The organism is Pseudomonas sp. P179, from assembly GCF_000478485.2.
Lineage (GTDB): Bacteria > Pseudomonadota > Gammaproteobacteria > Pseudomonadales > Pseudomonadaceae > Pseudomonas > Pseudomonas aeruginosa.
Genome location: NZ_KI517354.1, coordinates 3,302,245 through 3,357,692 on the forward strand (window position 1 = coordinate 3,302,245; position 55,448 = coordinate 3,357,692).

Genomic DNA, 55,448 nt, shown 5'->3' on the forward strand with positions numbered 1-55,448 from the left:
GCTCGGCCTCACTCCAAGACGCCGAACCGCATGGTTTTTGAAGGGCGAACGGCCGCAGGACGGCCGTGCTCCTGTGGTTCCTGCCTACAACGCAAACGGCAAATGAATCTCCACGTTCTGCCGTTGCGCCAGGCGCATCTCGAACTCCGCCGGATCATGGATCAGCACGTCCTGTCCGGCGAACGCCTCGGCGGCGATCAGTCGCGACAGCCAGAAGCGCACGCAGGCGACCCGCAGCATGCTCGGCCAGTGCTCGGCTTCCAGCGCGGTGAACGGCCGGCGGTTGGCGTAGGCGGCGAGCAGGGCGCGGGCGCGGGCCGGGTCCAGGCTGCCGTCGGTATTGGAGCACCAGTCGTTCAGGGTGATCGCCAGGTCGTAGAGCATCCAGCCGGAGCAGGCGTTGTAGAAGTCGATCAGGCCGGCCAGGTGCGGGCCGTCGAACAGCACGTTGTCGCGGAACAGGTCGGCATGCAGGTTGGCGCGCGGCAGCGCTGGACGCTCGGCATCCAGCGCGGCGATCTCCGCCAGGGCCGGGGCGAGCAGGGCGCGGGCCTGTTCCGGTAGTCGCGGGGCGAGGTTGGCACCTTGTTCCAGCATCCAGGGCAGGCCACGGTCGCTCGGGCGTTCGAGGATGCGCCCGCGGGTGGCGGCGTGAAGGTGGCCGAGCAGATCGCCCACTTCCTGGCAGTGGTGGGCGTTCGGCTGCCGCTCGTGGCGGCCGGCCAGGCGCGGTTGCAGCAGCGCCGGCTTGCCTTCGAGACGGCGCAGGGCCTCGCCGTCGCGGGTGCGCAGGGCGTAGGGCACCGGCAGGCCGTCCTCGTGGAGCACGTCGAGCAGTTCGATGAAGAACGGCAGGTCCTGCACCGGGCCGCGCTCGACCAGGGTCAGGACGAACTCGCCGTGTTCCAGGCTGACGAAGAAGTTGCTGTTCTCGGAGCCTTCGGCGATGCCACGGAAATCCCGCAGGCGGCCCAGGTCGTAGGGGGCGAGGAAGGCTTCCAGGGTCGAGCGTTCGAGTGGGGTGAACACCGACATGTCAGCGCGGCCTCGCCAGGTTGGAAATGCACATCACCAGCTGAAGATCTCCCATTGTGGAATCAGCTTGTCCGGCTGGTCGGAGCGAATGAAGTTGCCATCGCTGCCGTCGGCGCGGACCAGGAAATAGGGTTTGCCATGCTTGGGAACCACCTTGATGGCGTAGAGGAAGCCATTCACGCGGTATTCCTGGATGGTCTTGTCGCCCTCCTGGCGGATGGTTACGTCGGGCTCGCCGGAGGGCGCGTCGTCGTCCGCCGCCATCGCGACGAGCGGGGCGAACGCCAGCAGTCCGGCGAGCATCAAGCGGTTCAGCGTACGCATGGTAACCTTGCTCCTTTATCGAATCGTCCAGGGTTCATTCTACACGCCCTGGTCTCCGGAAAAGGTTGATTCCCCTCATGAGCCAAGCGCCCCTCGTCCTGGTGGACGGTTCCTCGTACCTGTACCGCGCCTTCCATGCCCTGCCGCCGCTGACCACCTCGACCGGCAAGCCCACCGGTGCGGTGAAGGGCGTGCTGAACATGCTCCTGAGCCTGCGCAAGCAGTACCCGGACAGCCCGTTCGCGGTGGTCTTCGACGCCAAGGGCCCGACCTTCCGCGACGAGCTGTTCGCCGAGTACAAGGCCAACCGGCCGTCGATGCCCGACGACCTGCGGGTCCAGGTCGAGCCGCTGCATGCCAGCGTCCGCGCCCTCGGCCTGCCGCTGCTGTGCGTGGAGGGGGTCGAGGCCGACGACGTGATCGGCACCCTGGCGCGCAGCAGCGCCGCGGCTGACCGCCCGGTGGTGATTTCCACCGGCGACAAGGACATGGCGCAACTGGTCGACGGGCACATTACGCTGGTCAACACCATGACCGGTAGCCGCCTCGACGTGGATGGCGTGAAAGAGAAATTCGGCGTCGGTCCTGAGCTGATCATCGATTTCCTCGCCCTGATGGGCGACAAGGTCGACAACATCCCCGGCGTTCCGGGTGTCGGCGAGAAAACCGCGCTGGGCCTGCTGACCGGTGTCGGTGGCGGCCTGGAGGTGCTCTACGCCAGCCTGGACAAGGTGCCCGAGCTACCGATCCGCGGCGCCAAGGGCTTGCCGGCGAAGCTCGAGGAAAATCGCGAGCAGGCGTTCCTGTCCTATCAACTGGCGACCATCAAGACCGACGTCGAACTGGACGTGGAGATCGACAAGCTGTATCCCGGCGAGCCGCAGCGCGAAGCGCTGATCGCCCTGTACCGCGAGCTGGAGTTCAAGAACTGGCTGGACGACCTCCTGCGCGAGGCCAAGGAGGCCGGCGAGAACGGCGAGGCGGAAACGCCTATCCAGGCCGAGGTCGACTACGACGTGGTGCTCGACCAGGCCGGATTCGACGCCTGGCTGAAGAAGCTGGAGGAGGCCGAGCTGATCGCCTTCGATACCGAGACCACCAGCATCGACGCCCAGCAGGCGCAGGTGGTGGGGGTGTCCTTCGCCGTGAAGGAGGGCGAGGCCGCCTACGTGCCGCTGGCCCACAGCTACATGGGCGTTCCGGAGCAACTGGACCGTGACGCGGTGCTGCGTGCGTTGAAACCGCTGCTGGAGGATCCGAAGAAGCTCAAGGTCGGCCAGCATGCCAAGTACGACATCAATGTCCTGGCCAATGCCAGCACCCCCATCGCGCTGCGGGGCGTAGCCTACGACACCATGCTCGAGTCCTATGTGCTGGACTCCACCGCCACTCGCCACGACATGGACAGCCTGGCCCTGAAGTACCTCGGCCACAGCACCATCCGTTTCGAGGACATCGCCGGCAAGGGCGCCAAGCAACTGACCTTCGACCAGATCGCCATCGAACAGGCCGGGCCCTATGCGGCGGAGGACGCCGACGTGACCCTGCGCCTGCACCAGGCCCTGTGGCAGAAGCTGGAGGCGATCCCGTCCCTGGCCAGGGTCCTGACCGACATCGAGATGCCGTTGGTACCGGTGCTGGCGCGGATCGAGCGCAACGGCGCGCTGGTCGACGCCAACCTGCTGGGCATCCAGAGCCGCGAACTGGGCGAGAAGATGGTCGCCCTGGAGCGCCAGGCATACGACCTGGCAGGGCAGGAATTCAACCTCGGCTCGCCCAAGCAGCTCGGCGCGATCCTCTACGACAAGCTCGGCCTGCCGGTTCTGAGCAAGACCGCGACCGGCCAGCCGTCCACCGCCGAGGCAGTGCTCGCCGAACTGGCCGAGCAGGACTTCGAGCTGCCCAAGGTGATCATGCAGTACCGCTCCATGAGCAAGCTCAAGAGCACCTACACCGACCGCCTGCCCGAGCAGATCAACCCGCGTACCGGACGCATCCATACCTCATACCACCAGGCGGTGGCGGCTACCGGGCGGCTGTCGTCGAGCGACCCGAACCTGCAGAACATCCCGATCCGTACCGCGGAGGGCCGGCGCATCCGCCAGGCGTTCGTCGCGCCGCAGGGCTACAAGCTATTGGCCGCGGACTACTCGCAGATCGAGCTGCGGATCATGGCCCACCTGGCCAAGGACGATGGCCTGCTGGATGCCTTCCGCCACGACCTGGACGTACACCGCGCCACCGCGGCGGAAGTCTTCGGCGTGCCGCTGGAAGACGTCAGCGGCGACCAGCGACGCAGCGCCAAGGCGATCAACTTCGGATTGATCTACGGCATGAGCGCCTTCGGCCTGGCCAAGCAGATCGGCGTCGAGCGCAAGGAGGCCCAGGCCTACATCGACCGTTACTTCGCCCGCTACCCCGGCGTCCTGGCGTACATGGAACGGACCCGCGCCCAGGCCGCGGAGCAGGGCTTCGTCGAAACCCTGTTCGGCCGTCGCCTGTACCTGCCGGAGATCCATTCGAAGAACGGCGCCATGCGCAAGGCCGCCGAGCGCACCGCGATCAACGCGCCGATGCAGGGCACCGCGGCGGACATCATGAAGCGCGCCATGGTCGCTGTGGATAACTGGCTGCAGGAAAGCGGCCTCGATGCCCGGGTGATCCTCCAGGTGCACGACGAACTGGTGCTGGAAGTGCGCGAGGAGCTGGTCGAGCAGGTGTGCGAGGGAATCCGCCCGCTGATGAGCGGAGCGGCGACCCTGGACGTACCGCTGGTGGTCGAGGCGGGTGTCGGTTCGAACTGGGACGAAGCCCACTGATGAACGGTTGCGAGGCCCGTGTGGCGGGCCTTGCGAGCAGGTCCGGAGTGCCCGGTGAGGGTGCCGTGGAAAAGTTTTTCGCGGTGCGCTGAACTTTCCCGTTTTGCCGACAGTCAGAACACACGAATGGCTTCTTGAGCCCTTCGATGCTCCTTTGCAGTGTTTAGTGTTGGCAGATTCCTGGACCCCGCCCTAGCGGTCCGGACTTGAACCCCGAACTTCCCCCTCCCCATACGAAGCTCGGGGTTTTTTTTGCCTGGAATTCAGGCTTCCTCGAACGCCTCTTGTTCCTCGTCCAGCAGGCCCAGCCATTGCGCCAGGACCATTTGCGCCTCGTCGACGCCCTGGCGCTTGGGCGCGGAGAACAGTTGCAGGGTGGCGACGTCGCCCCAGCCTTGCTGGACTTCCCGGCGTACCTTGAGCAGGGCGTTCTTGGCCGCGCCGAAGGCCAGCTTGTCGGCCTTGGTCATCAGTACATGGATCGGTAGCTGGCTGGCCTGGGCCCAATCCAGCATCAGTCGGTCGAAGTCGGTGAGCGGGTGGCGGATGTCCATCATCAGGAACACCCCGGCCAGGCTTGCGCGGCTGCTCAGGTAGGCTTCCAGGTGGCGCTGCCAGTGCTGCTTCAGGGGGATCGGCACCTTCGCGTAGCCGTAGCCGGGCAGGTCCACCAGGCGCCGCGAGTCGTCCAGGGCGAAGAAATTGAGCAGTTGGGTACGTCCCGGGGTTTTCGAGGTGCGCGCCAGGTTGGCGTGAGTGAGGGTGTTCAGCGCGCTCGACTTGCCGGCATTGGAGCGCCCGGCGAAAGCGACTTCCAGGCCTTCGTCGGGGGGGCACTGGTCGACCTGGGCGGCACTGATGAGAAAGCTGGCCTTCTGGCACAGGCCGACGATGGGGTTCTTCTCTGACATGGGTTATCCACAGGGGTGCGACTCGGTGTCGCGGGGGGCTGTTTCGTTTCCGTTTCGGTATCGGAAGTATATAATGCCGCGGATTTTGTGTGCGCTTTATCCCCCAGGGTCGAGCGCGCGCGGGAACGGACAGAGCATTTTCCGCGCGGTAGAACGCGGGCGTTCCCCCTGATGAGGACGATCATGAAGAAACTGCTGCTCGCAGCGACAGTCGTTGCGGTGGCCGTTACGGCGCAGGCGGCGCAGGACCCGGAAGCAGTGTTCAACCGGACCTGTGGCGCGTGTCACGACGGCCAGCTGCCGATGGCGCCGAAAAAGGGCGACCATGCCGCCTGGGAGCTGCGGCTGGCCAAGGGCATGCCGACCCTGGTCCAGCATGTGACCAACGGATTCAACGCCATGCCGCCCCGCGGCCTGTGCACCGACTGCAGTGCCGAAGACTACCAGGCAACCATCCAGTGGATGGTGAAGAAGTAGCCGAAGCCCACTATCTTTCACCCTTAGCCGTAATTGGATTAGCTGATGAACAAACTTCTCGTGAGTCTGCTGTTGACCCTGGGTCTGACCGGCCTTGCCCATGCCGCTGGCGATGCCGCCGCGGGCCAGGCGAAAGCCGCGGTGTGCGGCGCCTGTCACGGTGCGGATGGCAACAGCCCGGCGCCGAACTTCCCGAAACTGGCCGGCCAGGGCGAGCGTTACCTGCTCAAGCAGATGCATGACATCAAGGACGGCAAGCGTACCGTGCTGGAAATGACCGGGCTGCTGACCAACCTCAGCGACCAGGACCTGGCCGACATCGCCGCCTACTTCGCCAGCCAGAAGATGAGCGTCGGCATGGCCGATCCGAACCTGGTGGCCCAGGGCGAAGCGCTGTTCCGCGGCGGCAAGATCGCCGAAGGCATGCCGGCCTGCACCGGTTGCCATTCCCCGAGCGGCGTCGGCATCGCAACCGCCGGTTTCCCGCACCTGGGCGGCCAGCACGCGACCTACGTGGCCAAGCAGCTGACCGACTTCCGCGAAGGCACCCGCACCAACGACGGCGACACCAAGATCATGCAGTCCATCGCCGCCAAGCTGTCGAACAAGGACATCGCCGCGATTTCCAGCTACATCCAGGGTCTGCACTGATCGCTGCGTAGCACGGCAAAAAAGATGTATGAAAAAGGGTGGCCTCGGCTGCCCTTTTTTGCGTCCGCCATCGCTACAATGCTGGAACCCGTGACCGCTCCCCCCGGTCGAACTGACCGGGCCGAACCCGGCCGGAGAGCGGCACTGACCTCGCCTAGGAGTGAACGATGCGTAACCTGATTCTCACCGCCATGCTGGCCATGGCCAGCCTGTTCGGCATGGCCGCCCAGGCCGACGACTATACCGCCGGCAAGGAATACGTCGAGCTGAGCAGCCCGGTGCCGGTGTCCCAGCCGGGCAAGATCGAAGTGGTGGAACTGTTCTGGTATGGCTGCCCGCATTGCTACGCGTTCGAGCCGACCATCGTGCCGTGGAGCGAGAAGCTGCCGGCAGATGTCCATTTCGTGCGCCTGCCTGCCCTGTTCGGCGGTATCTGGAACGTCCATGGGCAGATGTTCCTGACCCTGGAAAGCATGGGTGTCGAGCATGACGTACACAACGCCGTGTTCGAGGCGATCCACAAGGAGCACAAGAAGCTCGCCACTCCGGAAGAAATGGCCGATTTCCTCGCCGGCAAGGGCGTGGACAAGGAAAAATTCCTGAGCACCTATAATTCCTTTGCCATCAAGGGCCAGATGGAAAAGGCCAAGAAGCTGGCGATGGCCTACCAGGTCACCGGCGTACCGACCATGGTGGTCAATGGCAAATACCGCTTCGACATCGGCTCCGCCGGTGGTCCGGAGGAAACCCTCAAGCTGGCCGACTACCTGATCGAGAAAGAGCGCGCAGCGGCCAAGAAGTAGGCAAGGTGATTCGGCATGTTGCGCCGCTGGCAGCGTGAACCTCGGGTCGCAGGCAGCTGCGACCCGCGAGTGAACCCCTCCTGTGACGATTCGCGGGAGCTGCCCGACGACGGCCGCCTGCGCCTTCTCAGCTTCAACATCCAGGTCGGTATCAGCACCGAGCGCTACCGCCACTACCTGACCCGCGGTTGGCAGCACCTGCTGCCCCACGCGGGGCGGGCGACCAACCTGAAGCGGATCGGCGAACTGCTCGCCGACTACGACCTCGTCGCCCTCCAGGAAGCCGACGGCGGCAGCCTGCGTTCCGGCTACGTCAATCAGGTCGAGCACTTGGCCCAGTTGGGGGCGTTCCCCTACTGGTACCAGCAGCTCAACCGCAACCTCGGGCGTATCGCCCAGCACAGCAACGGCCTGCTCAGCCGCTGGCGGCCGACCCTGCTGGAAGATCATCCGTTGCCCGGTCCGCCGGGACGCGGCGCGATCTTCGTGCGCTTTGGCGAAGGCGCCGACGCGCTGGTGGTAGTGATGATGCATCTCGCTCTCGGCGCTCGCACCCGCACCCGCCAGCTCGCCTATATCCGCGAGCTGATCGGCGACTACCGCCACCAGGTGCTGATGGGCGACATGAACACCCACGCCGTCGATCTTCTGGAAAACTCGCCCCTGCGCGACCTCGGCCTGATGGCGCCGCAGGTCGAGGCGACGTTTCCCAGCTGGCGGCCGCAGCGCAATCTTGATCATATCCTGCTCAGTTCCGATCTCGCTCTCGAGCGGGTCGACGTGCTCGACCAGCCGATCTCCGACCATCTGCCGGTATCGGTGGAGATTCGCCTGCCGGACAACCTGCGCGACAAGGCCTTGGTCGTGCGCGGGGATGCCGGGAGTCCGCCATGAGTCGCGACGACGTCCAGCGCTGGAAAGACAAGTACCTGGAGAACATCGAGCAGCAGGAGCGCCTGCAACGGCGCTGGGATGCCCGGATCGACCTGCTGCGTCGCGGCCTGGTGCGTAGCAGTCTGGCGGCCGAAGGCAGCGACAAGGCGGTCGACCAGTGCATGAAGGAGCTGCGCGAGATCCTCCGTCGCGACGACATGGACGCCGGCCTGTCGGGCCTGATTCCGCGCCTGGAAAAGGCCGTGCTCGACTCCGAACAGCGCCGCCAGCAACGCACCCAGCAGAACATCGATGCTCTCGGCGAACTGGCCCAGCAGTTGCTGGCCCTGGACCTGCCGCGGGAACTGCGCAAGCCGCTGAAGCAGTTCGCCCGCGATATCGAGGAGCGCGCCCGGCAGTCGCGCGAGATTCCGATCCTGCTCAGCGAGCTGAGCAGGCTGCAACGCCAGGCGCTGGCCGAGCGCAAGGGCGGCGATGCCGAAGACGGTCGCCCGAGCCTGTTGCAACGCCTGTTCGGCGGCAAGGAGTCGGAAACCACCGCGGAGCCGAGCGCATCGGTGCCGTCCGTTGTGGCGGCAAGCAATACACCGATCCAACCGGCGGCGGCCGCGCCGTCCCTGCCGGTCGCCGAGCACGACGAGGCGCCAGGCGGTCCGCCGCAGCCGTTGCCCGCCCGCACGGTCGCCGCCATCGAAAGCGCGCCAGCGGGTTGGGTCGGGGTCGCCGAGCGTGGCGAGCCGAACCAGATCCTGCTGGATGAGCCCCGGGAAATCTGGCTCGACAGCCTGCCGCTACCGGCCGGCCTGAGCTTTAGCGAGACGCTGGAAGAAGCGGGTGCGGAGCCGTCGCCCGCAATGCCGGCGGACGTTGAAAGCGCGCCCGAAGCTCCGGCCACTCCTGTGGATAACCTCGACGGGCAGGCGGTAGACGAGGCCTACGAACTGCCGCCGCCGATACCGGAGCCCGGCTACAGCGCGGTGGCGCCGCACATCGAGGCCAGCCTGCTGCGGCTGCTCGACGGCCTGTCCCTGCCGAGCAGCCACCAGCCCCAGGCCGAGGCGCTGCGGGAGCGGATCGATGGCAGCCTGAACTGGTATGAGCTGGTGCCGGTACTCGACGACCTGGCGGTGCTGGTGCTGTCCCTGGCGGACAGTGGCCAGCGCGACTTCGAGGAATACCTGCGGCAACTCAACGAGCGCCTGGAAAGCTTCCTCGGCCACCTAGGCGACGCCCACGCCGGCTATACCGACGTGCTGGACAACGCGCGCGGCTTCGACCAATCGCTGCGTGAGCAGGTCAGTGGCCTGCAGGCCAGCGTGCAGCAGGCGACCGACCTGAACAGCCTCAAGCTGGCGGTGGACAGCCGGCTGAACGGCCTGCTTGCCTCCATGGACGAACACCAGCGCGAACAGGCCGAGCACGAACAGGAGGTGTCCGGCCGCCTGCAGGCGCTGATGGAGCGGGTCAACAGCATGGAGCAGGATGCCAAGGCGTTCCACAGCCACCTGGAGGACCAGCGACAGAAAGCCCTGACCGATCCGCTGACCGGCCTGCCCAACCGCGCGGCGCTCAGCGAGCGCCTGGAACAGGAAGTGGCGCGCCGGCACCGGGACGGCGGCGATCTGCTGCTGGCGGTGCTGGACATCGACCACTTCAAGCGGATCAACGACGACTTCGGCCACCTGGCCGGGGACAAGGTGCTGAAGATCATTGCCGGCGAATTGCGCAAACGGTTGCGGCAGGCCGATTTCATCGCCCGTTTCGGCGGCGAGGAGTTCGTCGTCCTGCTCCCGGCCACGTCCCTGGAAGCCGGCCGGCAACTGCTCGAACGGCTGCGCGCGGCGATCGCCGCCTGTCCGTTCCATTTCAAGGGCGAGCCCCTGAGCATCACCTGTTCCGCCGGCATCACCGCGTTCGAAGGCAACGAGGCCGGCGAAGCGGTTTTCGAGCGTGCCGACCAGGCGCTGTATCGAGCCAAGCGCGCCGGCCGGGACCGCCTGGAAGTGGCCTGAAGGGCGACCAGCGCACATTCCGACGACTCGGGACGGGCTCGCCTGCAGGTGTTGCCGCGGCTCGCTAGAATGGTCCCGCCCGGTAGAATGACCGGCTGTCCCGCTCTGGAAACTCCCATGGATATGTTCGGCGTCGCCGTCCTGATCTTTCTGGTCACCGACCCCTTCGGCAACATCGCCGTGTTCCTCGCCGCGCTGAAAGGCGTCGCACCTGGGCGCCGCCTGCGCGTGGCGTTTCGCGAGCTGGCTTTCGCCCTGGGCCTGCTGCTGCTCTTCCTCACCCTCGGCGAGCACATCCTCAGCGGCCTCGGCCTGTCCCGCGAGGCGACCGGGATCGCGGGTGGCATCATCCTGTTCGTGATCGCCATGCGCCTGATCTTCCCGTCGCCCCAAGGGCTGCTCGGCGAAGTGCCCGACGGCGAGCCGCTGCTGGTACCCCTGGCCACCCCGGCGGTGGCCGGGCCCTCGGCGCTGGCGATGCTGATCACCCTGCGCACCACCTTCGACGGTCCGCTGTGGGAGCTTTACCTGGCGGTGGTGCTGGCCTGGGCCGCTACTGCGCTGATCCTGCTGCAGGCGGCGTTCCTCCAGCGTTTCCTCGGCCCGCGCGGGCTGACCGCCATCGAGCGCCTGGCCGGCATGCTGCTGATCATGCTCAGCGTCGATATGCTGTTGGACAACCTGCGCAGCGTGTTGCACATCGCCGCCTGACCACGCTGCCTATCTTTCGGAGTCATCATGCGTTCGTTCGTTCTACTGGCTTTCACCCTGTCGCTGCTGGCCGGCTGCTCCAGCGGCCCGCGCCTGAACACCGACTACACCTCGGCGAACCAGGACAGCCGCGTCCAGTTCATCGTCCTCCACTACACCTCCACCGATCTGCCGCATTCGCTGGGCATCCTCACCCACGGCGGCGTCAGCGCGCACTACCTGATCGGCGACGACGAGCCGGCCACCGTCTACCGCCTGGTGGATGAGAACCGCCGCGCCTGGCACGCCGGGGTCAGTGAATGGCAGGGCCGGACCTGGCTGAACGCCACCTCGATCGGCATCGAGATCGTCAACCAGGGCTATCGCGATACACCCCAGGGGCGGGTCTGGTATCCGTTCAGCGAAGCGCAGATCCAGGCGCTGATCCCCCTGTTGAAGGACATCGCCAAGCGCCACGGCATCACCCCGGACCGGATCATCGGACACAGCGATATCGCGCCGGGCCGCAAGGTCGATCCGGGTCCGCTGTTCCCCTGGAAGCGCCTCGCCGACGCCGGCCTGGTGCCCTGGCCGAAGCCCGGCGAATTGGCGCGCCGGCTCGCCGAACTGAACGGCCAGCTGCCGGATGTGCGCTGGTTCCAGCAGCAGTTGGCGCGGCACGGTTACCTGGTGCCGCAGACCGGCGAGCTGGAGAAGGACACCCGCGACGTCATCGGCGCTTTCCAGATGAAATACCGTCCGGCCCGCTTCGATGGCGAGCCGGACCTGGAAACCGCCGCCCTGCTGCTGGCGGTGCCGACTTCCTGAGGCCTGTGGAAAAGCCTGCCGGGAGCGGCCCCGGTCACACCGGCAGCAGCATGTAGAAGCGCGCGCCCTGGCCCGGTTGCGAGCGCACCGCGATGCGCCCGCCATGCAGCTGGATGATTTCCTTGCACAGCGCCAGGCCGAGGCCGGCGCCGCCCTTCTTGCGTCCGACCTGGACGAAAGGCTCGAAGATCCGTCCTTGCTGGCTGAAGGGAATGCCTTCGCCATTGTCTTCCACCGCGATCAGCACCCGGTCGCCCTGGCGCCGGGCCTGCAGGTGGATCTGCCCGCCTTCGCTGCTATGGCGCAGGGCGTTTTCCAGCAGGTTGTCGATCACCCGCTCGATCTGCAGGCGATCGAGCTGCAGGCGCGGCAGCTCATCGCCCAGCTCCAGTTGCAGCGAGACCCGGCGGGCCTCGCCCTTGGGAATGAAACGCTGCTGCGCCTGGGTGAGCAGGTCGACGAGGTCGCAGGAAGCCAGTTCGAGCTTCTGCATGCCGGTCTGGTAGCGCGAGAAGTTCAACAGGTCGTTGATCAGCAGGACCAGCCGCGACATCTCTTCGTCCACCGTCTGGATCAGGTCCGCTTCCCGCGACTCAGCGGGGAAGTCCAGGCGTTCGCGGAGCAGGCTGAAGGCCATCTGCATGCCGGTCACCGGCGTGCGCAGTTCGTGGGAGGCGCGCAGGACGAATTCGCTGCGGACCCGTTCGAAGGCGCGCTGCTCGGTCACGTCGCGGACCACCAGCACCGCGCCGACGCTATGCCCGCCGGGATGGGTGACCGGATACAGCGACCAGGCCAGCAGGCGCGACTCGCCGGCGACGTCCACCACCAGGTCGGGCATCGCCTCGTCCTGGACTTCGCCGAGCAGGGCCTTTTCCACCGCCTCCTGGACATCGACATCGCTGAGTATTTCGTCGATCCGCTTGCCATGGGGGTCGTTGGAGACGAACAACTGGCGGATCGCGACCGGGTTGGCGTGTTCGATGCGTCCCTGGTTGTCGAAGATCACCAGGCCGTCGTCGATGCTGTCGAGTACCGCCTGCAGGCGCCGCTCGCCGGAAAGCACCTCTTCGACGCTGGTCTTGCGATACTGCCGCAGGGCCTCGGCCATCAGGCCGAAACGCCGGGTCAACTGGCCGACCTCGGCGACGTTGGTCATCGGCAGGGTCACGTCGAAATCGCCTTCGCCGATCCTGTCCGCCGCCCGCGCCAGGGTTTCGATCGGCGCGCCGAAGCGCCGGGCGATGCTGTGGGCGGTGACGAAACCGATCAGCAGGATGGCGACGCCCACCAGGCCAAGCAGGCCGGCGACCAGGTAGGCACGATGGCGGGCGCTGGTCTCGGCTTCGCTGATGCCGGCCAGCGCCAGTTGCTGCAGGTCCTGCAGGCGCAGGCGCAGGCCATTGAAGGCTTCGCTGAAGCCGTCGTTGTCGGCCATGGGCGCCTCGAGCAGGGCCGGGGTGTGCGCCTGCAGTTGCAGGTAGGCGTCGCGGACGCCATCCAGGGCGGCCTGCTCGGCGCTGTCGACGGTATTCGCCCGGCCCTGTTCCAGGACTCGTCGGAAGTCGTTTTGCGAGCGCTCCAGGGCCTGCCCGTCGGGGGTTTCGCGGAGCAGTATGACCAACTGGTCGCCGAGCAACTGGCGCAGTTGCTGGCTCACCTCGATGGTCGCGTAGTGGTGCGACATCCGTTGTTCCTGGGCGCGGCCGAGCTGCATCACGCTGAACAGCCCGAGCAGCAGGCCGAACAGCGAGACGGTGATCAGCGCGGAAATGCTGAGGAACAACCGGGTCCGGAGCTTCATCGGCAGCGGCATGCTCATAGGCCGTACTGCTTGCGCTTCCGGTACAGGGTCGAGGCATCGATACCGAGGGTCTTGGCGGCCTGGTCGAGGGTCGCGCTGGAGGCCATCACCGCCGTGATATGGGCTTTCTCCAGGTCTTCCAGGCTCAGCGATTCGCCGATCCGCGGCGCGCTGCTGGCAGATTGCGCAGCGCTGAAACCGAGGTGGTCGACATCCACCAGTTCCTGGTTGCAGATGATGCTGGCGCGTTCGATCACGTTGCGTAGCTCGCGTACGTTGCCCGGCCAGGGGTATTGCCGCATGGCCTCGCGGGCGGCTTCGCTGAAGCCGCGGGCGGGGCGGCCGTAGTCCTTGACGAAGCGGGCGAGGAAACGTTCGGCCAGGCCGAGGATATCCTCGGCGCGTTCGCGCAGGGGAGGCAGGTTGAGCACGATCACGTTGAGGCGGTAGAGCAGGTCCTCGCGGAACTGGCCCTGGGCGACCATCGCGCCCAGGTCGCGGTTGGTCGCGGCAAGGATGCGTACGTCGGCGCGGCGGGTCACCGGATCGCCGACGCGTTCGTATTCCTTGTCCTGGATGAAGCGCAGCAGCTTGGGTTGCAAGGTCAGCGGGAAGTCGCCGATCTCGTCGAGGAACAGGGTGCCGCCGTCAGCCTGGCTGACCCTGCCCAGGGTGCTTTCGGTGGCACCGGTGAAGGCGCCGCGACTGTGCCCGAACAGTTCGCTTTCCATCAGTTCGGCGGTCAGCGACGGGCAGTTGATGGTGACCTGGGGCTTCTTCGCGCGTTTGCTCCAGGTGTGGATGGCGCGTGCCAGTTCGCCCTTGCCGGAGCCGGATTCGCCGAGGATGAGGATGTTGGCGTCGGTCGCCGCTACCTGGCGCGCGGTCTCCAGTACCGCGGCCATGGCCGGGCTGTGCGATTCCAGGCCGTCGCCCTGGCGGCGCACTTCGTCCTCCAGGGCCTCCAGGCGCGCGGTCAGTTGGCGCACCTCCAGTTGCTTGGCGGCGGCCAGGCGCAGTTGGTCCGGGCTGCAGGGCTTGACCAGGTAATCCACCGCGCCGGCCTGCATGGCGTCGACCGCGGTATCCACCGCCGAATGCGCGGTGACGATCACCACGCGCATCCATGGCGCCTGGACGCGCATCTGGGCGAGAACGTCGAGCCCGTTGTCTTCGCCCAGGCGCAGGTCGAGGAAGCACAGGTCGAATACCTGGCGCTGCAACAGGGCCTCCGCCTGCGGCGCGCTGCTGGCGGTGGCCACGCTGTAGCCTTCGTCTTCGAGGCAATAACGGAAAGTGCGCAGGATCGCCGACTCGTCATCGACCAGCAGGATGCGCCCCTGTTTTTCGGAAGTGGTTTCCATCGTTGCTTTTTATCCTCTAGGGAATTCACTGCCATTCGGCTTCTGGGTTAGTCCCCGGAAAGCCCATGCAAGTTGCAGAGCGCCCCGCCGCCCATCCGGGCGGCCAGGGCGGCGTGCAACCCGCCGATGTCTGTTCTTGGGTTTTCGGGAAGCCGTGGCGGCTCCACGGATGGCTCCGGGTAGCAGGTGCCGGGTCGCTTCCCTGTTGCATGTGACAGCGTACCGCGCCGATCGTGCAAAACGCCCGGAATAATTTGTCGCGTCGTGCAGGATGAACTGCGCAGACTACCTGGGTTGTTTTATAACTTATTGAATTAAAAGTATTTTTATTTTTCAGAAAGGCTGGCATGGGGCGTGCAATGAGGTAGTCACGGTCTCCCTGAAGAAAAAATGGACACAGGCCGGTTCGCTACCCCGATGGGCCCGGCCCCGAGGCGGTACCGACAGTTCCGAAGGCACACAGGAGAAAACATCATGCTTAGTTGGGCTATCACCTTTCTGATCATCGCCATCATCGCTGCCGTCCTCGGGTTTGGTGGCATCGCAGGTGCCGCCACCGGAATCGCGAAGATCCTCTTCGTGCTGTTCCTGGTGCTCTTCGTGGTCTCGTTCTTCTTCGGACGCCGTCGCGGCTAGCCGGATGCCAAGGAGAAAGCGATGCGACTCATGCGTAACCTGATGAACGCACTGCTGCTCGGTGCCGCCGCCAGTTCGCTGGCGGTGGCGGCCGACAGGGACGGTGAATACCGCTTGAACGAATTGCAGAGCACCGATGCCGGATACCGCGAGGCCTGGCAGAACCTGGTGGAAGACGAGAGCCGCTTGCCCGACTGGGTGATGAATCTCTCGGGAACCGCTACGCCGATGCATGCCGTCGACGACCAGGGCGACAAGTATCTGGTTGGCGGTCTCTGCGAGAAGTCCGATTGCAAGGGCCAGCGCCTGCTGGTCGCCTTCGATTGGGACAAGAGTCATGCCTACGGGCTCTACGTGCAGGTGCCCGAAGGGCTGCCGCAGGACAAGTCGCCGAGCAAGCACGCCAGCTTCCGCTGGCTGGGCAAGCCGGAACCGGCGGTACAGAAGATCCTCGACGAACAACTCAAGGCCGATCCGAACTGGTACTGAGGCGGAACGGGCTTGCGTGACACCGCCCCGCCCGCAGCGGGGCATGGCCAGGGGACCGGGATGCGCTGGGTGAGGTCGATCCGGCGGGTTCCAGGGGTACAGGGAGTACCTCCTTCGGGGTCGGGCCAGGCGAAAACGCGCCGGAGGGGAGCCACCGATGTCTCGCTGCCTTCCGGCGCGCTTCTATATATAGAAGGGGTACGATGCTCCGCCGTCCGGCGGAGCGTCGGCTTCCGCAGCGATACTCCGCGAACTTCCCTGATATCGATCAATGTCTGTGGATGGCGGAGTCGTTTTACAATCGACCGCCCGCGCGTTCCGAGGCGCCCTCCCAGAAGGGCTTTACCGCGCGGTTATCCACAGAATGCCGCTTATCCACAGCCGGCGATGGCGTGCCGGACGGCCTTGCGTGTCCTGCGACCATGCATCGCAGCGATGATGAGCGACTTTCAACTTCCCAGGATGGGCACGAGGCTCCCGGGCCTTGCACGGAGTGCCTTCCGCTCCCTGTTCTTGTACGAAAATCAAGGGCAATCTCCTGTGGGACGGACGTTTCATTAGTGATTTCTCATGCCGATTCGGCATGGGGCAGTCACTTACGGCATTAGACGGGGTAGGGGAGCGCATGAATCATTGCGCCCTTTCGCCTGTCGGGAGCGACTCTCCCGTTGGAGCGACTCCCGACTTCCACAAGAATTAAGGGTGACGAAACATGGGTAAAGCCAAGCTAAGCCTCGCCTGGCAGATCGTGATCGGTCTGGCACTCGGTATCGCCGTCGGCGCAGTGCTCAACCATTTCAGCGCCGAAAAGGCCTGGTGGATCGCCAACGTGCTGCAACCGGCCGGCGACATCTTCATCCGTCTGATCAAGATGATCGTGGTGCCGATCGTGATTTCCTCGCTGGTGGTCGGCATCGCCGGCGTCGGCGACGCGAAGAAGCTTGGCCGCATCGGCCTGAAGACCATCATCTACTTCGAGATCGTCACCACCGTCGCCATCGTCGTCGGCCTGCTGCTGGCCAACCTGTTCCAGCCCGGCACCGGCATCGACATGAGCACCCTGGGTACCGTGGACATTTCCCAGTACCAGAAGACCACCCAGGAAGTGCAGCATGACCATGCGTTCATCGCGACCATCCTCAACCTGATTCCCTCCAACGTCTTCGCCGCCATCGCCCGTGGCGAGATGCTGCCGATCATCTTCTTCTCGGTGATGTTCGGCCTCGGCCTGTCGAGCCTGCCCAACGACCTGCGCGAGCCGCTGGTGAAGGTGTTCCAGGGCGTTTCCGAGACCATGTTCAAGGTCACCCACATGATCATGAAGTACGCCCCTATCGGTGTCTTCGCCCTGATCGCGGTGACCGTCGCCAACTTCGGCTTCGCCTCGCTGCTGCCGCTGGCCAAGCTGGTGATCCTGGTCTACGTGGCCATCGTCTTCTTCGCCCTGGTGGTGCTGGGCCTGATCGCGCGGATGTTCGGCTTCTCGATCATGCGCCTGATCCGCATCTTCAAGGACGACCTGGTCCTCGCCTATTCCACCGCCAGCTCGGAAACCGTGCTGCCGCGCATCATCGAGAAAATGGAAGCCTACGGCGCGCCGAAGGCGATCAGCAGCTTCGTGGTGCCCACCGGCTACTCCTTCAACCTCGATGGCTCGACCCTGTACCAGAGCATCGCGGCGATCTTCATCGCGCAGCTCTACGGCATCGACCTGTCCATCGGCCAGCAGATCATGCTGGTGCTGACCCTGATGGTGACCTCCAAGGGTATCGCCGGCGTGCCGGGCGTATCCTTCGTGGTGCTGCTCGCCACCCTGGGCAGCGTCGGCATCCCGCTCGAGGGCCTGGCCTTCATCGCCGGCGTGGACCGCATCATGGACATGGCGCGCACCGCCCTCAACGTGATCGGCAATGCCCTCGCGGTGCTGGTCATCTCCAAGTGGGAAGGCATGTACGACGCGGCCAAGGGCCAGCGCTACTGGGATTCGCTGCCGCACCTGCGGCAGGCGGTCGGCGAAGCCAAGGGCAAGCAGGCCACCCTCGAATAAGGCGGCTTCCCGCCCAGGAGGCCCCGGCATCGTCCGGGGCCTCGGCGTTTCTGGCGCCGGCACCGCCTGCGCCGCTATCATCCGCGCAACGCGGGGGATTCTGAATGCTGAACGGCTTGTGGTTGGGTTTTTTCCTGGTGGCGGCGGCGAGTGCGCTGGCGCGCTGGTTGATCGGCGGCGATGCGACGGTGTTCGCGGCGATGGTGGAGAGCCTGTTCGCCATGGCCAAGCTGGCGGTCGAGGTGATGGTCCTGCTGTTCGGCACCCTGACGCTCTGGCTCGGCTTCCTGCGCATCGCCGAGAAGGCCGGGCTGGTGGAGCGCCTGGCGGTGCTGCTCGGTCCGTTGTTCCGCCGGCTGATGCCGGAAGTGCCGCCGGGGCATCCGGCGATCGGCCTGATCACCCTGAACTTCGCCGCCAATGGCCTGGGTCTGGACAACGCCGCCACGCCGATCGGCCTGAAGGCGATGAAGGCGTTGCAGGAGCTCAATCCCAGCAGCACCACCGCGAGCAATGCGCAGATCCTCTTCCTGGTGCTCAACGCCTCGTCCCTGACCCTGCTGCCGGTGACTATCTTCATGTACCGCGCGCAGCAGGGCGCGGCCGATCCGACCCTGGTATTCCTGCCGATCCTCCTGGCCACCAGCGCCTCGACCCTGGCCGGCCTGTTGTCGGTGGCGCTGATGCAGCGCCTGCGCTTGTGGGACCCGGTGGTGCTGGCCTACCTGATCCCCGGCGCGTTGCTGCTGGCCGGCTTCATGGCGGTGCTCGGCACGCTCTCGGCCACCGCGCTGGCGCAGCTGTCCTCGCTGCTGGGCAACCTGACGCTGTTCAGCCTGATCGTGCTGTTCCTGATCGTCGGCGCGCTGAAGAAGGTGCCGGTCTACGAGAGCTTCGTGGAGGGGGCGAAGGAAGGTTTCGACGTCGCCAGGAACCTGTTGCCGTACCTGGTCGCAATGCTTTGCGCGGTTGGCGTGTTGCGCGCCTCCGGGGCGCTGGAAGTGGTACTCGGCGGGATACGCTGGGCGGTCGAGGGGCTGGGTTGGGACAGCCGCTTCGTCGAAGCGCTGCCCACCGCGCTGGTCAAGCCGTTCTCCGGCAGCGCGGCGCGGGCGATGCTGCTGGAGACCATGCAGACCCACGGCGTCGACAGTTTCCCGGCGCTGGTCGCCGCCACCGTGCAGGGCAGTACCGAGACCACCTTCTACGTGCTCGCCGTCTATTTCGGCTCGGTCGGCCTGCAGCGCGCGCGCCACGCGGTGGGCTGCGCGCTGACCGCGGACCTGGCCGGGGTCATCGCCTCCATCGCCGTGTGCTACTGGTTCTTCGCCTGAGGTCGCCAGGCTTCGACGTCACTGGGTGACGTCGAAGCGCAGGGTGCCGATCATCTGTCCGGCCTCGGTGAGTACCTTCACCTGCCAGTGGCCGACCGGGTCGCCGGGGAAGTTCTGCTTGTGGGTCCAGGCCCGGTAGCCCTCCTTGCGGCCGCCGTGGATATCCAGGGCGATGCGGTCGAACTCCTTCCCGTTGAACATCCACACGTGATAGATGCGCTCGTCGAGGCCGCGCGGCGCGTTGATCGCGGTATAGGCGAACAGGCCCTGGCTGCGCAACTGGGCGGCGCCGACCTGCTCCAGGCTGTCGCCGGGCGTGCGGCTCTGGTCGTCGAACTGGCTGCTCACCGCCACTTCGGTCAGCCACAGGGTGGCCGGCGGTACCCAGGTGCGGCCGAACCATCCGGCCAGGCCCACCGCCAGGGTCAGGCCGAGAAGCAGGAAGCCGCGCCACCAGTGCTGTAGCGGGAAGGTCACGAGCAGGCTGGGGAAGGACAGCACGACAGCGATGCCCAGCGACAACCGGTAGCTTTCCGGGGTGGTCAGGTGCAGCAGGATCGGCAGCGAGGTCAGCAACACCGCGAACAGGGTCAGGGTGTGGTAGGCGAGGAACACCCAACGACGCCTGGACAGCCAGCGATAGTAGAGCGGATCGGTGATGGAGATCAGCGCCGCGGCGGCCAGCGTCCCTGTGAACAGCGCCTGCCCGCTGTTCCAGGTGGTGGTGATGAGAAAGAACGGGAGGACGAAGAACAGGCTTTCCTGGTGGATCAGTTGGGTCGCGTAGCGCAGCAGCGGCGCCGGGATCTCCCAGCCGAAGCGGCGGGCGAAGGTCTCCCGCAGGAGGTTCTCGAGGATCAACCAGACCCAGCTGACCAGCATGATGATCGCCAGCACCTGGGCGAAGCCCTTCTGCCGGTCGACCATGATGAAACTGAACACGCCCGAACAGAAGCCGAACAGGGCGATGGTGCGCGGATAGCGGGCCATCAGGCCGCTGACCAGGGCGATCAGTTGCTCCAGGCGGGCCTTGAGGACGGGGCGTTGTTGGTTGGGCATGGGGACCAGCGGGTTCTCGATCGGAGCTGCTCGGCCAGCCGGCCGGGGCGCGCAGCATAACCCCGGCCGGGTTTCCTGGGTATGAACGAAGGACAGCTGCCGCGTGGCGAATGTTTCCTTCGCCCGACAGAGGCTCCGCTCTCCTTTCTGGAGGTCGACCAGGGAAAAAGGCGTCGCTTTCCCGACCGATGGTCGCGAAGCTTTCGACAGCCTTTCAAACCCCTTCAATTCGCACCTTTCGGGCAATTTTAGATTGTTCGACAGCAGTTTTTACACATATGGTTACAACTCGGTCGATGGATGACGTACCCGCCTGCGTGGCCATCGACGCCGCCATGGACCGCTTCCCCGTGTCTGCCTGAGTGTGTGTCCCATGGCCTCTAATAAATCCAAAGGTGTCGCCATTTTCCGTGTGGTCAGTGGCAACTTCCTCGAGATGTACGACTTCATGGTGTATGGCTTCTACGCCACCGCCATCGCCAAGACCTTCTTCCCCGGCGACAACCCGTTCGCCTCCCTGATGCTGTCCCTCGCCACCTTTGGCGCCGGCTTCCTGATGCGGCCGCTGGGTGCGGTGTTCCTGGGCGCCTACATCGATCGCCACGGCCGCCGCCAGGGCCTGATCATCACCCTCGGCCTGATGGCCATGGGCACCCTGCTGATCGCCTTCGTTCCCGGCTATGCCACGCTGGGCGTGGCGGCGCCGTTGCTGGTGCTGTTCGGCCGGCTCCTGCAGGGTTTTTCCGCCGGCGTCGAGCTGGGAGGGGTTTCGGTCTACCTGTCGGAGATCGCCACGCCAGGACGCAAAGGCTTCTTCGTCAGTTGGCAGTCGGCCAGCCAGCAGGTCGCGGTGGTCTTCGCCGGCCTGCTCGGCGTGCTCCTCAACCAGTGGCTGAGCCCGCAGGAGATGGGCGAATGGGGCTGGCGCGTGCCGTTCTTCATCGGCTGCCTGATCGTTCCGGCGCTGTTCGTCATCCGTCGCTCGCTGGAGGAAACGCCGGAGTTCGAGGCGCGCACCCACCGACCGTCGCTGTCGCAGGTGCTGCGCTCCATCGGGCAGAACTTCGGCGTAGTGCTGGCCGGTACCGCGATGGTGGTGATGACCACCGTATCGTTCTACCTGATCACCGCCTACACGCCGACCTTCGGCAAGAACGAACTGCAACTGTCGGACCTCGACAGCCTGCTGGTGACCATGTGCATCGGCCTGTCCAACTTCATCTGGCTGCCGGTAATGGGCGCGTTCTCCGACCGCATCGGGCGCAAGCCATTGTTGCTGGGTGCCTCCGCGCTGGCACTGCTGACCGCCTACCCGGCGCTGTCCTGGCTGGTCCGCGAGCCGAGTTTCGCCGGCCTGCTCGGCGTCGAGTTGTGGCTGTCGTTCCTCTACAGCAGCTACAACGGCGCGATGGTGGTGGCGTTGACCGAGGTGATGCCGGCGGACGTGCGCACTACCGGTTTCTCCCTCGCCTACAGCCTGGCTACGGCGACCTTCGGTGGTTTCACCCCGGCGGTCTGCACCTGGCTGATCCACACCCTGGACAACCGCGCGGCCCCGGGCATCTGGCTCAGTGGCGCGGCGCTGCTGGGGCTGCTCGCCACCCTGGTACTGTTCCGCCGGCGCGGCAAGGAGATCGCCGAGGCCGAGCTGGCCAACGCCTGAGGCGTTTCGCCGCATGCCGTGCGTCGGCTCCCGCCGGGGCTGCGGCGGCGGCGTTGATGTCGATCAACCGGAGCTGCGCCAAACCGCGTAGACAGGAAGGAAGTGGTTGTACCGACTTCCTTCCCTTCCTGGAGATCGCATCATGTCCAATGTACAAAATGCCAGCCGGTCTTCCGCGTTCGCGGCGGTAGAGGGCGACCATTGGGTCGAGTCCCTCGACGATGGCCGCCACGTGCTGATCCGTCCCCTGCGCGAGGAGGACCGGGAGCGCGAACGCCAGTTCATCAACCGGCTGTCCCCGGCGACCCGCCACTTCCGCTTCCTCGGCGAGATCAAGGAAGCCAGCCCGGCGCTGCTCGATCAACTGATGGACATCGACTACCAGCAGAGCATGGCCTTCGTTGCCCTGGTGCACGAGGACGGTGAGCTGCGCGAGGTCGGTATCAGCCGCTACGCCGCCTGCTGCGAGGAAGGGCAGTGCGAATGCGCGGTAACCATCGCCGACGACTACCAGGGTCTGGGCCTCGACGCCGTGCTGATGCGCCATCTGATCGACGTGGCGCGGCGCAACGGCTTCCGCCAGATGTATTCGGTGGACTCGGCGGCCAACCGGGCGATGCGCGACCTTTGTTGCGCACTGGGCTTCGTCGGCCAGCGCGACCCGGACGACTCGACCCAGGTCATCCACCGCCTGGCCCTGTAGCCCGGTCAGGCGCGCCGGCGGCGCAGGCCGAACCAGAGCAGGCCGCTGGCCAGGAGACCGGCGGCGAGCAGCAATGGGTAGAGCATGTCGTCGTCGAATAGCGGCTTTTCGATGCGCAGGTAGCCTTCGCCGTCGAACAGCCGCTTCGCCAGCGCGTTCGCCTGTTGCAGGCTGACCTTCGCCAGGCGGCGCTCCTCATTGGGGAAATGGCCGTCCTCGTAGTCGGCCAGCGAGCCCCAGTAATAGTCCGCCAGCGCCGCGTTGCCCTGGGTGCTCCAGGCCAGCCTGGCGCGCTCGGCGAATTGCACCCGCTTGAAACGCCCCGGGTCCAGGCCATGCTGGCGGATGCCGTCGAGCAACTCGCGCAGGGCGGCCTCGGTGGCGGGTAGGTCGCTGCGCTCGACATCCGCGTCGAGGCTGAAGAAGCCCTGGTTGGCGAACACCTGGCGATCGGTCGATGGCCCGTAGGTGAGTCCGCGACGCACACGCAGGTCGGCGTACAGCGCGTCGTTCATATAGGCCTGGAGCAGGACCATGGCGTCCGGGTCGGCGTCGTCCGGCTCCGGATAGATCCAGTGCAGCATCGCACCCTCGCCGAATGGCCGGGTGATCAGGGTGCGCCTGGCCTCGGCATGCCCGTTGGCCGCCGGCAGCTCGCGGCGCTCGGGGAGCTCGTGGTCTTCCAGGGTGCCGAAGGTCCGGGTCAGATAGGCCGGCAGGCGCGGATCGAGGTCACCGACCAGGATCAGGGTCATGTTGCCCGGTACGTACCAGTCGCTGCGCAGCCGCTCCAGCTGCTCCGCGCCAAGCGGCGCCAGCGGCGCGCGCTGGGAGCAGGCCAGGCCCAGTTCCACCGCCAGTTGGTCCATGGCGCCACGGCCCAGGTTCTCGCGGTCGAGCCAGCGCTGCAGGTGCGAGTAATGGCCGCCGCCTTCGCGCTCGATCACTCGCTTGGCGGCGGCGATGCGCGGCTCGTCCAGTTCGGTGCGGGTGATGGTGTCCAGCAGCAGGTCTAGGACCTGCCGCTGGGTGGCGGCAGGTGCCTCGATGACGAAGGTGGTGTCGCCTTCGCTGGTGTAGGCGTTCCATTGTCCGCCGAGGGCCTGCATGCGGGCTTCCAGGTCGGCCTCGTCGCCGCCGTCCAGGCCGCTGAAGAACAGGTGCTCGAGCAGGTGCGGCAGCTGCTTTTCACGGCACGAGAAGTCGGCGAAACCGACCCCCACCACCAGCCGGATCGAGACGTGCCGGTGCTGCTCGGTGGGCTTGAGCAGCACGCCCATGCCGTTTTCCAGCTGGAAGGCTTCGACCTCGCTGCGCTGGTCGGCGTACGACCAGGGGCAGAGCAGGCAGAACAGCAGCAGGGTGGACAACGAACGCATGGGCCGAGCCTGGAACTGAAAATACCGAGAATAGCGGATGCTTCATGACGAACCTACCCGCAGAACGGCTAATGTCGCGAACGGCGTGTTTCCGCACGCTCCTCGACGAGCGCTGGCTCGGCCAGCGGCGCCGAGGTCATGTCGTCGACCTCGTCGGCCCAGTCGTCCTCGTCCTGGCGAACGCCCTCGTCGGCCGCGCTGCTCGGCGCGTCTGGATTGTCCAGCACGGCGTAGGCGATGGCGCAGAACAGCGAGTTGAGACGCTTCATGTCGCTGATCAGGTCCAGGTGCAGCGAGCTGGTCTCGATGCTCTGTACCACCTGCTGGTGCAGGCGGTCGACATGGGCATGGGCGTAGCGCCGTTCCTGCAGACGGAAGCGCTGCTTGGCCCGGCGCAGGCGCTTGGCGCTGTCGAGGTCGCCGTTGAGGAACACCGAGAGACCCAGGCGCAGGTTGGAGACCAACTGCTGGTACAAGGTGCCGATCTCTTCCAGGCCGGTGTCGGAGAACGAGCGGCTGCGCGAGGTCTTCTTGTCCTGCACGGCGGCGAGCATGTGCTCGATGATGTCGCCGGCCTGCTCCAGGTTGATCGCCAGCTCGATGATCTCCGCCCAGCGCCGGCTGTCGCGTTCGGACAGGTCCTCGCGCGGCATCCTTGCCAGATACAGCTTGATCGCGGTGTAGAGGGCGTCGACGTCGTCGTCGAGCTTGCGGATGTCCTTGCCGAGCAGCGGATCGCCGCCGCGGATGATCTGCATCAGATTGTTCAGCATCTGCTCGACGGTGTCGCCCATGCGCAGGGTCTCGCGCACCGCGTTGGCCAGCGCCAGGCTCGGCGTGTCGAGGGCGGCGGGGTCGAGATGGCGCGGCCGGGCGACGTCGTCGGGAAGGGCACGGTCGGGCATCACACGGGTGCAGAAGCTGGCCATGGCGTTGGTCAGCGGCAGGCAGGCGAGGCAGCGCGCGGCGTTGTAGAGCACGTGGAAGGCGATCACCAGTTCGGCTGTGCTGAACTGCCAATGATCCATCCAGTCCGCCAGCGGCCCCACCAGGGGCAGCACCAGCAGGCAGCCGGCGACCTTGAACAACAGGCTGCCGAGGGCCACCCGGCGACCGGCGGCGTTTTGCGCGGTGGCGCTGAGCATGGCCAGGATGCCGCTGCCGAGGTTGGCGCCGACCACCAGGCACAGCGCGACTTTCAGCGAGATCACCTTGGACGCGGCGAGGGTCGCGGTAAGCAGCACGGCGGCCAGGCTGGAATAGGAAATCATGGCGAACAACGCGCCGGTCAGCGCGTCGAGCATGATGTCGCCGGTCAGGCTGGAAAACAGTACCTTGACGCCCTTGGCTTGGGTCATCGGCTCGGCGGCGGCGACGATCAGCTGGAGCGCCAGGATGATCAGGCCGAGGCCGATGAATACCCGGCCGAGCTGGCCGAGGCGGGTCTGTTTGCGGCTGAGGAAGAAAATCACGCCGAAGAAGATCAGCAATGGCGAAAGCCACGACAGGTCGAGGGTCAGCACCCGCGCCATCAGCGCGGTGCCGACATCGGCGCCGAGCATGATCGCCAGGGCCGGCGCCAGTGCCATCAGGCCCTGGGCGACGAAGGAGGTGGCCAGCAGGGCGGTGGCGTTGCTGCTTTGCACCAGGGCGGTGACGCCGATGCCGGCGGCGAACGCCAGCGGGCGTTTTTCCACGCTGCGACTGAGGATGCGCCGCAGGTCGGCGCCGTAGACCCGGAGGATTCCGGTGCGGACGATATGCGTGCCCCACACCAGCAGGGCGACGGCAGAGAGCAGGTCGAGCAGTTTCAGCATGGCGTGGCCCCCCTGGCACTACGACGAATGGCCAACCTCGCGCCAGGTTCCGCGTGCGTTGCGCCGCGGAGCCCGGACAACGGCGCCAACGGCCACGATGGAAAGGCAGCGTTCAGGCGAGTTGTAACACGAACGTCATATTTGGACAGGCGCCCCCCGCGGGAGTTCGTCTCGGCAGCCCGAGCGGCAGGGCGCCTACCCTTCATTCAAGCGTGCGCGCCGGGAAACGGCGAGGATTTTTTCGCCTTCCGTTCGATGCATGCGTTTGCGCCACAGGCCATGGAATTAGCCGACAGGAAGGGTATCCTTTGCACCTTTTAAAAAGCCCCGGTCTAGAGGGATACAGAGGAGTGGTGCGGATGCGATTTTCGGGGATCAGTGGCTGCCTCTCGGCAGCGGTGTTGGCGCTCGGGGTAGGGGGAGCGCCGGTGGTTCAGGCCGATGCGCTGGGCGATAGCCTGGAGCAGGCGCACATCCGCAAGGCGACCTTCGCCGCGCCGGCCTGGGAAGGCTATACCAACGCCGACGGCAGCGGTCTGTACTGGGACCTGCTGAAGCAGGTCTATGCGCCCTACGGGCTCGACGTGAAATTCATCAACATGCCCTGGAACCGCGCCAACAAGCTGATGACCGCGGGCTCCATGGTCGATGGCGTGCCGGGCGAGATCCCCGGCGTTGAGGGCAAGCTGTACGCCCAGTTGCCGATCGACATCGAGTACCACGGCGTGATGCATGCGGCGAAGACGCCCTTTTCCGGCCGCGCCAGCCTCACCGGCAAGCGCGTCGGCTGGCGCCACAGCTACAACCTGATCCCCGCGGAGCAGCGCGACTTCACCCTGGTCGAGTGCGTCCGCCCCGAGCGTTGCACCGAGCAGGTCCAGAACGGCGAGCTGGATTTCTTCCTCGACGAGCCGGACGAACTGGAAAAGCAGCGCAGCGAAGCGCATCTGCCGGCCGACGCCTACCCGATCGCGCAACTGCCGCCCGGCAAGGAGTCCTTCATGACCTTCGCCGACAGCGCCAGCGGCCGGCTCCTGCGCGAGGTCTACGACGCGCGGGTACGGCAGATGGCGGCGTCCGGCGAGCTGCGGGCGCTCTACCAGCGCTGGAACAGCGAGGTGCCCGGCGCCGTGCAGGCTCTTTCGGCGCAGTGATGCGCCGCTCATTTCCATCGCGAAGCCTTTCCGGGGCTTGCGCGGTGGGAATGAAACGCCTAGGATTCGCCCTTCATTTCCCCCACTTACGCACCGCAAAGGAGGTTACATCGATGATTCAGTTCTCTACCCTTTGCAGGCTGCGCCTGGCCTAACGGCCACCGAAACCTACCGCTCGCCCCCCTGCACCGCTGAACGATTCCCGCCCTTGCGTCCGCGCAAGCTTCCGGCGAGAGGTCATCGGCTGCCGCGGTCACCGCTCCCCAGGTTTTCACTTCTCCGTTAGACGCCCTTCGCCCTTCCGCGAGTGCCCGCTCGGCTTCGGTCTGCCCCCCGGATCTACCGTTTCAATCACATGGATTGGATTATGGGCAACTACATCAAGCCTTTGTCCGCGGGCGTCGCACTGATCGCCTCGGACAGCACCTGGATCGAAGGCAAGGCGATCCAGCAACTGCAAACCACCGCCGAGCTGGACGGCATGTGCCGCGTCGTCGGTCTCCCGGACCTGCATCCCGGCCGCGGCTATCCGGTCGGCGCGGCGTTCTTCTCCGTCGGTCGCTTCTATCCGGCGCTGGTCGGCAACGACATCGGCTGTGGCATGGCCCTGTGGGAAACCGGCCTGGCCCCCGGCAAGCTGTCGGCGGACAAACTGGAAAAGCGCCTGGGCAATCTCGACCTGCCGCTGGACGAGACCTGGAGCGACTGCATCGAAGCCCTGGATCTACCGGCCCGCGAGCACTGGCGCGCGCTCGGCACGATCGGTGGCGGCAACCACTTCGCCGAGCTACAGCAGGTCGAGACCGTGTTCGACCAGGCCGCCCTGCACGCCCTCGACCTCGATGCCGGCCGCCTGCAACTGCTGGTGCACAGTGGCTCGCGCGGTCTCGGCCAGGCGATCCTGCAAGAGCAGGTCAGCCTGCATGGCCACGCCGGCCTGCTCGACGGCAGCCTGGAAGCTTCCGCCTACCTGGCGCGCCACGCCGATGCGCTGCGCTTCGCCGAGGGTAACCGCCAGCTCATCGCCCGGCGCATTCTCGAACGCTTGCGCTGCGACGGCCTGGAACTGCTCGACATCAACCACAACCTGGTGGCGCCGGCACAGGTCGATGGCGTCGACGGCTGGCTGCACCGCAAGGGCGCCACCCCGGCCGACCAGGGCGTGCTGGTGATCCCCGGCTCGCGCGGCGACTACAGCTACCTGGTGGAGCCTGTGCCGAGCGCGCAGAGCCTGTTCTCCCTGGCCCACGGCGCCGGTCGCAAATGGCAGCGCGGCGAGTGTCGGGAGCGTCTGGCGGCGCGCTTCAGCGTCGACCAGTTGGGCCGTACGCGCCTTGGCAGCAGGGTGATCTGTGGCGACCGCCAACTGATCTACGAGGAAGCGCCGGAAGCCTACAAGGGTATCGACTCGGTGGTCGGCGCGCTGCTCGAAGCCGGCCTGCTGCGCCTGGTCGCCCGCCTGAAGCCGGTGCTGACCTACAAGACCCGTGGGGAGTGCTGCCGATGATCCTGCTGCAACTCTCCGCGGCCCAGGGGCCGGCGGAATGCTGCCTGGCGGTGGCGAAGGCGTTCGAGCGGCTGTGCCTCGAGGCGGCGCAAGCCGGCGTCGAGGTCGAGGTAATCGAGGAGGTGGCCGGCGAGCGTCCGCGCACCTGGCGTTCGCTGCTCCTGGGGCTGCGCGGCACTGCCGCCGAAGCGCTCGCCGAGCGCTGGTGCGGCGGTATCCAGTGGATCTGCCCCAGCCCCTACCGGGCAAGGCATGCGCGCAAGAACTGGTTCATCGGCGCGGAGCGCTTCGCCGCGCCGCCGGCCAGTCTGGAGGGCGAGATCCGTTTCGAGACCCTGCGCTCTTCCGGCCCCGGCGGCCAGCATGTCAACACCACCGACTCGGCGGTGCGCGCCACCCACCTGGCCAGCGGCATCAGCGTCAGGGTGCAGAGCCAGCGTAGCCAGCACGCCAACAAACGCCTGGCGATCCTGCTGATCGCCCGGCGCCTCGCGGACCAGGCGAGCAGCGCGGCCGACGCGCTGCGCGCGGAGCGCCGCCGGGCCCACGGTCGGATCAGTCGCGGCGCGGCTCGCCGGGTATTCCGCGGCGAGCGTTTCGAGCCGGCCTGAGCGGCTCAGTCGCCGAGCACTTCCTTGCGCAGCTTCACTGGCTCTTCGCCCCGCTTGCGCGCGGCAGCGCCGCGCATGCGGATGTTCAGCGCCTCCACGGCCAGGGAGAAGGCCATGGCGAAGTAGACGTAGCCCTTCGGCACATGGACTTCGAAGGCTTCGGCGATCAGCACCGTGCCGACCACGATGAGGAACGACAGGGCGAGCATCTTCAGCGACGGGTGCTTGTCGATGAAGTCGCTGATGGCGCCGGCGCAGAGCATCATCACCAGTACCGCGACGATGATCGCCGCGACCATCACCGGCACGTGGGAAACCATGCCGACGGCGGTGATCACCGAGTCCAGGGAAAAGACGATGTCGATGATCGCGATCTGGATGATGGTGCCGATGAAGCCGCCCGCCGACCCCTTCGGTTCATCGCCGCTTTCTTCCTCGCCTTCCAGGCCCTGGTAGATCTCCGAGCTGCTTTTCCAGAGCAGGAACAGGCCGCCGAAGAACAGGATCAGGTCGCGTCCGGAGATGCCCTGGCCGAACAGGTGGAAGAGGTCGGCGGTCAGGCGCATGACCCAGGTGATCGACAGCAACAGCAGGATCCGCGTCACCATCGCCAGGGCCAGGCCGAAGAAGCGGGTGCGTGGCTGCAGGTGCTTCGGCATGCGCCCGACCAGGATCGAGATCATGATGATGTTGTCGATGCCGAGGACGATCTCCAGGGCGGTCAGGGTGAAGAACGCAATCCAGATTTCCGGGCTGGTCAGCCATTCCATGAAGCGGTCACTCGTCTCGGTCAGTTACTGAACAGGGGGAACAGGCCCAGCAGCAGGGCCATGGCGAGGATTGCCAGGCACACCAGCACGGCCCATTTCAGGGTGAAGCGCTGGTGGTCGCCGAAGTCGATCTTGGCCAGCCCCACCAGCAGGTAGGTGGAGGGCACCAGCGGGCTGAGCAGGTGCACCGGCTGGCCGACGATCGAGGCGCGGGCCATTTCCACCGGGGTGATGCCGTATTCGGCGGCGGCCTGGGTGAGGATCGGCAGGACGCCGTAGTAGAAGGCGTCGTTGGACATGAAGAAGGTGAACGGCATGCTCACCAGCGCGGTGATGGTCGCCAGGTATGGGCCCAGCGCCGGCGGGATCACCGCCAGCAGGCTCTTGGACATGGCGTCGACCATCCCGGTGCCGGATAGGATGCCGGTGAACACCCCGGCGGCGAAGATCAGCGAGACCACTGCGAGAATGTTCTCGGCGTGTGCGCCGATGCGCTTCTTCTGCTCCTGGATGCACGGGTAGTTGACGATCATGGCGATGCCGAAGGCGATCATGAACAGCACCGGCATCGGCAGCAGGCCGGCGATCAGGGTCGCCATCAGGACCACGGTGAGAATAGCGTTGAACCACAGCAGCTTGGGCCGGCGCGCCTCCGGATACTGCGACACGCTGATCTCCGCCAGGTCCTCATGGTCGGTGGGCAGGTGCAGCTCGCCGAGGCGGGCGCGCTCGCGCTTGCCGTAGATCCAGGCGATGGCGAAGATCGCCAGCAGCCCGGCGATCATCGCCGGGATCATCGGCACGAAGATATCCGCCGGGTCGACGTGCAGGGCACTCGCCGCGCGGGCGGTGGGGCCACCCCAGGGGGTCATGTTGAGCACGCCGCTGGAGAGCATGATCAGGCAGGCCATCACCAGCGGGCTCATGCCCAGGCGGCTGTACAACGGCAGTACGGCGGCCACGCAGATCATGTAGGTGGTCGAGCCGTCGCCGTCGAGGGAGACGATCATCGCCAGCGCCGCGGTGCCCAGCGAGACCTTCAGCGGGTCGCCCTTGACCAGCCGGAGGATCTTGCGCACCGCCGGGTCGAACAGCCCGGAGTCGATCATGATGGCGAAGTAGAGGATCGCGAACATCAGCATCACGCCGGTCGGCGCCAGGGTGCGGATGCCGTCGAGCATCATCGGGCCGAGGCCGGCGGCGAAACCGCCGATCAGGGCGAAGGCGATCGGGACCAGGATCAGCGCGATCAGCGCGGACAGGCGCTTGGTCATGATCAGGAACATGAAGGTCGCCACCATGGCGAAGGCGAGCAGGGTCAGCATGGGTTCACTCCGGGGAAGACGGCGGACGGGCGTGCGGCGTGCGGTCAGCAGGCGGCGGGCGGGTGGCGTCGCGCGGACGGAGTGCGGCTGTAGGCGTGTGCGGAACGGGGCATGGCAATCACCATTGTTGTTTTTGTACGGGTAAGCGGGCGTCTCGTGGGCGCGCCGTCGTGTCCGGTCTTCTGCCGGTGGTGGGCGGATGCTACGGCGGGAAGCTTTCAGGCAGCTTTCGCTGGATAACGGCGGGAAACGTGCGGGTAATTTCGGATATATGGTCGATCAGGGCTGCCGCGCGAGGAGCGCCGCGGCCAGTTGCAGGTCGCTGTACCCGGCGTATTCCGGGGCCTGGCGCAGGACCTGCAAGGCTGCCTGGAGGTACGCGCCACGGATCGCACCGTCGCTGGCGACGAAGCTGGCGGCGTCGTCCCGCGCCTGGACGAGCTTGTCGCCCTCGTCAGCGCTGGACTCCTGTGCGCTGACGGTGCTGCCGATGAACGGGCCGACGGTGGTGACGGCCGCCCAGAAGAAGGTGGCGGCGCCGGGTTCGTCGTCGAATTCGGGAAACACCTTGATGAAACCGAAGGCCGGTTGGCAGAGCAGGCAGAGCGCCGTGAGGGCGGCGGCGACGCGTCCTGTCGTCATGGGCTTCCTTGCAGCACGAGGAGTACGCCGACCAGAGTGGCGCCGGAAAGCAGCGTTTGCAAGGTAATGATGCCCGCCATCAGGTGGCCGTCGCCGCCCAGTTGGCGGGTCAGCACATAGGCGGTGGGCGCCGTCGGCAGGGCGAAGAACAGTACCAGCACGGCGCTTTCCATGCTCGGCAGGCCCAGCCCGCGAGCGATGGCGAAGGCCAGCAGGGGCATCGCCAGCAGCCGCGCCGCGCAGTTCCAGCCAAGGGCCGCGACTTCGCCGCCGAGTTCCTGGGGTTTCAGCGCCGCGCCGACGCACAGCAGGCCCAGCGGCAGGCTGGCCACCGCCAGCAGGTTGAGCAGGCGATCGCTGCCGCCGGGCAGGCCGACGCCGGCCAGGTTGACCAGTGCGCCGGCGAGGCAGGCGAGGATCAGCGGGTTCTTCAGGATCGGCAGCAGCAGCGCGCGCAGGCTGATGCCGCGCTCGGCGGTCAGCGCCCAGACCGACATCACGTTCACCGTCGGCACCATCAGCGCCAGCATCAGCGCGGCCAGGGTCAGGCCCGGCTTGCCGTACAGGCTGCCGACCGCGGCCAGGCCGAGATAGGTGTTGAAGCGCAATACGCCCTGGGCGATGGCGCCGAAGCGCCCGGCGTCCCAGCCGCGCCAGCGCTTGCAGAGCAGCAGGGCGAGCCAGGCGACGCCGAGCCCGAGCAGTACGGCCAGGGCCTGGCGGGCCAGGCCGGGGTCGTCCAGCGGCGCGGTCGCCAGGTTGCTGAACAGCAGCGCGGGAAACAGGATGAAGTAGTTCAGGCGTTCTGCGGCAGGCCAGAAGGCTTCGCCGGGAAAGTCCCAGCGGCGCAGGGCGTAACCGCCGACGATGAGGGCGAACAGCGGCCAGAGGGAGTAGAGCAGAGCGGTCACGGGCACCCCCGGATAGTGGAATCCGCTCATCTTGCGAGGTGGCTGCGGCACAGGGCAAGTCCGGCTTATGCTGGCACTCCCGCGAGGAGGATTCGCCATGCCCGAGACCCATACCGGCGGTTGCCATTGCGGCTATCTGCGCTACGCCGTCGCCGCGCCGCTGGACGATGTCGCTCACTGCCACTGCTCGATCTGCCGGCGCACCACAGGCGGCATCGTCACCACCTGGGCCACGGTGCCGCGCGCGGCGTTCCGCTGGCTGGCGGGCGAACCGGCGGAATATGCCTCGTCGGCCAGCTGCACGCGCTACTTCTGCCCGCGTTGCGGGGCCAACCTGGCGTTGTTCACCCGGCTCAGCGCCGATACCCTGGACTTCACCGTGGCCAGCCTCGACCATCCCGAGCGCGCCCCCGCCAACCGGCACATCTGGGTCGGCAGCCGCCTGCCATGGCTACACCTCGACCCGCAGTTGCCCGAAGAGGACGAGGAGTTCATCGCCGGAGCGGACGACCCGTGAGCGAAGACCGGAGGTGGCACCTGTAGGGCGAATAACGCAGAGCGTTATCCGCCGTCTGCGAGGCGCTGAAAGAGCGCTCGGGACCATGCGTCCTGCAGGCGCCTCCCTCAGGGCAGCATCAGCCCGCCGGCCGCCTTGTGCAGCTCGCGCAGGTGCGCGCCGACCTCCTTGATGTTGGCCTCGTTGGCTTCCAGCTCGGCGCGGCGCTCGGGATCGAGCAGGGCGCGGACCTCGCGGTCGAGGTCGTCGCTGAGCCGGCGCAGGCGCGCCTGGCGTTCGCGGGTCTGCTCTTCCAGGTGCTTCCACTCGGCGGCCTGCGGCAGGCCGTAGCCGCCCTCCAGGAGTTCCGCCGGACGACTGAGGAAGCCGCTGTCGTCGAGGATCTGCTGGAAGGTCTTGCCGGCCACTTCCAGGCGCTGGTCGCCGGCCGGCTTGTCCAGGTGGCCGAGGTACAGGCGCTTCAACTCGTCCTGGGCGAGCAGCAGCTGGCGCCGCAGCGAGGCCTGCTCGAGCAGCAGCAGCGCCGCGCTGGCGCGCAGGTCGGCCTTGGCGAACCAGGGCTGGCGCTCCCTGGCCGGCAGCGCCAGCCAGTCCTCGACCTTGTCCTGGGGGATGTGCAGGCGCTGCTTGAGCACGTCGAACATCGCCTGGTAGCGGTCGCGGAAGGAGTCGAAGCGGTAGCCCAGGCGCAGGGCTTCCTTGGGGTCGTCGAGCACACTGGGATCGGCCAGCTTGCGGTTCTCCAGCATCTCGAGCACGCCGTAGGGGGTGATGCTGTCCAGGCTTTGCAGCGGTCGCCGGGGGATGCCGCTGCGCAGCAGCTTGAGGGTTTCCACCGCGCAATTGTTGGAGATGAAGTAGTACTGGCCGTCGTAGCTCCAGTGACTCTGCGCGGCGCGCTCGACCAGGCTGGCGACCTCCTCGCGGTCCAGCTTCAGCGGCACCGAGGCGAGGCTGCGCAGCTCGACCTTGGTGTATTCCTCGATCACCTGCGACAGCGGCAGGACGAACAGGCGCGACGGATAGGCGCCGGTCAGGCCGTCCCAGCTGGACAATTGCAGGTCGCCGACGAAGGCGCGGTAGGACAGCACCAGATGCTGGTCGAGGTCCAGCCGGCAGTCCGGACCACGCGGCCGGCCGGGGGCGCAGATCACCAGGCGGAGCATGGTGTGGCCCCAGCGGCTGACCAGGTTGTCGTTGGCCTCGGCCAGCAGGTAGTCGACCTCGTAGACCCGCTCGGGGTCGAGCTGGCCCAGCGGCTGCTGGCCGAAGTCGCGGCCGGCGTTGAGGTAGGCGAAGCTCTGCGCACAGGCACTGTGTTCCGGCGCCCAGCCGAAGCGTTGCTGGTAGTAGCGGTAGAGCGCCGGGCGGCGGCAGGCGTAGCTGGGATCGAGGAGGAAGTACTCCATGTTCACCGCGACGAACTCGCGCGGATTGCTCAGCTCGTAGACGTCCGGGCTGCGCAGTACGAAGCCATTGTGCGCCTCGCGCCGCCCGCGCTGGCCGGCGCGTTGCGGCCAGCCGGCGAGATCGAGCAGGCGCGGGTCGTCGGAGAGCGTGAAGCGGCGACCGCTCTGCCCGCGGCAATCGGTGGGCTGGGCGATCCGGCCGAGGGTTTCTTCCTGGCGCGTGCAGCGGCGGATCTCGCGTTTTTCCTCCGCCGACCACAGGCGCGCGCGATCGTAGACGTGGGTCAGCTCGTGCAGCAGGGTCGCCAGCAGCTCGCGCCGCTCGGTGCCGTGCACGCGCCCGGTCTGGCGGCTGGCGGCGCTGCCGTCGGTGAGATCGGCCAGGTACTTGCGGTTCAGCGCGATGCGCTGCGGGCCACGGGCCTGGCCCATGCCGTTGGCGGGCAGGTCGTCGCGCCACTCGACCTCGATCTCGCGGTCCAGGCGTTCGCGGAAGGCCGGCGGCAACTTGTCCGCGGCTTCGTCCAAGAGTTGCTGGCTGGCCTCGCGCTGCGCAGGGTCCAGCCCAGGCGCGTCGAGTTTCAGGCGCAGGGCCGCCGTCGCGTTGCCGGCTCCGCAGAGGGCCAGCGCCAGCAGCCAGGCGCAGGCCTTCCTCACAGGGCGAGAATGGCTTCGGCAAGTACCTGGTCGGAGGCTTCCCGGGCTTCCGGCAGACGGCTGCGCAGGGTCCGCATCGCGGCTTCCAGCTGGGCGCCGCGAATGGCGCCGTCGCTGGCGACGAAACTGGCGGCGTCGTCGCGCGCCTCGGTGACCACTTTCATGTCGCGCACGGAAGTGGTGGTGTCGGAAGTGAAGTCGATGCTGCGGTCGAGGGCGCGGACGATGATATTGCTGGTCGCGACCACCGAGCGTGCTTCCGCGGCCGTGGCGCAGAGCGCCAGCAGCAGGGCGGCGAACAGGGGGCTATGACGCATGGAGCTACGGCGCATGGAGGTTCTCCGGAACGGTGGTGATCGCCTATTGGGCAAGAATTGCTTCGGCCAGTTCCTGATCGCTGGCCGCCAGCTCGGGGTGCGCGACACGCAACCAGTGCAGCGCCGCTTCCAGGCGCGCACCACGGATGCTGCCATCGCTGGCGACGAAGCTGGCCGCATCGCCCCGGGCATCGTGTAACAATTTGTTCTCGAACGGCGTGCTGGTCAGCTTGCTGGTGACGTAAAGGGACTTCGCGGTAAACGCCGTCGTGGTATCGAAGGCGTGCGCAGCGGGCGCCAGCAGGCAACAGAAGAGCAACGAGAACCGGTAACGCATGGGGTTGGGCGGAATAGGACTGGAACAGCCGTCAAGGCTAACGGAATGTGCGGCGCGGAGCCAGTGTGGCCGGTCGGCCAGGTCATCGCCGCAGCCGGGCGGCTGCGGCGGCGGGGCGGGCGACTCAGATGGTCAGGATCGCCTGGGCCAGTTGCATGTCGTTGGCGGCCAGGCTCGGCAGCTTGCCACGGATGTGGCGCAGTGCGGCTTCCAGGTGCGAACCGCGGATGTCGCCCTGGCTGGCGACGAAGCTGGCGGCGTCGTCGCGCGCTTCGAGGACGATCTTGTCGTCGCGGAAGGAATTGGTGATGTCCGAAGTGGCATTGGAGGTCATGCCGGTGGCGCGGACCAGGGTATCCGTGGTGACCACGAAGCTGCTGGCGAACGCGCTGGAGGCGCAGGCGAGCAGGGCAGCGGCACCGATCAGGCGCAGACGTTTCATGTGAGTTGCTCCGAACGAAGTCAGCGTAGACGGCCGCATCCGCGCGGCCGTGTCAACGCTGAGACTAACCAACTGTGCGCCACGTCACCAGCGGCTCAGCGCCAGAAAGGTTTCGAAATCTCTACGTAGCGTTCGCTCGGGCTGATCGCCAGGTCGGCGAGGTCGTGTTCGGACATTTGCGCAAGATGCTTGCGCGATTGAGCGTTTTGTCGCCAGGAATTCAATTTTTCCAGCAGGGCGGCGAGATGTGGATGGGCAGCCGGGAGACCGCTGGAGCTCCCGGCGTGCGGGTGCGGGGATGTCCTCATCGTGCGTTCCTTCCCATCCCGGGGATGGGGGCGGGGTGTGGAACCTCATGATGCGCCGGGACCGCTGGCTTGCTCAGGGGCAACCACGCGGGAGTTGGACGGAACAGTTCGGTGGCCCCGGCAACTGTTCCGCCCGGCTGTAGCGGAACTGTTCCGGTGGCTCTACGCCTGGGCGGGCTTGCGCGCGATGATCACCTGGCTCTTGGCGACCACGGCGTCCAGGGCCTGCTTGATGGCCGGGCCGCGCGGCGAGTCGAGCAGCGCCTGCCAGGTCCTGGCCCAGTGTTCGAGGAGAGGATGGTCGGGATTGCCGAAATCGACCTTGGCCTCCCAGAACAGCAGCATCCACAGCGACCAGTAGAAGCCGTAGCGGCTGTGGCTGAGGATTTCCAGGCCGGCTTCGCGCACCAGTGCGGCGAACTGCTCCTCGCCGAGCACGCGGATGTGGTTGGGCTTGCGGAAGTATTCGTCGGCGGCGAAGTCCTTCTGCAGGTCTTCCGACGTGGGATGCGGCACGCTGAGCAGATAGAGTGCGCCGGGCTGGCCGACCCGTACCAGCTCGGCGAGGAACTGCCGCGGATCGTCGACGTGCTCGATGACCTCGGTGGAGACCACCCGGGTGGCCGTGGCGTCAGCCAGGGGCAGCGGGTCGCAGTCGCTGACCAGGCATTCCAGTTCGCGGGCCGGGGTATCGGCCAGGCGCTCGCGGGTCCTGGCGATCTTTTCCGCGTCGATGTCGGCGATGATGATGCGAGCGCCGCGCATGGCGCAGAAATGAACGTTGCCGCCGTCGCCGCACCCCACGTCGAGCACGGTGTCCTCGGCGGAAATCGGAAAGCCGCTGAACAGCTCGTCGGTCTCCTGGTTGAACCAGCCGCTGAGCACCGCGTCGCGCAACCCGAGCATGTACGGGTCGACCGGCGCAGGGGCGGGTGGCGCGGCGATGGGCTCGGCGACGGGGCTGGGCGGCGAGACGATCTTCTTGAGGAAGTTCAGCATGAGGTGGCTCCGGAAGTGGTGGCGACGCGGCGGGCGGCGCTCAGGCGCTTGACCAGGCGGGAGCCCAGGTCGCGGCAGGGGCTCTCGACGAAGCGGTAGTTGAGCTCGCTGAGTACGACGATCAGGACCAGGCTGATGGCGAGCAGCGACAGGGGCCGCTCGCCGGCGTCCCAGCCCAGGCGGAAGCAGAGTTCGCGACTGAGATAGAACGCCGGGATGTGGATCAGGTAGATCGCATAGGAGCGCGCGCCGACCCAGACCAGCAAGCGCTTCAGCGGCCCGTTGGAGAGCAGGTAGTCGCGGTCGTAGGAGGCTATCCACACCAGCAGTCCGCACAATAGCGCGATGGCGCCGATCCGCACGGTGACCAGGCTGTACGCTTCGCTGGCCAGCACGCCCAGGGCCGCGGCCACGGCGGCCAGCAGCAACGGCCCGCTCCAGGCGCGGCCCAGCAGGGTGGGGTTCCAGCGGGCATAGCCAGGCTGCAGGGAGGCGAGGGCGAGCAGTACGCCGATGGCCAGGGCGTCAGTGCGCAATACCATCAGCAGCGGCGTGCGCAGGCTGAAGAACTGGACCAGCACCAGCGCCAGCAGGGCCCAGCCCAGGTAGCGACGCAGGCAGAGGATCAGCAGCGGCAGCAGGAGGTAGAACTGTTCCTCCAGGGAAAGGCTCCAGTAGACGAAGCTGGCACCGTATTCGTAGCGGTAGAAACTGTCGGCGAAGCGGAAGTTGGCGACCTGGAGGAAACCGGCGAGGCTCGCCGCGAGGTTGGCCGACAGGCTGCCGAAGGCTCCGGAGCGGTTCAGCAGCAGGCAACAGGCCAGGATCAGCGCCAGCCACAGCCAGGCCGAGGGCAGCAGGCGGAAGGCGCGGCGGATCCAGAAGTACCGCGCCTGTTCCCAGAATGCCTGGCGTGTGGGCGCCTCGCGCAGTTGCGGGATGAGGGTGCGGGCGATGACGAAGCCGGAGATGGCGAAGAACAGGTCCACGCCCCACCAGAACTGGACGCGCTGGTTGATGCCGTCCAGCAGTGTCGGGGAGCCGCTGAACAGGTTGCCGTGCAGATGGTGGAATACCACGCCGAGCACGGCCAGCCCGCGCAACAGTTCGATGTCGAGGATGCGTTTGCCGCTCATGTCCGCGACGATCCGGGGTCGAGCGGCTTGCGCGCGATGATCACCTGGCTCTTGGGCATGAAATGGTCGAGCAGGTGCTTGATCTCCAGGCCGTCGGGACGGGCCAGGAGGTTTTCCCAGAGCCGTGCCCAGTCTTCCATCAGCGCCGGGTAGGGCGGCTGGATACGGTCGCGGACGGCGCCGCCGAGCTCACGGCCGGCGGCCCGTTCGCTGGCCCAGAAGAAGATCATGCCCATCACCCAGAAGAAGCCGCTGGCCTGGCGGTGCTCGATGACCAGCCCGGCGTCCTGCACCAGGCGCGCGAAGTCGTCGCGGGAAAAGATGTGGATGTGGTTGGGCGCCCGGAAGTAGTCGGCCGGGGCGATGCCCTGCTGCAGGTGTTCGCCGACCGGGTCCGGCACGCTCAGCAGGTACTGCGCGCCAGGGCGTCCGAGACGCACGAGTTCGTCCATCACCCGCGCTGGGTTGGCCACGTGTTCGAGCACTTCCATGCACACCAGCTTGTCGGCGCAGGCGTCGCGCAGCGGCAGCGGGTCGCTGTCGCTGACCAGGCCGGTGAAGGGCCGCCGGGCCACCGCCTCGACCTGCTGCGCCAGGCTTCGCACCTTGTCCTCCTCGCTGTCGGTGAAGATCACCGAAGCGCCCTGGCGGGCGGCGAAGAGGGTGGCGACGCCTTCGCCGCAGCCGAGATCGAGCAGGGTGTCCTGGGCGCCGATGGCGAAGCCGGCGAGCAGTTCGCCGGTTTCGCTGCGGAACCAGCCATCCAGCACCGCATCGCGCAGACCGCACATGCGTGGCGACACCGGTTCGCTCGCCGCAGCGGGACGGGAACGCCAGCGTTGGAGCAGGGCGCGGATCATGCCGGGATGCTTTGCAAGGCGGCGGGGTCGCCTTGTGCCGCTTCGTCGAGGAAGCGACGCAGGCGCTCCACGGCCAGCTTGCGGCTGCAGAAGCGTTCGAGGCTGGCGCTGGCATGCGCGGACATGCGTGCGTAGCGCTCCGGCTCCTGGCGAGCGACCTCGAAACTGGCCCGGTAGGCCCGGCACAGCGACTCCCAGTCGGTGATGTAGCGCAGCGTGCGGTAGGCCGCGCGCGGGTCGTGGGGCCAGGCGGTGGCTTCTTCCGAGGAGTCGACGATGAAGGCGTTGTCGGCGTCGATGTAGTCGATCATCGCGGTATTGCGCGGAGCCACGGCCGGCTTGCCGCTGGACATGAATTCCATCAGCGGCAGGCATTGGCCTTCGCCGTAGGAGGTGTTCACCACGTAGCTGGTGGCCTCGACCAGCCGCTCGTAGTCCGGGTCGGCGAGGTAGCCGTGGATCAGCACGATGCGGCAGCGGTAGGACTGGTTCTTGTACAGGTGGTGAAGCATGTCGGCCAGCGCTTCGCCGACGTTGTGGTGGGTCAGTTTCAGCACCAGGGTGGCGTCGGGCTCGTCGCGGAAGGTGGCGCAGAACGCGCTGATCATGTCCTGCCAGTTCTTGCGCCCGTCGTAGGGGTTGAACACCGAGGTGTAGATGACCCCGTCGAGGCTCAGCTCGACCTGTTTCGCCGCGCGGTCCGGCAGGGCCAGGACCTCCGCCGACGGCTCGGGGTCGGCATGGACGGCCAGGTCCAGCTGGCGGCTGTCCACCAGCAGGCCGTCCAGGCGCAGGCGCACATCCCGGGCTTCGGGACGGCCCGCCTGCTGCGAGGCGCGGTTGGCGAAGCGATCCCAGACCGGCGCCGGCACGCTCAGTACAGGGTAGTCGCGACCCATGGCGGCGCGCACCACGTCGACCGTGAAGCTGGAGTGGGTGATGGCCCGTCCGCTGTGGCGCAGCACATGTCGCCAGTCGTGGCGCGGTTCGCCGTGCCAGGTTTCGCTGGGGAGGGTGCTGAACTCCCAGGCGAACACCGGGATGGTCGGGCAGGCATGGTGGATCGGCGTGCGATGGGGCGGCGAGAAGGAGAGGAAGACGCAGGGTTCGCCGCGCTTGCGGCAGTCGTGGTAGAGGCGGTCCACCAGTTCGTCGGGATCGCTGACTTCGACCACCTGGCCGATCTCTTCCAGCAGCGGACGGAATTCCTTGAGGACGAAGTAATAGCTGTACTCCGGGCGCCCGAGGTTCTGCCGGATGGTGGTCTTGTTGGTCTCGGAGTGAATGATGATCAGCATGGAACGTTGCCTGTGGCGGTGGCCGCCAGTTCGACGCCGGGCGCAGGGGTTGCCTTGCGGGCGGAAAGGAAGGGTTCCAGGCGCTGGCGGACCACGTCGCCGGCGCAGTAGCCGCGCATGCGTTGGTTGGCCGCGGCGGACAGTTGCCGATAGCGCTCCGGCTGTTCCCGGGCTACCCGGTAGCTCTCCAGGTAGGCCTCCTTCAGGGACTCCCAGCTCGGCCGGTAGCGCCGGGTGCTGTACAACCGGCGCGAATCCTGCGGCCAGGCCGCGGGCTCCTGGCTGGAGCGGACCACGAAGCCCACCTGGGCGTCCATGTAGTCGGCCATCGCCGAATGGTCCGGAGCGATCGCCGGGGTGCCGCAGGACATGAATTCCATCAGCGGCAGGCACAGGCCCTCGCAGCGCGAGGCGTTCACGTAGTAGCTGGCGGCTCCGTACAGGCGGGCGTACTCCGCGGCATCGAGATAGCCGTGCAGGGCGATGACCCGGCAGGCGAATGGCGACAGTTGGGAAAGCAGGGTGAGCAGTTCGACGTGGTAGGTCGTCAGGTCGCTCTGGGTCATCTTCAGCACCAGCGTGGCATCGCTGGTGTCGCGGAATGCCCAGCAGAAGGCGGTGATCAGGTGATGCCAGTTCTTGCGCCCGTCCAGCGGATTGAACACCGAGACGTAGACCACCCCGTCCACGACGACCTGCTGGTGCTGGTCGACGTCCGGCAGCAGCGCCGGCGGATGCTCGGGCTCGGCGGGCGGTATCGGCTCGATGGCCTGGGGCAATGGCTCCGGCAGCGTTTCCAGCGCCGTTGGTGGGGGCGGCAGCGGCCGGCGCAGGTGACGGAACAGCCAGCGGCGTACCGGTATGGGTACCAGGTCGCTGACGGCTTCCCGGTACCACAGCAGCAGGTAGTGCTTGCTGATGACCAGTCGGCGCCTCCAGTCGAGAGGAACCGGCTCTGGCTCTGGTTCTGGCTCAGGGACCGGTTCGGGCTCGGGCTCGGCGGGCGTCTCGGGGAGGACCTCGAGGATCTCGTCCTCGGTCTCTTCCATGATCGGTGCGATGAGGCCGTCGGCGGAAAGGCCCAGCAGGCGGCTGTCGATGACGCAGCCCTTGAGTTGCAGGGTCTCGCCGGACTTGACCGGATTCCGTTCGCCTTGCTGGCGGATCGCGGCGAAGTCCTCCCAGATCGGCGTCGGCAGCGCCAGTACCGGAAAATCTTCGCCCAGCACCCGGCGAACCGCGCGGGCAGTCTGCTCGGAGAGGGTGATGGCTGCGCCATGGCCGGCCAGGACCTGGCTCCAGTCCTGCGCCGGATCGCCGTCCCACGCCACGTCGGGAATCGACTCGAACTCCCAGGCGACCACGCACAGCATCGGGCATTGCAGGCCCCGCGCCGCCTTGTGCGGCGGGGTGAAGGAGAGGAACAGGCAGTCTTCGCCCTGTTCATGCAGTTGCCGGTAGAGCGGGTCGACTTCGTCCGTGCTCTGTACCAGGTGGACCTGTCCCAGCGATTCGAGGATTGGCCGGTAGGCCTTGAGGACGAAGTAGTAGCTGTATTCGGGGCGACCGAGGTTGTGGCCGATCGAGCGCTCGTTGATATCCGAGTAAAGGATGAAATTCATGGCATCTCGTGATGAAACTGCCCGTTCGACAGCTTGGTGGTGATGAGCGAGGCCAGGCGCTGCTTCGTTGTCCGGAAGCCTTCCCGGCGGACTGGTCGACCCATCGTGTTCTTGTTCTGTTATCGCGACCGCGACCTGTTCGATCAACAGAACAGGAGGCAGTCAAGCACGAAATCGAGAGGCATTCTAAACATACCTTTCGCAAAAACGTGAAGGCTGACGGAGAAAACGTCATGCCGTTCGAATGAGAACCTACCGGTCACGAATAAGCGGTTGAAATCGGCGCATTCTTGGCACAGATTGGAGCGCGATAATCAGAACAACACGCTATCCGGCATGACCTCTGGAACGTCGTATTCCTAGGAAGAGCGTCGCCGAGCGTAGCATCAGATAAAAGGCCCGCTTCCTTGACTCAGCGTCTGTTCGTCACCGGGCTCTCCGGTTTCGTAGGCAAGCATCTTCAAGCTTATCTGGCAGCGGCCCACACGCCGTGGGCGCTCCTTCCCGTACCGCATCGTTACGACCTGCTGGAGCCGGATTCGCTGGGCGACCTCTGGCCGGAGCTGCCGGATGCGGTCATCCACCTGGCCGGGCAGACCTACGTGCCGGAGGCCTTCCGCGATCCTGCGCGGACCCTGCAGATCAACCTCCTTGGCACCCTGAACCTGCTCCAGGCGCTTAAGGCGCGGGGTTTCTCCGGTACCTTCCTGTACATCAGCTCCGGCGACGTCTACGGCCAGGTGGCCGAGGCGGCGTTGCCGATCCACGAGGAACTCATCCCCCACCCGCGCAATCCCTATGCGGTCAGCAAGCTGGCGGCCGAGTCGCTGTGCCTGCAGTGGGGTATCACCGAAGGCTGGCGGGTGCTGGTGGCGCGACCGTTCAACCATATCGGGCCGGGGCAGAAGGACAGCTTCGTGATCGCCAGCGCCGCGCGGCAGATCGCCCGGATGAAGCAAGGCTTGCAGGCCAATCGGCTGGAAGTGGGGGACATCGACGTCAGCCGTGATTTCCTCGATGTCCAGGACGTGCTGTCAGCCTATCTGCGCCTGCTCTCCCACGGCGAGGCGGGCGCCGTCTATAACGTCTGTTCCGGGCAGGAGCAGAAGATTCGCGAGCTGATCGAACTGCTGGCGGACATCGCCCAGGTCGAGCTGGAAATCGTTCAGGACCCTGCCAGGATGCGCCGCGCGGAACAGCGGCGGGTTCGCGGCAGCCATGCGCGACTGCACGACACCACGGGCTGGAAGCCTGAAATAACCATAAAACAGTCCCTGCGGGCGATCCTGTCCGACTGGGAGTCACGGGTACGAGAAGAATGACAAGAAGTGCACTGGTAACTGGGATCACCGGTCAGGACGGAGCGTACCTGGCCAAGCTGCTGCTGGAGAAGGGCTACCGGGTCCACGGCCTGGTGGCGCGGCGCAGCAGCGACACGCGCTGGCGCCTGCGCGAACTGGGGATCGAAGGCGATATCCAGTACGAGGACGGCGACATGGCCGATGCCTGTTCGGTGCAGCGCGCGGTGATCAAGGCGCAGCCGCAGGAGGTCTACAACCTGGCGGCACAGAGCTTCGTCGGGGCTTCCTGGAACCAGCCGGTGACCACCGGCGTCGTCGACGGCCTGGGCGTGACCCACCTGCTCGAGGCGATCCGCCAGTTCAGCCCGGAAACGCGCTTCTACCAGGCTTCCACCAGCGAGATGTTCGGCCTGATCCAGGCCGAGCGCCAGGACGAGAACACGCCGTTCTACCCGCGCAGCCCCTACGGCGTGGCCAAGCTCTATGGCCACTGGATCACCGTCAACTATCGCGAGAGCTTCGGCCTGCACGCCTCCAGCGGCATCCTGTTCAACCACGAATCGCCGCTGCGCGGCATCGAGTTCGTCACGCGCAAGGTTACCGACGCGGTGGCCCGCATCAAGCTCGGCAAGCAGCAGGAATTGCGCCTGGGCAACGTCGACGCCAAGCGCGACTGGGGCTTTGCCGGGGACTACGTCGAAGCCATGTGGCTGATGTTGCAGCAGGACAAGGCCGACGACTACGTGGTGGCCACCGGTGTCACTACCACCGTGCGCGACATGTGCCAGATCGCTTTCGAGCATGTGGGCCTGGACTACCGCGACTTCCTCAAGATCGACCCGGCGTTCTTCCGGCCCGCCGAGGTCGACGTGCTGCTGGGTAATCCGGCCAAGGCCCAGCGTGTGCTCGGCTGGAAGCCCAGGACCAGCCTGGACGAGCTGATCCGGATGATGGTCGAGGCGGACCTGCGACGCGTTTCCCGGGAGTAAGCCATGCTGATTCCCGTGGTGCTTTCCGGCGGCGCCGGTACCCGCCTTTGGCCGGTGTCGCGTGAAGGACAGCCGAAGCCGTTCATGCGCCTGCCCGATGGCCAGACCCTGCTGGGCAAGACCTACCGACGTGCCGCCGGGCTCCTGGCCGGGCATGGCGAAATCGTCACGGTGACCAACCGCGAGCATTACTTCCAGAGCAAGGACCAGTTCCAGGCGGCCCGCCTGGGGCGGCATCGGGGATATTTCATCCTCGAGCCGACCGGGCGCAACACCGCTCCGGCGATTGCCGTCGCCGCCCTGGCGCTGCAAGCCGAACATGGCGACGCGGCGGTACTGGTGGTGATGCCGGCGGATCACCTGATCCGCAACGAGGAGGCCTTCCGCGAGGCGGTAGGGCATGCCGCGCGTCTCGCCGTCGCCGGGCACCTGGTTACCTTCGGCGTGGTGCCGGACGCAGCGGAAACCGGTTTCGGCTATATCGAGCTGGGCGACCGGCTGGACGAGCAGGGGGCGGCCAAGGTGCGCCGCTTCGTCGAGAAACCCGATGAGGAAACCGCCCGTCGCTACGTGGAAAGTGGCGGTTTCCTGTGGAACTCCGGGATGTTCTGTTTCACGGCCTCGACCCTGGTCGACGAACTGGCGCAGCATGCCCCGGCCCTGCTGGAGCAGGCCAGGGCCTGCCTGGCCGCCAGTGCGGCGGTGAAGATGGCCGATGGCATCCAGCATGAGCTGGCGGGCGAAGCCTTCGCCGCGCTGCCGGACATTTCCATCGACTATGCGCTGATGGAGCGCTCCGCGCGGGTCGCCGTGGTGCCGGCGGCCTTCGACTGGAGCGATATCGGTTCCTGGGGCGCGATGAGCGCGCTGCTCGACGCGGACGCAGAGGGCAATCGCGGCAGCGGCGACACCCTGTTCGTCGACACCCGTAACACCTTCGTGCAGAGCGACGGGCGCCTGGTCGCCACGGTCGGGGTCGACGACCTGGTCGTGGTGGATACTTCCGATGCGCTGCTGATCGCCCGCGCCGACCGGGTCCAGGAGGTGCGCAGGGTGGTGCAGCGGCTGAAGGACGAGCGGCACGAGGCCTATCGGCTGCATCGGACCGTCAACCGTCCCTGGGGCAGCTATACCGTCCTCGAGGAGGGGCCGCGCTTCAAGATCAAGCGAATCGTGGTCAGGCCGGGAGAGCGCTTGTCGCTGCAGATGCACCATCACCGCAGCGAGCACTGGATCGTGGTGCAAGGCATGGCCAGGGTCACCAATGGCGATGGCGCGCGGCTGGTCAACAGCAACGAGTCGACCTACATTCCCGCGGGCCACCGGCATCGCCTGGAAAACCCGGGGGTCATCGACCTGGTGATGATCGAGGTGCAGAGCGGCGAATACCTGGGAGAGGACGACATCGTCCGCTTCGAGGACCAGTACGGCAGGGTGGTCTGATGCTTCTTGGCTTGTCTCGTTCCTTGTGGGGCTATCGTGGCTTCGTTCTCGGCAGCGTCAAGCGCGAGTTCCAGTCGCGCTACCGCGGGTCGCTGTTCGGCGCGTTGTGGACGGTGCTCAATCCGCTGTCGATGATCGTCGTCTACACGGTGATCTTCTCCCAGGTGATGCGCGCGCGCCTGCCGGGGGTCGACGACGGCCTGGCCTACAGCGTCTATCTCTGCGCCGGCCTGCTGACCTGGGGCCTGTTCGCGGAAATCACCTCGCGCAGCCAGAGCATGTTCATCGAGAACGCCAACCTGCTGAAGAAGATCAGCTTCCCGCGCATCTGCCTGCCGGTCATCGTACTGCTCAACGCCGGGGTCAATTTCGCCATCATCCTCGCCTTGTTCCTCGGCTTTCTCGCCCTCAGCGGGCGCCTGCCGGGCGCGGCATTGCTCGCGCTGGTGCCGCTGCTGGCGATCCAGGTGCTGTTCGCGGCGGGACTGGGGATGATCCTCGGGGTGCTCAACGTGTTCTTCCGCGACGTCGGCCAGTTGTTCGGCATCTGCCTGCAGTTCTGGTTCTGGCTGACGCCGATCGTCTATCCGATCGGCATCCTGCCCGAGGGTATCCGCTCGCTGATCGAACTCAACCCGATGACCGCGCTGATGCGCAGCTACCAGCAGCTGTTCCTCCACGGGCAATGGCCGGACTGGCCTTCATTGCTGCCGATCACCCTGCTGGCGCTGCTGCTGTGCGCGCTCGGCCTGCGTCTGTTCCGCCAGCGGGTCGGCGAAATGGTGGATGAACTCTGATGGGACAGATACGCGTATCCGGCCTCGGCAAGGCCTACAAGCAGTATCCCAATCGCTGGAGCCGGTTGTTCGAATGGCTGGTGCCTTTCAGCCCTCCGCGCCACCACCTGCACTGGATCCTGCGCGAGGTCGAGTTCACCATCGAGCCGGGCGAAGCGGTCGGCATCGTCGGGGTCAACGGCGCCGGCAAGAGCACCCTGCTGAAGATGATCGCCGGCACCACCCAGCCGACCTGCGGCGAGATCCGCGTGGCCGGCCGGGTCGCCGCGCTGCTCGAGCTGGGCATGGGCTTCCACCCGGACTTCACCGGCCGGCAGAACGTCTTCATGGCCGGGCAACTGCTGGGCATGCAGGTCGAGGAAATCCAGGCGCTGATGCCGGAGATCGAGGCCTTCGCCGAAATCGGCGAGGCCATCGAGCAACCGGTGCGCACCTACTCCAGCGGCATGCAGATGCGCCTGGCGTTCAGCGTGGCGACTGCCCGGCGGCCGGACATCCTGATCGTCGACGAGGCCCTGTCGGTTGGCGATGCCTATTTCCAGCACAAGAGCTTCGAGCGCATCCGCAGTTTCCGCAAGGCCGGCACCACCCTGCTGATCGTTTCCCACGACCGCTCGGCGATCCAGTCCATCTGCGACTCCGCGATCCTCCTGGAGCAGGGACGGATGGCCATGCGCGGGCGGCCGGAAGAAGTGATGGACTACTACAACGCCCTGCTCGCCGAGCGCGAGGGGCAGACCGTGCGCCAGGAAATGCTCGCCGACGGCCAGGTGCGGACGATTTCCGGCACCGGCGAGGCAGCGATCCTCGACGTACGGATGGTCGACCAGCGGCAGCGCGCGCTGGAGGTGGTCGAGGTAGGCCAGGCGGTGACGCTGGAAGTCGAGGTCGAGGTTCGCCAGGACATCGAGCGGCTGATCCTCGGCTTCATGATCAAGGACCGCCTCGGCCAGCCGATGTACGGGATCAATACCCACCGCCTGGACAAGGCCCTCACCGACCTGAAGGCCGGCGAGCGCATCACCTACCGCTTCGCCTTCGACATGCGCCTGGGCAAGGGGCACTACTCGGTGGCGCTGAGCCTGTCGCGGCTGGACTCGCACCTGGACCGCAACTTCGAATGGCGCGACTACGGCCTGGTCTTCCATGTCATCAACAACCGCCAGGAAGACTTCGTCGGTTGCTCCTGGCTGGGCGCCGAAACCCATATCAGCCGCTCCGGCGAGGCGGCTCTGGACCCCACTTCCGCGGAGAGCACTCCATGACGCGTCTGTTGGTCGAATGCACCTATGTGTTCGAGCATCCCAAGGTCAATTCTGGTATTCAGCGGGTGGTGCGCAACGTCATCCGCGAGTTGCCGGAAGCCGACGAGACGGTGGAGTGCATCCCGGTGGCAATGCTCGACGGCACCCTGTATCAGGTCCACAGCCTGGCGCCGCTGGACCCGCGGCCGCATTCGCCGCTGGTACGCCTGCGCATCCTGGTGGAGCGAGCCGCCAACTACTTCTGGCTGGGCCAGCGCACCCTGGAAAAGCGCCGCCCGTTCCGTTCCTCGCCGTGGGCCCGGCGCCTTCTCTATGTAGCCTGCCGCCTGTTCGCCTTCGCCTTCCTCAGCATTCCGCTGCGCCTGCTCGACCGCATCCTCGGCAAGCAGCAGCCTGCACCCGTGCGCGCGACCCCGCTCGAACATCGGGCCGGCGACCAACTGGTCTTGCTGGACTCCTCCTGGCACGCCGATTTCTTCCCGCTGGCGGAACGCCTCAAGAGCGAGGGCGTGGGCATCGTCTCGGTGATCTACGACCTGATTCCCCTGACCCATCCGCAATTCTGCGATGCCGGACTGGTCAAGGTGTTCAACCACTGGTTCGACTGGATCGCGGCCACCGCCGACGGCTACGTCGCGATTTCCGAGACCATCCGCGACGAAGTGCGCGCGGAGATGCTGCGGCGCATCGGCCCGGAGAAGGTCGCGCAACGCTGGTTCGATTATTTCCACCTGGGTTCGGAGCTGGACCTGGTGGAGGACGGCGCCTCCGTCGAGCCCGATCTGCTGCGCATGTTCAAGGCCAAGGCGCCGGTATTCCTGATGGTCAGCACCATCGAGCCGCGGAAGAACCACGGTTACCTGCTGGATGCCTTCGAGCGTGCCTGGGCCCAGGGTTCGCAGGCGCGGTTGTGCATCGCCGGACGCATCGGCTGGAAGTGCGAGGCGCTGGTGGAACGGGTGCGGCAGCATCCGGAGCTGAACAAGCGCCTGTTCATGTTCAACGACCTCTCCGACAAGAGCCTGGAGTACGCATACTCCCATGCCGCATCGCTGGTCTTCCCGTCCTATGTGGAAGGTTTCGGCCTGCCGCTGGTGGAGGCCATGCAGCGCGGCCTGCCGGCGATGGGCAGCGACATCCCGGTGTTCCGCGAGATCGGCGGCGAATTCATGGCCTACTTCGACCTCGCCGATCCGCAGACCCTGGCGAACCTGGTCACCCGCTTCGAAGCCACGGGCGAGTTCCCGGCCGAGCGACCGGTCGGCGAATGGCGCTGGATCGGCTGGCACGAGGCGAGTCGGCAACTGATCGCGCGGATCCTGCTCGCCCTCGGCAAGGCCCCGGCGCATGGCGAGGCAGTACATGCGGATTGCGGTTAACGCGCGGATTCTCCAGGCGCCGCGGACCGGCATCGGGCATTACCTGGTCGAGTTGCTGGGCGCGTTGCAGGCGCACGCGGACTTCGAGTTTTCCCTGTTCCATGGCTGGGGCTGGAGCGGCGACCTGCCGGCGGCGGCGCTGCCCGGCTATTCGCGTCTGTCGCCCTGGCTGCGCAACCTGCCCGGAGCCTACCGGGCACGACGCTGGCTGGAGCAGCGGCGTTTCGATAGCGGTCGGCCGCCGGTCGATCTCTACCATGAGCCCAGTCTCTGGCCGCTGGACTTCGACGGGCCGATGCTGATGACCCTGCACGACCTGACCCACCTGCATTATCCGGCGACGCAACCCGCCGCCCGCTTGCGCGAAATAGAACGCCGGCTGGCGCGCGGGATGGAAAAGGCGCGGTTGATCCTGACCGACTCGCAGGCGATCGCCGACGAGGCGCAGGCGTATTTCGGCCTGCCGCGCGAGCGCTTCGTGGTGGCGCCCCTCGGCCATGCCGCGCGGTTCCGTCCGCGGGACCGGGAGTCCCTGCGCGAGCCCTTGCGCGCGCATGGCCTGGTGCCGCGCGGGTATTTCCTCTGCGTAGGAACCCTCGAACCGCGCAAGAACCTGTCGCTGGCCCTGCGCGCCCATGGGCAACTGCCGGCGGCGGTCCGCCAGCGTTTTCCGCTGATGATCGTCGGCATGCCGGGATGGGAAAGTCGCTCGCTCGACGACGAACTGCGCCAGGCGCTGGCTTCGGGAACGGTGCGGCTGCTCGGCTACCTGCCGGACGAGCGGGTCGCCGAGTTGATGTCGGGCGCTCGGGCGCTGGTCTTCCCCTCGATCTACGAAGGCTTCGGCCTGCCTGTGCTGGAAGCCATGGCCAGCGGCACGCCGGTATTGCTCACGCGACTCTCCGCAATGCCGGAGGTGGCCGGCGAGGCGGGCAGCTATATTGACCCGGATGATGCCAATGGGCTATCTGACATGCTGGTCCGCATGACCGAGGATACCGTCTACTGGGAGTGCTGCCGGGAAGCCGGCCTGCGACGGGCGGAGCAGTTTTCCTGGAAGCGTTGCGCGAATCTCACCGCTGCAGCCTATCGTCGTGCCGTGGAGGGCTGAATGCGGGTACTGCACTTCTACAAGACCTACCTGAGCGAAACGGTAGGCGGGATCGAACAGGTGATCTTCCAGCTTTGCGAGAGCAGCGGGTCGTGGGGGATCGACAACCACGTCCTGACCCTGAGCAGCGACCCGCATCCGCCTGTCGTGCCCTTCGGCGGACATGTGGTGCATCGCGCCAGGCTCGACCTGCAGCTCGCTTCCACCGGGTTTTCCCTGAGCGTGTTCAAGCAGTTCCGCGAGCTGGCGGCGGAGGCGGACGTGGTCAACTACCACTTCCCCTGGCCGTTCATGGACCTGGTGCATTTCCTCACCGGTATGAACAAGCCGAGCGTGGTCACCTACCATTCGGACATCATCCGCCAGCGCGTCCTGTTGAAACTGTACCGGCCGCTGATGAGTCGTTTCCTCCACAGCGTGGATCGCATCGTCGCAGCCTCGCCCAACTACTTCAGTACCAGCGACGTGCTCCGCCAGTACCGAGAAAAGACCCGGGTGATCACCTACGGCCTGGACAAGGACGGCTACCCGAAGCCTGCGACACAGCGTCTGGAGCACTGGCGAGAGAAACTCGGGCCGCGGTTCTTCCTGTTCGTCGGGGTGATGCGCTACTACAAGGGCCTGCATATCCTGCTGGATGCGTTGCAGGGCACCGATTACCCGGTGGTGATCGTCGGTGCCGGGCCGTTGCAGGCCGAGCTGTATGCCCAGGCCGCGGCGCTGGGGTTGCGCAACGTGCACTTCCTCGGGCGGGTGGACGACGAGGACAAGGTCGCCCTGCTGCAACTCAGCTACGCCATGGTCTTTCCGTCGCACCTGCGTTCCGAGGCGTTCGGCATCTCCCTGCTGGAGGGCGCGATGTACGGCAAGCCGATGATCTCCAGCGAGATCGGCACCGGCACCAGCTACATCAATATCCATGGCGAGACCGGCCTGGTCGTGCCGCCCAGCCAGCCGGCCGCGTTTCGCCAAGCGATGCGCTGGCTCTGGGAGCATCCGCAGCAGGCGGAGGAAATGGGCAGGAACGCGGAGGCCCGCTATCGGCAACTGTTCACCGCCGAAGAGATGGGGCGTCGCTGGAGCGAGCTGTACCGTGAACTGCTGGAGGAAAAGGCTTCTTCCAGATACGTGAAGGCCGCTCGGTAAGGAGCGGCCTACGGTACAGTTCAGGCTGGGCCGAACCGGGGCGTTACAGTATCGCTTAGCGCCAGAACGGCTTGTTCAGCTCGGCGTAGCGCTGGGCTTCGCTGATGCCGGCGTCGGCGAGCAGGCGGGAGTCCAGGCGGGCCAGCTGGCGACGGCTCTGGATGCGGCGCTGCCACAGTTTCATGGTGCCCAGCAGGCTGCTGCTGCGGCGGTTGGAGCGAGCGATGTCGAAAGTGTTGGAACCGAGGGTACGTTCCATGATGTGTCGATCCTTCCCACTTGTGGTGGGTAGTCAGGTTGCTAGTGATTAACTGAGCAATATGATCTGACTAACAGGTCAACAAGAATAGGAACAGTTGCGGAGAATTGCGTTGGATCACCGGGGTGTGTTTCCGAACTGTATGGGTTGTTTCGGTGCGTAACTGTACCGCTCTGCACCGTCATGGTGCGTTACCGAAAGAAACAACGAAGTGTTACAGCAGGAAAAGCGGAAGGGCCGAGTCGGCGTGTTGCGATGGCGGCAAGAGAAAAGGCCGCCGAAATATGTTTTTACGTGGTTTTTTCTGCCCTGTCCAGACGCCCGGAAGAATTAATCGTCCGGGCGCTGGAAATAGTTGCGGATGAAACGGTTCAGCCTCAGCCGGCCAGCATGTGTCCGCGTTCTTCCAGGTTCAGGTGCCAGGCCAGCGCCTCGCGCAACAGATGCGGCGTGTGGCCGCCTTTCGCGCAAGCCGCCTCGAAGTAGTCCAGCAGCGGTGCCTGGTAGGACGGGTGGACACAGTTCTCGATGATCACCCGGGCCCGTTCGCGAGGCGCCAGGCCGCGCAGGTCGGCGAGGCCCTGCTCGGTGACGAGGATGTCGACGTCGTGCTCGGTGTGGTCGACGTGGCTGACCATCGGCACCACGCTGGAAATGTTGCCGCCCTTGGCGATCGACTTGGTGACGAAGATCGCCAGGTGCGCGTTGCGGGCGAAGTCGCCGGAGCCGCCGATGCCGTTCATCATCTTGGTGCCGCCGACGTGGGTCGAGTTGACGTTGCCGTAGATGTCGAACTCCAGCGCCGTATTGATGCCGATGATGCCCAGGCGACGGACCACCTCGGGGTGGTTGGAGATTTCCTGCGGGCGCAGCACCAGCTTGTCCTTGTAGCGCTCCAGGTTACCGAACACGTCGGCGTTGCGCCGCGGCGACAGGGTGATCGAGCTGCCCGAGGCGAAGCGCAGCTTGCCGGCGTCGATCAGGTCGAAGGTCGAGTCCTGCAGCACTTCGGAGTACATGGTCAGGTTCTCGAACGGCGACTCGATCAGGCCGCACATCACCGCGTTGGCGATGCTGCCGATACCGGCCTGCAGCGGGCCGAGGCTGTTGCTCATGCGCCCGGCGTCGACCTCGCGCTTGAAGAAATCGATCAGGTGGTTGGCGATGGCCTGGGTCTCGCCGTCCGGCGGCAGCACGGTGGATGGCGAGTCCGGCTGGTCGTTGATGACGATGGCGACGATCTTCTCCGGCGGGATCGGGATCGCCGTGCTGCCGATGCGGTCGTCGACGCGGGTCAGCGGGATCGGCGTGCGGGTCGGCCGGTAGGTCGGGATATAGATGTCGTGCAGGCCTTCCAGGTTGGTGCTGTGGGCCAGGTTGATCTCGACGATGACCTGCTTGGCGAAGATCGCGAAGCTCGCCGAGTTGCCCACCGAGGTGGTCGGCACGATGTGGCCCTGCTCGGTGATCGCGGCGGCTTCGATGACGGCGATGTCCGGCAGCTTCAGCTGGTGGTTGCGCAACTGCTCGACGGTTTCCGAGAGGTGCTGGTCGATGAACATCACTTCGCCGGCGTTGATCGCCTTGCGCAGGGTGCTGTCGACCTGGAACGGCATGCGCCGGGCGAGCACGCCGGCCTCGGTGAGCTGCTTGTCGAGGTCGTTGCCGAGGCTGGCGCCGGTCATCAGGCTGATACGCAGCGGACGTTCCTTGGCGCGCATGGCCAGCGCCTGGGGTACGGCCTTGGCCTCGCCGGCGCGGGTGAAACCGCTCATGCCGACGGTCATGCCGTCCTGGATCAGGTCGGCGGCTTCGGCCGCACTCATCACCTTGTCGAGCAGGGAGGGCAGGCGCACGCGATCACGGTACATGGAACGAACCTCAGACGACGAATTATTAGAGGCCGCCAGTCTAGGGTTTCCGCGATTTTTCGCCTTTATACCAAGGTCGAAGCGCCATTCAGCTGGCTTATGGGCGGATTGCCAGGACCACCACGCCCGCTGTCACCAGGGCTACGCCGAGCCATTGGCGCAGGTCCAGGCGTTCGCCGAGGAAGGCCACGCCGAGCAGTGCCACCAGCACCACGCTGAACTTGTCCAGCGGCGCCACCAGCGACGCCGGGCCGAGCTTGAGGGCGCGGAAATAGCAGATCCAGGAGGCACCGGTGGCCAGCCCGGAGAGCACCAGGAACAGCCAGCTGCGCGGCAGGATGCTGCCCGGGGCCTGGAACTTGCCCAGGACCGCGAGGATGCCGCCGAGGGTGACGAGGATCACCAGGGTGCGGATGAAGGTGGCGAAGTCCGAATCGACCCGGTCGAGGCCGATCTTGGCGAAGATCGCGGTCAGCGCGGCGAACAGCGCCGAAAGCAGTGCCCAGAAGGCCCAGGATGCCAGCATGTCGTCCTCCTCCGGGCCTTCTCCACGGGCTGCGCCGCTACAGGGCTTCCAGCTTGGCGTAGCCGAGCATCAGCCACTTGCTGCCTTCGCTCTCGAAATTCACCTGCACCCGGGCCTGGGCGCCGGCGCCTTCGAAGTTGAGGATAGTCCCTTCGCCGAACAGCGCGTGGCGCACCCGCTGGCCGAGGGAGAAGGGCGTCTCCGGCACCCCGGCGCCGCTGAAGAGGTTGCCGCCGGCACTGCGCGAGGTGCCGCCGTAGGGGCGGCTGACGGTATTGGACAGGCGCACTTCCTGGATCAGCGCCGGCGGGATCTCGCGGATGAAGCGCGAAACCTTGTTGTAGGTCTCGCTACCGTAGAGCCGGCGGGTCTCCGCGTAGGTCAGGACCAGTCGCTGCATGGCGCGGGTGACGCCGACGTAGGCCAGGCGGCGTTCCTCTTCCAGGCGGCCGGATTCCTCCAGGCTCATCTTGTGCGGGAACAGCCCTTCCTCCATGCCGACCAGGAACACCAGCGGGAACTCCAGGCCCTTGGCGCTGTGCAGGGTCATCAGCTGGACACTGTCCTCGTGGGCGTCGGCCTGGGTTTCCCCGGCCTCCAGGGAGGCGTGGCTGAGGAAGGCCTGCAGCGGGGTGAGGTCTTCCTCTTCCTCGCTGTTCTCGAAGGCGCGGGCGGCGCTGACCAGTTCCTCGAGGTTCTCCACCCGGGCCTGGCCTTTCTCGCCTTTTTCTTCCTTGTGGTAGCTGATCAGTCCGGACTGCTCGATCACCGTCTGGGTCATCAGGTGCAGCGGCATGTCC

General features: G+C 66.3%; 52 protein-coding genes (1 of these 52 running past the window's edge). 26 read left to right on the forward strand and 26 right to left on the reverse strand.

What is annotated here, in order from left to right:
• Positions 1-84: 84 nt before the first annotated feature.
• Together HMPREF1224_RS27790 and HMPREF1224_RS27795 are read right to left on the reverse strand one after the other, a co-directional pair.
• The gene (locus HMPREF1224_RS27790) at positions 85-1,035 is read right to left on the reverse strand and encodes a homoserine kinase (protein ID WP_003102827.1); all 951 of its coding nucleotides are present in this window, start codon (positions 1,033-1,035) and stop codon (positions 85-87) included.
• A 33-nt stretch (positions 1,036-1,068) separates the two neighbouring features.
• Positions 1,069-1,359: a DUF2782 domain-containing protein gene (locus HMPREF1224_RS27795; RefSeq protein WP_003096984.1), complete on the reverse strand. Its 291-nt coding sequence runs from the start codon at positions 1,357-1,359 to the stop codon at positions 1,069-1,071.
• A gap of 77 nt (positions 1,360-1,436) precedes the next feature.
• On the opposite strand from HMPREF1224_RS27795, the gene polA reads away from it, so the two are divergent.
• The gene (gene polA / locus HMPREF1224_RS27800) at positions 1,437-4,178 is read left to right on the forward strand and encodes a DNA polymerase I (RefSeq protein WP_003118455.1); all 2,742 of its coding nucleotides are present in this window, start codon (positions 1,437-1,439) and stop codon (positions 4,176-4,178) included.
• A gap of 263 nt (positions 4,179-4,441) precedes the next feature.
• On the opposite strand, the gene yihA is transcribed toward polA, so the two are convergent.
• Positions 4,442-5,089, reverse strand: coding sequence for a ribosome biogenesis GTP-binding protein YihA/YsxC (gene yihA / locus HMPREF1224_RS27805; RefSeq protein ID WP_003096980.1), 648 nt, complete (start codon positions 5,087-5,089; stop codon positions 4,442-4,444).
• 183 nt (positions 5,090-5,272) lie between these two features.
• Here yihA and HMPREF1224_RS27810 point away from each other — a divergent pair, with 183 nt between their 5' ends.
• The 7 genes from HMPREF1224_RS27810 to ampDh2 all read left to right on the forward strand — a co-directional run bounded on the left by HMPREF1224_RS27810 (position 5,273) and on the right by ampDh2 (position 11,444).
• The gene (locus HMPREF1224_RS27810; protein WP_010793621.1) at positions 5,273-5,566 is read left to right on the forward strand and encodes a c-type cytochrome; all 294 of its coding nucleotides are present in this window, start codon (positions 5,273-5,275) and stop codon (positions 5,564-5,566) included.
• 45 nt (positions 5,567-5,611) lie between these two features.
• Positions 5,612-6,217, forward strand: coding sequence for a c-type cytochrome (locus HMPREF1224_RS27815; protein WP_003102831.1), 606 nt, complete (start codon positions 5,612-5,614; stop codon positions 6,215-6,217).
• Positions 6,218-6,384: 167 nt separating this feature from the next.
• Positions 6,385-7,020: a thiol:disulfide interchange protein DsbA gene (gene dsbA / locus HMPREF1224_RS27820; RefSeq protein ID WP_003096976.1), complete on the forward strand. Its 636-nt coding sequence runs from the start codon at positions 6,385-6,387 to the stop codon at positions 7,018-7,020.
• A 15-nt stretch (positions 7,021-7,035) separates the two neighbouring features.
• Positions 7,036-7,914 carry an endonuclease/exonuclease/phosphatase family protein gene (locus HMPREF1224_RS27825; protein WP_003096975.1) on the forward strand — a complete coding sequence of 293 codons (879 nt, stop codon included), beginning with the start codon at positions 7,036-7,038 and terminating at the stop codon, positions 7,912-7,914.
• Positions 7,911-9,926, forward strand: coding sequence for a diguanylate cyclase DgcP (gene dgcP / locus HMPREF1224_RS27830; protein ID WP_003114121.1), 2,016 nt, complete (start codon positions 7,911-7,913; stop codon positions 9,924-9,926). Before HMPREF1224_RS27825 ends, dgcP begins: the two co-directional genes overlap by 4 nt.
• A gap of 117 nt (positions 9,927-10,043) precedes the next feature.
• A complete protein-coding gene (locus HMPREF1224_RS27835) occupies positions 10,044-10,637 on the forward strand; it encodes a MarC family protein (RefSeq protein ID WP_003102836.1) in 594 nt (197 codons plus the stop codon).
• Positions 10,638-10,664: 27 nt separating this feature from the next.
• A complete protein-coding gene (gene ampDh2, locus HMPREF1224_RS27840; protein WP_003096970.1) occupies positions 10,665-11,444 on the forward strand; it encodes an N-acetylmuramoyl-L-alanine amidase AmpDh2 in 780 nt (259 codons plus the stop codon).
• 34 nt (positions 11,445-11,478) lie between these two features.
• On the opposite strand, the gene HMPREF1224_RS27845 is transcribed toward ampDh2, so the two are convergent.
• Both HMPREF1224_RS27845 and algB read right to left on the reverse strand, forming a co-directional pair.
• A complete protein-coding gene (locus tag HMPREF1224_RS27845; RefSeq protein ID WP_003114120.1) occupies positions 11,479-13,266 on the reverse strand; it encodes a KinB sensor domain-containing domain in 1,788 nt (595 codons plus the stop codon).
• The gene (algB, locus tag HMPREF1224_RS27850; RefSeq protein ID WP_003102840.1) at positions 13,263-14,612 is read right to left on the reverse strand and encodes a sigma-54-dependent response regulator transcription factor AlgB; all 1,350 of its coding nucleotides are present in this window, start codon (positions 14,610-14,612) and stop codon (positions 13,263-13,265) included. Before algB ends, HMPREF1224_RS27845 begins: the two co-directional genes overlap by 4 nt.
• A 474-nt stretch (positions 14,613-15,086) precedes the next feature.
• Here algB and HMPREF1224_RS27855 point away from each other — a divergent pair, with 474 nt between their 5' ends.
• From HMPREF1224_RS27855 to HMPREF1224_RS27870, 4 genes are all read left to right on the forward strand, one after another.
• The gene (locus HMPREF1224_RS27855) at positions 15,087-15,248 is read left to right on the forward strand and encodes a DUF1328 domain-containing protein (protein ID WP_003096961.1); all 162 of its coding nucleotides are present in this window, start codon (positions 15,087-15,089) and stop codon (positions 15,246-15,248) included.
• A 21-nt stretch (positions 15,249-15,269) separates the two neighbouring features.
• The gene (locus tag HMPREF1224_RS27860; RefSeq protein ID WP_003096958.1) at positions 15,270-15,737 is read left to right on the forward strand and encodes an inhibitor of vertebrate lysozyme family protein; all 468 of its coding nucleotides are present in this window, start codon (positions 15,270-15,272) and stop codon (positions 15,735-15,737) included.
• A 712-nt stretch (positions 15,738-16,449) separates the two neighbouring features.
• A complete protein-coding gene (gene gltP, locus HMPREF1224_RS27865; protein WP_003096956.1) occupies positions 16,450-17,784 on the forward strand; it encodes a glutamate/aspartate:proton symporter GltP in 1,335 nt (444 codons plus the stop codon).
• A 104-nt stretch (positions 17,785-17,888) separates the two neighbouring features.
• Positions 17,889-19,118 (forward strand): nucleoside recognition domain-containing protein, encoded by a 1,230-nt coding sequence (locus tag HMPREF1224_RS27870; protein WP_003102844.1) that lies wholly within the window; start codon positions 17,889-17,891, stop codon positions 19,116-19,118.
• 18 nt (positions 19,119-19,136) lie between these two features.
• On the opposite strand, the gene HMPREF1224_RS27875 is transcribed toward HMPREF1224_RS27870, so the two are convergent.
• Entirely contained in the window at positions 19,137-20,177 is a 1,041-nt protein-coding gene (locus HMPREF1224_RS27875) for a DUF5924 family protein (RefSeq protein ID WP_003118457.1), read from the reverse strand.
• 373 nt (positions 20,178-20,550) lie between these two features.
• Here HMPREF1224_RS27875 and HMPREF1224_RS27880 point away from each other — a divergent pair, with 373 nt between their 5' ends.
• On the forward strand, positions 20,551-21,840 hold the full coding sequence (locus tag HMPREF1224_RS27880; protein WP_010793622.1) for an MFS transporter: 1,290 nt from the start codon (positions 20,551-20,553) through the stop codon (positions 21,838-21,840).
• Positions 21,841-21,982: 142 nt separating this feature from the next.
• On the forward strand, positions 21,983-22,543 hold the full coding sequence (locus HMPREF1224_RS27885; protein ID WP_003096934.1) for a GNAT family N-acetyltransferase: 561 nt from the start codon (positions 21,983-21,985) through the stop codon (positions 22,541-22,543).
• A 5-nt stretch (positions 22,544-22,548) separates the two neighbouring features.
• Here HMPREF1224_RS27885 and HMPREF1224_RS27890 read toward each other — a convergent pair whose 3' ends face one another.
• Positions 22,549-23,922, reverse strand: a complete 1,374-nt coding sequence (locus tag HMPREF1224_RS27890; protein ID WP_003096933.1) for a M16 family metallopeptidase — start codon at positions 23,920-23,922, stop codon at positions 22,549-22,551.
• Between the two features lie 68 nt (positions 23,923-23,990).
• The gene (locus tag HMPREF1224_RS27895) at positions 23,991-25,739 is read right to left on the reverse strand and encodes a Na/Pi cotransporter family protein (protein WP_003136417.1); all 1,749 of its coding nucleotides are present in this window, start codon (positions 25,737-25,739) and stop codon (positions 23,991-23,993) included.
• A 353-nt stretch (positions 25,740-26,092) separates the two neighbouring features.
• Between HMPREF1224_RS27895 and HMPREF1224_RS27900 the strand changes: the two genes are divergently transcribed.
• From HMPREF1224_RS27900 to prfH, 3 genes are all read left to right on the forward strand, one after another.
• Positions 26,093-26,893, forward strand: coding sequence for a substrate-binding periplasmic protein (locus HMPREF1224_RS27900; RefSeq protein WP_003121370.1), 801 nt, complete (start codon positions 26,093-26,095; stop codon positions 26,891-26,893).
• 367 nt (positions 26,894-27,260) lie between these two features.
• The gene (locus tag HMPREF1224_RS27905) at positions 27,261-28,400 is read left to right on the forward strand and encodes an RNA ligase RtcB family protein (RefSeq protein ID WP_010793623.1); all 1,140 of its coding nucleotides are present in this window, start codon (positions 27,261-27,263) and stop codon (positions 28,398-28,400) included.
• Entirely contained in the window at positions 28,397-29,011 is a 615-nt protein-coding gene (gene prfH / locus HMPREF1224_RS27910) for a peptide chain release factor H (protein ID WP_003114116.1), read from the forward strand. Before HMPREF1224_RS27905 ends, prfH begins: the two co-directional genes overlap by 4 nt.
• A gap of 5 nt (positions 29,012-29,016) precedes the next feature.
• Here prfH and HMPREF1224_RS27915 read toward each other — a convergent pair whose 3' ends face one another.
• From HMPREF1224_RS27915 to HMPREF1224_RS27930, 4 genes are all read right to left on the reverse strand, one after another.
• Positions 29,017-29,781, reverse strand: coding sequence for a TerC family protein (locus HMPREF1224_RS27915; RefSeq protein WP_003096920.1), 765 nt, complete (start codon positions 29,779-29,781; stop codon positions 29,017-29,019).
• A gap of 20 nt (positions 29,782-29,801) precedes the next feature.
• Positions 29,802-31,106: a CitMHS family transporter gene (locus HMPREF1224_RS27920; protein ID WP_003096918.1), complete on the reverse strand. Its 1,305-nt coding sequence runs from the start codon at positions 31,104-31,106 to the stop codon at positions 29,802-29,804.
• A gap of 279 nt (positions 31,107-31,385) precedes the next feature.
• Complete coding sequence (locus HMPREF1224_RS27925) at positions 31,386-31,748, reverse strand: DUF2388 domain-containing protein (protein WP_003102543.1); 363 nt, start codon at positions 31,746-31,748, stop codon at positions 31,386-31,388.
• On the reverse strand, positions 31,745-32,689 hold the full coding sequence (locus HMPREF1224_RS27930) for an AEC family transporter (RefSeq protein WP_003096914.1): 945 nt from the start codon (positions 32,687-32,689) through the stop codon (positions 31,745-31,747). Before HMPREF1224_RS27930 ends, HMPREF1224_RS27925 begins: the two co-directional genes overlap by 4 nt.
• Positions 32,690-32,756: 67 nt before the next feature.
• Between HMPREF1224_RS27930 and HMPREF1224_RS27935 the strand changes: the two genes are divergently transcribed.
• Positions 32,757-33,176: a GFA family protein gene (locus HMPREF1224_RS27935; protein ID WP_003102545.1), complete on the forward strand. Its 420-nt coding sequence runs from the start codon at positions 32,757-32,759 to the stop codon at positions 33,174-33,176.
• A gap of 107 nt (positions 33,177-33,283) precedes the next feature.
• Here HMPREF1224_RS27935 and HMPREF1224_RS27940 read toward each other — a convergent pair whose 3' ends face one another.
• From HMPREF1224_RS27940 to HMPREF1224_RS27985, 10 genes are all read right to left on the reverse strand, one after another.
• Entirely contained in the window at positions 33,284-35,242 is a 1,959-nt protein-coding gene (locus HMPREF1224_RS27940) for a DUF7844 domain-containing protein (protein ID WP_003110363.1), read from the reverse strand.
• Positions 35,239-35,559 (reverse strand): DUF2388 domain-containing protein, encoded by a 321-nt coding sequence (locus HMPREF1224_RS27945; RefSeq protein WP_003114112.1) that lies wholly within the window; start codon positions 35,557-35,559, stop codon positions 35,239-35,241. Before HMPREF1224_RS27945 ends, HMPREF1224_RS27940 begins: the two co-directional genes overlap by 4 nt.
• A gap of 43 nt (positions 35,560-35,602) precedes the next feature.
• Positions 35,603-35,896 carry a DUF2388 domain-containing protein gene (locus HMPREF1224_RS27950; protein WP_010793624.1) on the reverse strand — a complete coding sequence of 98 codons (294 nt, stop codon included), beginning with the start codon at positions 35,894-35,896 and terminating at the stop codon, positions 35,603-35,605.
• 124 nt (positions 35,897-36,020) lie between these two features.
• Positions 36,021-36,338, reverse strand: coding sequence for a DUF2388 domain-containing protein (locus HMPREF1224_RS27955; RefSeq protein WP_003096907.1), 318 nt, complete (start codon positions 36,336-36,338; stop codon positions 36,021-36,023).
• Positions 36,339-36,433: 95 nt separating this feature from the next.
• Positions 36,434-36,646: a DUF1127 domain-containing protein gene (locus HMPREF1224_RS27960; RefSeq protein ID WP_003121364.1), complete on the reverse strand. Its 213-nt coding sequence runs from the start codon at positions 36,644-36,646 to the stop codon at positions 36,434-36,436.
• A gap of 162 nt (positions 36,647-36,808) precedes the next feature.
• Positions 36,809-37,645 (reverse strand): class I SAM-dependent methyltransferase, encoded by an 837-nt coding sequence (locus HMPREF1224_RS27965; RefSeq protein ID WP_003118464.1) that lies wholly within the window; start codon positions 37,643-37,645, stop codon positions 36,809-36,811.
• A complete protein-coding gene (locus HMPREF1224_RS27970; RefSeq protein WP_010793625.1) occupies positions 37,639-38,781 on the reverse strand; it encodes an acyltransferase family protein in 1,143 nt (380 codons plus the stop codon). The genes HMPREF1224_RS27965 and HMPREF1224_RS27970 overlap by 7 nt, the downstream gene beginning before the upstream one ends.
• Positions 38,778-39,641, reverse strand: coding sequence for a class I SAM-dependent methyltransferase (locus tag HMPREF1224_RS27975; protein ID WP_009316023.1), 864 nt, complete (start codon positions 39,639-39,641; stop codon positions 38,778-38,780). The genes HMPREF1224_RS27970 and HMPREF1224_RS27975 overlap by 4 nt, the downstream gene beginning before the upstream one ends.
• A complete protein-coding gene (locus HMPREF1224_RS27980) occupies positions 39,638-40,939 on the reverse strand; it encodes a glycosyltransferase (RefSeq protein ID WP_003125903.1) in 1,302 nt (433 codons plus the stop codon). The genes HMPREF1224_RS27975 and HMPREF1224_RS27980 overlap by 4 nt, the downstream gene beginning before the upstream one ends.
• On the reverse strand, positions 40,933-42,561 hold the full coding sequence (locus tag HMPREF1224_RS27985) for a glycosyltransferase (RefSeq protein ID WP_010793626.1): 1,629 nt from the start codon (positions 42,559-42,561) through the stop codon (positions 40,933-40,935). The genes HMPREF1224_RS27980 and HMPREF1224_RS27985 overlap by 7 nt, the downstream gene beginning before the upstream one ends.
• Before the next feature lie 407 nt (positions 42,562-42,968).
• Between HMPREF1224_RS27985 and rmd the strand changes: the two genes are divergently transcribed.
• From rmd to wbpZ, 8 genes are read left to right on the forward strand one after another with little or no spacing between them, the layout of a single operon-like run.
• Complete coding sequence (gene rmd, locus HMPREF1224_RS27990) at positions 42,969-43,883, forward strand: GDP-6-deoxy-D-mannose reductase (RefSeq protein ID WP_003114107.1); 915 nt, start codon at positions 42,969-42,971, stop codon at positions 43,881-43,883.
• Positions 43,880-44,851 (forward strand): GDP-mannose 4,6-dehydratase, encoded by a 972-nt coding sequence (gene gmd / locus HMPREF1224_RS27995; protein WP_003096890.1) that lies wholly within the window; start codon positions 43,880-43,882, stop codon positions 44,849-44,851. The genes rmd and gmd overlap by 4 nt, the downstream gene beginning before the upstream one ends.
• A 3-nt stretch (positions 44,852-44,854) precedes the next feature.
• Positions 44,855-46,294, forward strand: a complete 1,440-nt coding sequence (locus tag HMPREF1224_RS28000; protein WP_003161109.1) for a mannose-1-phosphate guanylyltransferase/mannose-6-phosphate isomerase — start codon at positions 44,855-44,857, stop codon at positions 46,292-46,294.
• A complete protein-coding gene (locus HMPREF1224_RS28005) occupies positions 46,294-47,091 on the forward strand; it encodes an ABC transporter permease (RefSeq protein WP_003096887.1) in 798 nt (265 codons plus the stop codon). The genes HMPREF1224_RS28000 and HMPREF1224_RS28005 overlap by 1 nt, the downstream gene beginning before the upstream one ends.
• Complete coding sequence (locus HMPREF1224_RS28010) at positions 47,091-48,356, forward strand: ABC transporter ATP-binding protein (protein WP_003142110.1); 1,266 nt, start codon at positions 47,091-47,093, stop codon at positions 48,354-48,356. The genes HMPREF1224_RS28005 and HMPREF1224_RS28010 overlap by 1 nt, the downstream gene beginning before the upstream one ends.
• The gene (locus HMPREF1224_RS28015) at positions 48,353-49,735 is read left to right on the forward strand and encodes a glycosyltransferase family 4 protein (RefSeq protein WP_003096882.1); all 1,383 of its coding nucleotides are present in this window, start codon (positions 48,353-48,355) and stop codon (positions 49,733-49,735) included. Before HMPREF1224_RS28010 ends, HMPREF1224_RS28015 begins: the two co-directional genes overlap by 4 nt.
• Positions 49,719-50,846 carry a glycosyltransferase family 4 protein gene (locus tag HMPREF1224_RS28020; protein ID WP_003102573.1) on the forward strand — a complete coding sequence of 376 codons (1,128 nt, stop codon included), beginning with the start codon at positions 49,719-49,721 and terminating at the stop codon, positions 50,844-50,846. The genes HMPREF1224_RS28015 and HMPREF1224_RS28020 overlap by 17 nt, the downstream gene beginning before the upstream one ends.
• Positions 50,847-51,992 (forward strand): D-rhamnosyltransferase WbpZ, encoded by a 1,146-nt coding sequence (wbpZ, locus tag HMPREF1224_RS28025; protein WP_003114105.1) that lies wholly within the window; start codon positions 50,847-50,849, stop codon positions 51,990-51,992.
• Between the two features lie 55 nt (positions 51,993-52,047).
• Here the strand turns inward: wbpZ and HMPREF1224_RS28030 are convergent, their stop codons facing one another.
• The 4 genes from HMPREF1224_RS28030 to uvrD all read right to left on the reverse strand — a co-directional run.
• Positions 52,048-52,251, reverse strand: coding sequence for a DUF1127 domain-containing protein (locus HMPREF1224_RS28030; RefSeq protein WP_003096877.1), 204 nt, complete (start codon positions 52,249-52,251; stop codon positions 52,048-52,050).
• A gap of 377 nt (positions 52,252-52,628) precedes the next feature.
• On the reverse strand, positions 52,629-54,122 hold the full coding sequence (locus HMPREF1224_RS28035) for an acetyl-CoA hydrolase/transferase family protein (protein ID WP_003096875.1): 1,494 nt from the start codon (positions 54,120-54,122) through the stop codon (positions 52,629-52,631).
• Positions 54,123-54,219: 97 nt separating this feature from the next.
• Positions 54,220-54,648 carry an EamA family transporter gene (locus HMPREF1224_RS28040; protein ID WP_003114104.1) on the reverse strand — a complete coding sequence of 143 codons (429 nt, stop codon included), beginning with the start codon at positions 54,646-54,648 and terminating at the stop codon, positions 54,220-54,222.
• Between the two features lie 37 nt (positions 54,649-54,685).
• Positions 54,686-55,448: the 3' portion of a DNA helicase II gene (gene uvrD / locus HMPREF1224_RS28045; protein ID WP_003096872.1), read on the reverse strand. 1,424 nt of this gene lie beyond the right edge of the window; only the last 763 of its 2,187 coding nucleotides appear in the window; its start codon lies beyond the right edge, outside the window; the stop codon is at positions 54,686-54,688.

Coding starts and splice junctions, on each gene's coding strand:
- HMPREF1224_RS27790 (WP_003102827.1), bottom strand. CDS start 1,035: ATGTCGGTGTTCACCCCACTCGAACGCTCGACCCTGGAAGCCTTCCTC.
- HMPREF1224_RS27795 (WP_003096984.1), bottom strand. CDS start 1,359: ATGCGTACGCTGAACCGCTTGATGCTCGCCGGACTGCTGGCGTTCGCC.
- polA (WP_003118455.1), top strand. CDS start 1,437: ATGAGCCAAGCGCCCCTCGTCCTGGTGGACGGTTCCTCGTACCTGTAC.
- yihA (WP_003096980.1), bottom strand. CDS start 5,089: ATGTCAGAGAAGAACCCCATCGTCGGCCTGTGCCAGAAGGCCAGCTTT.
- HMPREF1224_RS27810 (WP_010793621.1), top strand. CDS start 5,273: ATGAAGAAACTGCTGCTCGCAGCGACAGTCGTTGCGGTGGCCGTTACG.
- HMPREF1224_RS27815 (WP_003102831.1), top strand. CDS start 5,612: ATGAACAAACTTCTCGTGAGTCTGCTGTTGACCCTGGGTCTGACCGGC.
- dsbA (WP_003096976.1), top strand. CDS start 6,385: ATGCGTAACCTGATTCTCACCGCCATGCTGGCCATGGCCAGCCTGTTC.
- HMPREF1224_RS27825 (WP_003096975.1), top strand. CDS start 7,036: ATGTTGCGCCGCTGGCAGCGTGAACCTCGGGTCGCAGGCAGCTGCGAC.
- dgcP (WP_003114121.1), top strand. CDS start 7,911: ATGAGTCGCGACGACGTCCAGCGCTGGAAAGACAAGTACCTGGAGAAC.
- HMPREF1224_RS27835 (WP_003102836.1), top strand. CDS start 10,044: ATGGATATGTTCGGCGTCGCCGTCCTGATCTTTCTGGTCACCGACCCC.
- ampDh2 (WP_003096970.1), top strand. CDS start 10,665: ATGCGTTCGTTCGTTCTACTGGCTTTCACCCTGTCGCTGCTGGCCGGC.
- HMPREF1224_RS27845 (WP_003114120.1), bottom strand. CDS start 13,266: ATGAGCATGCCGCTGCCGATGAAGCTCCGGACCCGGTTGTTCCTCAGC.
- algB (WP_003102840.1), bottom strand. CDS start 14,612: ATGGAAACCACTTCCGAAAAACAGGGGCGCATCCTGCTGGTCGATGAC.
- HMPREF1224_RS27855 (WP_003096961.1), top strand. CDS start 15,087: ATGCTTAGTTGGGCTATCACCTTTCTGATCATCGCCATCATCGCTGCC.
- HMPREF1224_RS27860 (WP_003096958.1), top strand. CDS start 15,270: ATGCGACTCATGCGTAACCTGATGAACGCACTGCTGCTCGGTGCCGCC.
- gltP (WP_003096956.1), top strand. CDS start 16,450: ATGGGTAAAGCCAAGCTAAGCCTCGCCTGGCAGATCGTGATCGGTCTG.
- HMPREF1224_RS27870 (WP_003102844.1), top strand. CDS start 17,889: ATGCTGAACGGCTTGTGGTTGGGTTTTTTCCTGGTGGCGGCGGCGAGT.
- HMPREF1224_RS27875 (WP_003118457.1), bottom strand. CDS start 20,177: ATGCCCAACCAACAACGCCCCGTCCTCAAGGCCCGCCTGGAGCAACTG.
- HMPREF1224_RS27880 (WP_010793622.1), top strand. CDS start 20,551: ATGGCCTCTAATAAATCCAAAGGTGTCGCCATTTTCCGTGTGGTCAGT.
- HMPREF1224_RS27885 (WP_003096934.1), top strand. CDS start 21,983: ATGTCCAATGTACAAAATGCCAGCCGGTCTTCCGCGTTCGCGGCGGTA.
- HMPREF1224_RS27890 (WP_003096933.1), bottom strand. CDS start 23,922: ATGCGTTCGTTGTCCACCCTGCTGCTGTTCTGCCTGCTCTGCCCCTGG.
- HMPREF1224_RS27895 (WP_003136417.1), bottom strand. CDS start 25,739: ATGCTGAAACTGCTCGACCTGCTCTCTGCCGTCGCCCTGCTGGTGTGG.
- HMPREF1224_RS27905 (WP_010793623.1), top strand. CDS start 27,261: ATGGGCAACTACATCAAGCCTTTGTCCGCGGGCGTCGCACTGATCGCC.
- prfH (WP_003114116.1), top strand. CDS start 28,397: ATGATCCTGCTGCAACTCTCCGCGGCCCAGGGGCCGGCGGAATGCTGC.
- HMPREF1224_RS27915 (WP_003096920.1), bottom strand. CDS start 29,781: ATGGAATGGCTGACCAGCCCGGAAATCTGGATTGCGTTCTTCACCCTG.
- HMPREF1224_RS27920 (WP_003096918.1), bottom strand. CDS start 31,106: ATGCTGACCCTGCTCGCCTTCGCCATGGTGGCGACCTTCATGTTCCTG.
- HMPREF1224_RS27925 (WP_003102543.1), bottom strand. CDS start 31,748: ATGACGACAGGACGCGTCGCCGCCGCCCTCACGGCGCTCTGCCTGCTC.
- HMPREF1224_RS27930 (WP_003096914.1), bottom strand. CDS start 32,689: ATGAGCGGATTCCACTATCCGGGGGTGCCCGTGACCGCTCTGCTCTAC.
- HMPREF1224_RS27935 (WP_003102545.1), top strand. CDS start 32,757: ATGCCCGAGACCCATACCGGCGGTTGCCATTGCGGCTATCTGCGCTAC.
- HMPREF1224_RS27945 (WP_003114112.1), bottom strand. CDS start 35,559: ATGCGTCATAGCCCCCTGTTCGCCGCCCTGCTGCTGGCGCTCTGCGCC.
- HMPREF1224_RS27950 (WP_010793624.1), bottom strand. CDS start 35,896: ATGCGTTACCGGTTCTCGTTGCTCTTCTGTTGCCTGCTGGCGCCCGCT.
- HMPREF1224_RS27955 (WP_003096907.1), bottom strand. CDS start 36,338: ATGAAACGTCTGCGCCTGATCGGTGCCGCTGCCCTGCTCGCCTGCGCC.
- HMPREF1224_RS27960 (WP_003121364.1), bottom strand. CDS start 36,646: ATGAGGACATCCCCGCACCCGCACGCCGGGAGCTCCAGCGGTCTCCCG.
- HMPREF1224_RS27965 (WP_003118464.1), bottom strand. CDS start 37,645: ATGCTGAACTTCCTCAAGAAGATCGTCTCGCCGCCCAGCCCCGTCGCC.
- HMPREF1224_RS27970 (WP_010793625.1), bottom strand. CDS start 38,781: ATGAGCGGCAAACGCATCCTCGACATCGAACTGTTGCGCGGGCTGGCC.
- HMPREF1224_RS27975 (WP_009316023.1), bottom strand. CDS start 39,641: ATGATCCGCGCCCTGCTCCAACGCTGGCGTTCCCGTCCCGCTGCGGCG.
- HMPREF1224_RS27980 (WP_003125903.1), bottom strand. CDS start 40,939: ATGCTGATCATCATTCACTCCGAGACCAACAAGACCACCATCCGGCAG.
- HMPREF1224_RS27985 (WP_010793626.1), bottom strand. CDS start 42,561: ATGAATTTCATCCTTTACTCGGATATCAACGAGCGCTCGATCGGCCAC.
- gmd (WP_003096890.1), top strand. CDS start 43,880: ATGACAAGAAGTGCACTGGTAACTGGGATCACCGGTCAGGACGGAGCG.
- HMPREF1224_RS28000 (WP_003161109.1), top strand. CDS start 44,855: ATGCTGATTCCCGTGGTGCTTTCCGGCGGCGCCGGTACCCGCCTTTGG.
- HMPREF1224_RS28005 (WP_003096887.1), top strand. CDS start 46,294: ATGCTTCTTGGCTTGTCTCGTTCCTTGTGGGGCTATCGTGGCTTCGTT.
- HMPREF1224_RS28010 (WP_003142110.1), top strand. CDS start 47,091: ATGGGACAGATACGCGTATCCGGCCTCGGCAAGGCCTACAAGCAGTAT.
- HMPREF1224_RS28015 (WP_003096882.1), top strand. CDS start 48,353: ATGACGCGTCTGTTGGTCGAATGCACCTATGTGTTCGAGCATCCCAAG.
- HMPREF1224_RS28020 (WP_003102573.1), top strand. CDS start 49,719: ATGCGGATTGCGGTTAACGCGCGGATTCTCCAGGCGCCGCGGACCGGC.
- wbpZ (WP_003114105.1), top strand. CDS start 50,847: ATGCGGGTACTGCACTTCTACAAGACCTACCTGAGCGAAACGGTAGGC.
- HMPREF1224_RS28030 (WP_003096877.1), bottom strand. CDS start 52,251: ATGGAACGTACCCTCGGTTCCAACACTTTCGACATCGCTCGCTCCAAC.
- HMPREF1224_RS28035 (WP_003096875.1), bottom strand. CDS start 54,122: ATGTACCGTGATCGCGTGCGCCTGCCCTCCCTGCTCGACAAGGTGATG.
- HMPREF1224_RS28040 (WP_003114104.1), bottom strand. CDS start 54,648: ATGCTGGCATCCTGGGCCTTCTGGGCACTGCTTTCGGCGCTGTTCGCC.